The sequence below is a fragment of the Paenibacillus sp. TSA_86.1 genome, assembly GCF_052691815.1.
This window is the reverse complement of record NZ_JBQZGE010000016.1, coordinates 1-57,671: the sequence shown is the minus strand read 5'-3', so window position 1 is coordinate 57,671 and position 57,671 is coordinate 1. Positions and strand designations below refer to the sequence as shown.

46 protein-coding genes (1 of these 46 running past the window's edge) are annotated in these 57,671 nt (G+C 46.7%); 15 read left to right on the top strand and 31 right to left on the bottom strand.

All coding sequences use genetic code 11. The features are described from left to right. The 4 genes from ACUTVW_RS22915 to ACUTVW_RS22900 form a co-directional block, all read right to left on the bottom strand. Positions 1 to 90: the start of an MFS transporter gene (locus tag ACUTVW_RS22915; RefSeq protein ID WP_445647879.1), read on the bottom strand. Its footprint begins 1,134 nt before the window's first position; only the first 90 of its 1,224 coding nucleotides appear in the window; its start codon is at positions 88 to 90; its stop codon lies off the left edge, out of view. A gap of 56 nt (positions 91 to 146) precedes the next feature. Beyond that, positions 147 to 1,151 carry an ROK family protein gene (locus tag ACUTVW_RS22910; protein WP_445647878.1) on the bottom strand — a complete coding sequence of 335 codons (1,005 nt, stop codon included), beginning with the start codon at positions 1,149 to 1,151 and terminating at the stop codon, positions 147 to 149. A 78-nt stretch (positions 1,152 to 1,229) separates the two neighbouring features. Continuing rightward, positions 1,230 to 2,501, bottom strand: a complete 1,272-nt coding sequence (locus ACUTVW_RS22905; RefSeq protein ID WP_445647877.1) for an ROK family transcriptional regulator — start codon at positions 2,499 to 2,501, stop codon at positions 1,230 to 1,232. Between the two features lie 261 nt (positions 2,502 to 2,762). Beyond that, the gene (locus tag ACUTVW_RS22900) at positions 2,763 to 3,602 is read right to left on the bottom strand and encodes a YitT family protein (protein ID WP_445647876.1); all 840 of its coding nucleotides are present in this window, start codon (positions 3,600 to 3,602) and stop codon (positions 2,763 to 2,765) included. Between the two features lie 368 nt (positions 3,603 to 3,970). Between ACUTVW_RS22900 and ACUTVW_RS22895 the strand changes: the two genes are divergently transcribed. The 3 genes from ACUTVW_RS22895 (at position 3,971) to ACUTVW_RS22885 (ending at position 6,865) form a co-directional block, all read left to right on the top strand. Further along, entirely contained in the window at positions 3,971 to 5,029 is a 1,059-nt protein-coding gene (locus ACUTVW_RS22895) for a fatty acid desaturase (RefSeq protein WP_445647875.1), read from the top strand. Between the two features lie 91 nt (positions 5,030 to 5,120). Further along, positions 5,121 to 6,269: a histidine kinase gene (locus ACUTVW_RS22890; RefSeq protein WP_445647937.1), complete on the top strand. Its 1,149-nt coding sequence runs from the start codon at positions 5,121 to 5,123 to the stop codon at positions 6,267 to 6,269. After that, positions 6,266 to 6,865, top strand: coding sequence for a response regulator (locus ACUTVW_RS22885; RefSeq protein ID WP_441923746.1), 600 nt, complete (start codon positions 6,266 to 6,268; stop codon positions 6,863 to 6,865). The genes ACUTVW_RS22890 and ACUTVW_RS22885 overlap by 4 nt, the downstream gene beginning before the upstream one ends. A 164-nt stretch (positions 6,866 to 7,029) precedes the next feature. Here the strand turns inward: ACUTVW_RS22885 and ACUTVW_RS22880 are convergent, their stop codons facing one another. The 7 genes from ACUTVW_RS22880 to ACUTVW_RS22850 form a co-directional block, all read right to left on the bottom strand. Continuing rightward, the gene (locus ACUTVW_RS22880) at positions 7,030 to 7,953 is read right to left on the bottom strand and encodes a hypothetical protein (protein WP_445647874.1); all 924 of its coding nucleotides are present in this window, start codon (positions 7,951 to 7,953) and stop codon (positions 7,030 to 7,032) included. A gap of 52 nt (positions 7,954 to 8,005) precedes the next feature. Next, a complete protein-coding gene (locus ACUTVW_RS22875; RefSeq protein WP_445647873.1) occupies positions 8,006 to 8,749 on the bottom strand; it encodes a polysaccharide deacetylase family protein in 744 nt (247 codons plus the stop codon). Positions 8,750 to 9,190: 441 nt separating this feature from the next. After that, complete coding sequence (locus ACUTVW_RS22870; RefSeq protein WP_441923752.1) at positions 9,191 to 9,694, bottom strand: ferritin; 504 nt, start codon at positions 9,692 to 9,694, stop codon at positions 9,191 to 9,193. Positions 9,695 to 9,862: 168 nt separating this feature from the next. Next, positions 9,863 to 9,982, bottom strand: coding sequence for a hypothetical protein (locus ACUTVW_RS22865; RefSeq protein ID WP_017688846.1), 120 nt, complete (start codon positions 9,980 to 9,982; stop codon positions 9,863 to 9,865). A 104-nt stretch (positions 9,983 to 10,086) separates the two neighbouring features. Then, positions 10,087 to 10,344, bottom strand: a complete 258-nt coding sequence (locus tag ACUTVW_RS22860; RefSeq protein ID WP_434753006.1) for a YolD-like family protein — start codon at positions 10,342 to 10,344, stop codon at positions 10,087 to 10,089. 166 nt (positions 10,345 to 10,510) lie between these two features. Beyond that, positions 10,511 to 12,214 (bottom strand): DUF11 domain-containing protein, encoded by a 1,704-nt coding sequence (locus tag ACUTVW_RS22855; protein WP_445647872.1) that lies wholly within the window; start codon positions 12,212 to 12,214, stop codon positions 10,511 to 10,513. After that, positions 12,211 to 18,924 (bottom strand): DUF7507 domain-containing protein, encoded by a 6,714-nt coding sequence (locus ACUTVW_RS22850; RefSeq protein WP_445647871.1) that lies wholly within the window; start codon positions 18,922 to 18,924, stop codon positions 12,211 to 12,213. The genes ACUTVW_RS22855 and ACUTVW_RS22850 overlap by 4 nt, the downstream gene beginning before the upstream one ends. 230 nt (positions 18,925 to 19,154) lie before the next feature. Here ACUTVW_RS22850 and ACUTVW_RS22845 point away from each other — a divergent pair, with 230 nt between their 5' ends. Next, positions 19,155 to 20,273, top strand: a complete 1,119-nt coding sequence (locus ACUTVW_RS22845; protein ID WP_445647870.1) for a GGDEF domain-containing protein — start codon at positions 19,155 to 19,157, stop codon at positions 20,271 to 20,273. Positions 20,274 to 20,390: 117 nt separating this feature from the next. On the opposite strand, the gene ACUTVW_RS22840 is transcribed toward ACUTVW_RS22845, so the two are convergent. Next, positions 20,391 to 20,915 (bottom strand): hypothetical protein, encoded by a 525-nt coding sequence (locus tag ACUTVW_RS22840; RefSeq protein ID WP_445647869.1) that lies wholly within the window; start codon positions 20,913 to 20,915, stop codon positions 20,391 to 20,393. A gap of 86 nt (positions 20,916 to 21,001) precedes the next feature. Continuing rightward, a complete protein-coding gene (locus ACUTVW_RS22835; RefSeq protein ID WP_445647868.1) occupies positions 21,002 to 22,639 on the bottom strand; it encodes a diguanylate cyclase domain-containing protein in 1,638 nt (545 codons plus the stop codon). 311 nt (positions 22,640 to 22,950) lie between these two features. Between ACUTVW_RS22835 and ACUTVW_RS22830 the strand changes: the two genes are divergently transcribed. The 6 genes from ACUTVW_RS22830 to mnhG are packed head-to-tail and all read left to right on the top strand — an operon-like array spanning position 22,951 to position 28,859. Continuing rightward, entirely contained in the window at positions 22,951 to 25,905 is a 2,955-nt protein-coding gene (locus tag ACUTVW_RS22830) for a Na+/H+ antiporter subunit A (RefSeq protein WP_445647867.1), read from the top strand. A 1-nt stretch (position 25,906) separates the two neighbouring features. After that, positions 25,907 to 26,245 (top strand): Na(+)/H(+) antiporter subunit C, encoded by a 339-nt coding sequence (locus tag ACUTVW_RS22825; protein ID WP_342555763.1) that lies wholly within the window; start codon positions 25,907 to 25,909, stop codon positions 26,243 to 26,245. Continuing rightward, complete coding sequence (locus ACUTVW_RS22820; protein ID WP_445647866.1) at positions 26,238 to 27,716, top strand: Na+/H+ antiporter subunit D; 1,479 nt, start codon at positions 26,238 to 26,240, stop codon at positions 27,714 to 27,716. Before ACUTVW_RS22825 ends, ACUTVW_RS22820 begins: the two co-directional genes overlap by 8 nt. Positions 27,717 to 27,722: 6 nt before the next feature. Beyond that, positions 27,723 to 28,199 carry a Na+/H+ antiporter subunit E gene (locus tag ACUTVW_RS22815; protein ID WP_445647865.1) on the top strand — a complete coding sequence of 159 codons (477 nt, stop codon included), beginning with the start codon at positions 27,723 to 27,725 and terminating at the stop codon, positions 28,197 to 28,199. Continuing rightward, on the top strand, positions 28,199 to 28,483 hold the full coding sequence (locus ACUTVW_RS22810) for a Na(+)/H(+) antiporter subunit F1 (protein WP_445647864.1): 285 nt from the start codon (positions 28,199 to 28,201) through the stop codon (positions 28,481 to 28,483). The genes ACUTVW_RS22815 and ACUTVW_RS22810 overlap by 1 nt, the downstream gene beginning before the upstream one ends. Continuing rightward, entirely contained in the window at positions 28,467 to 28,859 is a 393-nt protein-coding gene (gene mnhG, locus ACUTVW_RS22805) for a monovalent cation/H(+) antiporter subunit G (protein ID WP_434751443.1), read from the top strand. The genes ACUTVW_RS22810 and mnhG overlap by 17 nt, the downstream gene beginning before the upstream one ends. Before the next feature lie 335 nt (positions 28,860 to 29,194). Here the strand turns inward: mnhG and ACUTVW_RS22800 are convergent, their stop codons facing one another. The 4 genes from ACUTVW_RS22800 to ACUTVW_RS22785 form a co-directional block, all read right to left on the bottom strand. Next, complete coding sequence (locus tag ACUTVW_RS22800; protein ID WP_445647936.1) at positions 29,195 to 30,313, bottom strand: rhamnogalacturonan acetylesterase; 1,119 nt, start codon at positions 30,311 to 30,313, stop codon at positions 29,195 to 29,197. A gap of 139 nt (positions 30,314 to 30,452) precedes the next feature. Then, positions 30,453 to 31,472 (bottom strand): dienelactone hydrolase family protein, encoded by a 1,020-nt coding sequence (locus tag ACUTVW_RS22795; RefSeq protein WP_445647863.1) that lies wholly within the window; start codon positions 31,470 to 31,472, stop codon positions 30,453 to 30,455. Between the two features lie 116 nt (positions 31,473 to 31,588). Next, the gene (locus ACUTVW_RS22790) at positions 31,589 to 33,748 is read right to left on the bottom strand and encodes an MMPL family transporter (RefSeq protein ID WP_445647862.1); all 2,160 of its coding nucleotides are present in this window, start codon (positions 33,746 to 33,748) and stop codon (positions 31,589 to 31,591) included. A 183-nt stretch (positions 33,749 to 33,931) separates the two neighbouring features. Continuing rightward, complete coding sequence (locus ACUTVW_RS22785; RefSeq protein WP_445647861.1) at positions 33,932 to 34,552, bottom strand: flavin reductase family protein; 621 nt, start codon at positions 34,550 to 34,552, stop codon at positions 33,932 to 33,934. Positions 34,553 to 34,767: 215 nt separating this feature from the next. On the opposite strand from ACUTVW_RS22785, the gene ACUTVW_RS22780 reads away from it, so the two are divergent. Next, positions 34,768 to 35,400 (top strand): hypothetical protein, encoded by a 633-nt coding sequence (locus tag ACUTVW_RS22780; RefSeq protein ID WP_445647860.1) that lies wholly within the window; start codon positions 34,768 to 34,770, stop codon positions 35,398 to 35,400. Between the two features lie 102 nt (positions 35,401 to 35,502). Here ACUTVW_RS22780 and ACUTVW_RS22775 read toward each other — a convergent pair whose 3' ends face one another. Together ACUTVW_RS22775 and ACUTVW_RS22770 are read right to left on the bottom strand one after the other, a co-directional pair. Beyond that, positions 35,503 to 36,738: a multidrug effflux MFS transporter gene (locus ACUTVW_RS22775; protein WP_445647859.1), complete on the bottom strand. Its 1,236-nt coding sequence runs from the start codon at positions 36,736 to 36,738 to the stop codon at positions 35,503 to 35,505. Between the two features lie 45 nt (positions 36,739 to 36,783). Beyond that, the gene (locus ACUTVW_RS22770) at positions 36,784 to 37,530 is read right to left on the bottom strand and encodes a GTP pyrophosphokinase (RefSeq protein WP_445647935.1); all 747 of its coding nucleotides are present in this window, start codon (positions 37,528 to 37,530) and stop codon (positions 36,784 to 36,786) included. Positions 37,531 to 37,761: 231 nt separating this feature from the next. Between ACUTVW_RS22770 and ACUTVW_RS22765 the strand changes: the two genes are divergently transcribed. After that, positions 37,762 to 38,487: a YoaK family protein gene (locus ACUTVW_RS22765; protein ID WP_445647858.1), complete on the top strand. Its 726-nt coding sequence runs from the start codon at positions 37,762 to 37,764 to the stop codon at positions 38,485 to 38,487. A gap of 35 nt (positions 38,488 to 38,522) precedes the next feature. Here ACUTVW_RS22765 and ACUTVW_RS22760 read toward each other — a convergent pair whose 3' ends face one another. Next, a complete protein-coding gene (locus tag ACUTVW_RS22760) occupies positions 38,523 to 39,443 on the bottom strand; it encodes a LysR family transcriptional regulator (RefSeq protein WP_445647857.1) in 921 nt (306 codons plus the stop codon). 174 nt (positions 39,444 to 39,617) lie between these two features. Here ACUTVW_RS22760 and ACUTVW_RS22755 point away from each other — a divergent pair, with 174 nt between their 5' ends. Then, positions 39,618 to 40,334 (top strand): O-methyltransferase, encoded by a 717-nt coding sequence (locus ACUTVW_RS22755; protein WP_445647856.1) that lies wholly within the window; start codon positions 39,618 to 39,620, stop codon positions 40,332 to 40,334. A 77-nt stretch (positions 40,335 to 40,411) separates the two neighbouring features. Then, on the top strand, positions 40,412 to 41,746 hold the full coding sequence (locus ACUTVW_RS22750) for an MFS transporter (RefSeq protein WP_445647855.1): 1,335 nt from the start codon (positions 40,412 to 40,414) through the stop codon (positions 41,744 to 41,746). An 82-nt stretch (positions 41,747 to 41,828) separates the two neighbouring features. On the opposite strand, the gene ACUTVW_RS22745 is transcribed toward ACUTVW_RS22750, so the two are convergent. The 11 genes from ACUTVW_RS22745 to ACUTVW_RS22695 form a co-directional block, all read right to left on the bottom strand. Next, on the bottom strand, positions 41,829 to 42,032 hold the full coding sequence (locus ACUTVW_RS22745; protein ID WP_445647854.1) for a hypothetical protein: 204 nt from the start codon (positions 42,030 to 42,032) through the stop codon (positions 41,829 to 41,831). A 236-nt stretch (positions 42,033 to 42,268) separates the two neighbouring features. After that, on the bottom strand, positions 42,269 to 43,123 hold the full coding sequence (locus ACUTVW_RS22740; RefSeq protein ID WP_445647853.1) for a chemotaxis protein: 855 nt from the start codon (positions 43,121 to 43,123) through the stop codon (positions 42,269 to 42,271). Between the two features lie 239 nt (positions 43,124 to 43,362). Next, positions 43,363 to 45,357: a PTS system trehalose-specific EIIBC component gene (treP, locus tag ACUTVW_RS22735; protein WP_445647852.1), complete on the bottom strand. Its 1,995-nt coding sequence runs from the start codon at positions 45,355 to 45,357 to the stop codon at positions 43,363 to 43,365. A gap of 40 nt (positions 45,358 to 45,397) precedes the next feature. Continuing rightward, entirely contained in the window at positions 45,398 to 47,113 is a 1,716-nt protein-coding gene (treC, locus tag ACUTVW_RS22730) for an alpha,alpha-phosphotrehalase (protein WP_445647851.1), read from the bottom strand. A gap of 348 nt (positions 47,114 to 47,461) precedes the next feature. After that, the gene (locus ACUTVW_RS22725) at positions 47,462 to 48,154 is read right to left on the bottom strand and encodes a metal-dependent hydrolase (protein ID WP_445647850.1); all 693 of its coding nucleotides are present in this window, start codon (positions 48,152 to 48,154) and stop codon (positions 47,462 to 47,464) included. Between the two features lie 191 nt (positions 48,155 to 48,345). Continuing rightward, the gene (locus ACUTVW_RS22720) at positions 48,346 to 50,049 is read right to left on the bottom strand and encodes a glycoside hydrolase family 13 protein (protein WP_445647849.1); all 1,704 of its coding nucleotides are present in this window, start codon (positions 50,047 to 50,049) and stop codon (positions 48,346 to 48,348) included. Positions 50,050 to 50,181: 132 nt separating this feature from the next. Then, on the bottom strand, positions 50,182 to 50,640 hold the full coding sequence (locus tag ACUTVW_RS22715; RefSeq protein ID WP_445647848.1) for a VanZ family protein: 459 nt from the start codon (positions 50,638 to 50,640) through the stop codon (positions 50,182 to 50,184). A gap of 45 nt (positions 50,641 to 50,685) precedes the next feature. Beyond that, positions 50,686 to 51,549, bottom strand: a complete 864-nt coding sequence (locus tag ACUTVW_RS22710; protein WP_445647847.1) for an AraC family transcriptional regulator — start codon at positions 51,547 to 51,549, stop codon at positions 50,686 to 50,688. Positions 51,550 to 51,824: 275 nt separating this feature from the next. Then, the gene (locus tag ACUTVW_RS22705) at positions 51,825 to 54,257 is read right to left on the bottom strand and encodes a glycogen/starch/alpha-glucan phosphorylase (RefSeq protein ID WP_445647846.1); all 2,433 of its coding nucleotides are present in this window, start codon (positions 54,255 to 54,257) and stop codon (positions 51,825 to 51,827) included. A 333-nt stretch (positions 54,258 to 54,590) separates the two neighbouring features. After that, positions 54,591 to 55,694, bottom strand: coding sequence for a glucose-1-phosphate adenylyltransferase subunit GlgD (glgD, locus tag ACUTVW_RS22700; RefSeq protein ID WP_445647845.1), 1,104 nt, complete (start codon positions 55,692 to 55,694; stop codon positions 54,591 to 54,593). A 63-nt stretch (positions 55,695 to 55,757) separates the two neighbouring features. Beyond that, on the bottom strand, positions 55,758 to 56,921 hold the full coding sequence (locus ACUTVW_RS22695; RefSeq protein ID WP_445647934.1) for a glucose-1-phosphate adenylyltransferase: 1,164 nt from the start codon (positions 56,919 to 56,921) through the stop codon (positions 55,758 to 55,760). 185 nt (positions 56,922 to 57,106) lie between these two features. On the opposite strand from ACUTVW_RS22695, the gene ACUTVW_RS22690 reads away from it, so the two are divergent. Continuing rightward, complete coding sequence (locus ACUTVW_RS22690; RefSeq protein WP_445647844.1) at positions 57,107 to 57,280, top strand: hypothetical protein; 174 nt, start codon at positions 57,107 to 57,109, stop codon at positions 57,278 to 57,280. Positions 57,281 to 57,671: the final 391 nt, after the last annotated feature.

The window sequence follows — 57,671 nt, the reverse complement described above, 5'->3', positions numbered from 1 at the left end:
TAAACCCTGCAATTTAATTAATACAGCTTTTGCTTCATTCCATTCGGCTTTTGTTTTTTTTGTATTAGCCGTCATATGTCTATCTCTCATCCGGATCTCCATCCTTTTATTTCTGTAGTCTAGGTGTATGGTCCTGTTACTGGTCGCTACTTACGAAGAAGGTAACGTCTAATGGAAGCAAGCGCTCCGATTGCCCCAGCTTTATTGCCAAGCTCTGCAATGACCACTTGGACCGGAAGTACAACATAACGTTTCAGCCGAGCCTGAACTTCATTCAGATAATACGTTGGATTGGATGCAGCGACACCTCCGCCGAGCACAATAATGGAGGGATTTAACAATGCTGTAATATTAGCGAGTCCCCTTGCCATATAACGCATAGGCAGTTCCAGAATTTCAAGTGCAGCTACATCGCCTGATTCTGCTGCCTTGAACACATGCCTTGCTTCAATCTGCTGTACCTCGCCCCCGGCCAGACTCCAGATCAGGGATAGTTCACTTCCTTGACCAGCTGTAAAATAACGCCTCGCCCGCTCCGTAATTCCTGTGCCAGACGTAACTTGTTCAAATACCCCGAATGCATCGCCATCTGCTACATATTCGGAAGTCAGTCCCTCGTCACCTGTGATAAAATGTCCAATCTCTCCAGCGGCCCCGTGCTGTCCACTGTATAACTCTCCATTCAGGACGAGGGCAGCGCCAATACCTGTGCCCACAGTTACCATTACACTATGACGATGACCTTTGGCCGCACCCTGATCCACTTCTCCCATGGCTGCCATGTTCACATCGTTATCCAAAACGATCTTTCCATTGTAAAACTTGGAGATTGTAGGCCGTATGTCCTCTTCAGGCCACTGAAACGCAGGAGCGTTACGAAGTACGCCTTCATCCTGCAAAACAACCCCCGGGAATCCCAGTCCCACACCAGCGAGCTGATCCCAAGAACAACCAACTTCCTCACAGAATGTTTTTAATTCGGCAAACAACCACTGGAAAAACAGTTCCGGTTGATCAGCCGCTTGCGTTGGCAGTCTGCGCTCGTGAACTTGCCCCCCGTCCTTCCGGGTGGATAATAACATCAGCGTTTTGGTGCCTCCAATATCAACACCGGCAACCCATGAAGCATTCTCGTCCATTCTTTCTGTCATTCCACTTCCTCCTTGGCAGATATATTCCTGATTTTTTTATTAAAAGCTTCCGAAGCATTTTTACTTCTATGGATGCTATTACACAAGTGCCTCTTGTTGGAGCTTCAACAATGTCTGTTGCAGTGCCACTTGCACAGCCCCTGTAACGACGGCTCGCTCTCCGAGATCCGAACATATCAGCTGTGGCTGCACCGGAAATTGCTCGGCGACAGCTTCCCTGAGTAAAGGCAACAATACATCACCGTTCCCACCTATGCCTCCTCCCAGTACAATCAGTTCTGGGGCCAGTAACGTACTAATCTGCCGAAGCGCCGAAGCGATCATCTGAATGTACTCTTTCATGATATCGATAGCCCAAATCTCTCCACGACGAACCGCCTCAAAGATGGCCTTAGGCGAGCGATTAGCATTATGAGAATCAAGAGTTGTAGCATGCAAGTCTGATGCTTCACCCTTCTTCTGATGATGTCTATTCGCGAGTTGCATCAACCCCTCAGCCGACAATACATCCTCCAAACGTTGGCCATTTTCCATCCGCATCTCAGCGACTTCACCGGTTAATCCACCCAGACCATGAAGCAAATGCCCATGCACCATGATGCCTGCACCCGTTCCCGCCCCAATCGAGAAAAATACGAACAAACGCGACTCCATCGCAGCCCCCCTTCTGTATTCACCGAGCGCAGCGAGATTCACATCATTATCCAGAAGGACATCACATGGAAAAGCACTGGCTAAGGCCTCACGAGAGAATTGCTGCTCCATGCCCGCAAGCGGGTCTACAATCCGGCTAATCTTTCCTGATTCGGGCAAGACAACACCGGGAATCCCAAATCCGATACAGCGAATATCGTTCCACTGAAGGCAGTTTTTCTGAAGCAACTGATCGACATAACTGTACAGCTTATGTAGTACAGGCATTTCAGACGAGTCTGATGTCACAATCCCGCTATCGGTTTCTGTATCTCCATAGGATTGCTCGGGTCCCCGCTCTGGCATTCCTTCCATGTCTCGATCCATTGGGGGATAGGTAGCATAGGCAATGATCTGCCCACTCAGATCAGATAAAGCAATCCGAATTTGTGTAGCTCCAATATCAACACCGCAGACATAATACGCCATTTCATTAAATTGGATTAATGTAGCTTTGCGCCCTTGAGCATTGTCAGCCCTGCCTGTCTCCTTCACCAGATTACGCTCGATCAGATGTTCCACCGCTGATGATACCGTTGGTTTGCTAAGTCCTGTGTGACGGCTGATATCCGCTCTGGACATGGAGCCTTGAGTAATCAAGGCATCCATAATCAGGTTTTCATTCAGGTTCCGGATATATTGCGGTGTGCCAGCCATTTTATCACCTCCAGTTTATAGTTAGTTAAGTTTCTTAACGAATTAAATTCAATATAGCATCCACTATAGAGTGGTGTACAGCATATTTTCCGCCAAAAGATGTCATCGAAATGACATTTGCACAATCCTGAATTGCAAGGTACGCAACAACCAACAATGACTTCTATGGTTTATCAGATTTTACATTACCTAATAACGGCTAAAAGGACGAAACAGAAAACTTCTCCGCTTCGTCCTTTTGAGCTTGGCTGTATCAAAATATTATGACTTCGAAAGTTCGATAAAACCTTCCCCGAATACATCACGCACATCATGAATGGTGATAAATGCAATCTCATCCTCAGCCCGTACAATTTTCTTAAGCATCGGAACCTCTTGTTTGCTGATCACAATATACAGAATCTCTTTCGGATTCTTTGTATAGTAGCCATGACCCGACAGGACGGTGACACCACGATCCATTTTTTCAATAACCTGCTTCGCAATCTCATCCTGTTTCGCAGAGATAATCATGACGGCCTTTTTCGGATTCAATCCTTCAATAATGAACTCCATCGTTTTAGTTCCAACAAACAACAGTACAATCGTACACATCAGACCCTGTGGCCCAATGATAAAGTAGGACGAGAACGCTACAATCAGATCAAAGAACAGCAAACCGTAGCTGATATTCCAATCCAAATATTTGTTAGCCAATCGCGCAAGAATAACCGTGCCTGCTGTTGTGCCACCGACTTTGACGATCAAACCAATCCCGAGGCCGGCAAACACACCTGCAAAAATGGTATTAACCCACAGCTCATCTGATGCAATGCTCCAGCTTTCTGTCAGGTGCAGGAACAGCGAGTTAAAGATAACCGCAATAATAGTATATACTGTCGTTGTTCGATCCAAGAACTTATAACCTACGAGTAGTAGAATACCGTTGAGGATCAGGTTCATCAGTCCGGGAGACCAGTGAAACAGATAATACAAAATGATCGTGATACCTGTTACGCCACCCTCTGCCAGATCGTTGGGGATGACAAACAAGTTCACCGCCAGCGCAAACAGGAAGGCACCAGCCATAATAAATAAAATATCCGTGATTCTTCTTTTCATTCAGCGCTCCATCCAATCCATCCAAAAATAATCTAAACTTATCTGATAACCTGTCAAATACACTTCAGGATAGATTTTACCACGCTCTTCAACAAATTTGTATACATAATACAAATTGTTACGCAATTTGTACAAAGGAAAAATAAATCTTCACTTTTTAGCTACTTTTTATCCCTGTCACTGAACATGACCATGACAAATGTCATGGTTCATTATTGATATTTGTCATTACAGTAGGCTGACGTTTATGACTTACGCTCATGTACGTATTCTTTTACAATGATAAAAACGCTTCCCATAAGGAAAGTCCTACCGGGAATCGTCAGGTTACAGCCGATCATAGCTGTACCGATTAAGGGGGAACATGAATGAGTAGAAGCAAAGAAATGGCGCTTAAAAAAGAAGTTACGCCTTTTGAAAAAAACGATCTCAAACTTAGCATTCGTCAATTAATCAATACATTGCTCCCGCTCTTCGTATTGTGGGCAGCCGCCTATTACAGCTTATCGATCTCCTACTGGCTCACGTTTCCTATCGCACTGGTGGCTTCGGGATTTGTTCTGCGAACGTTTATTATTTTCCATGACTGTTGCCATGGTTCATTCTTCAAAAGCAAACGGGCCAACGATATTTTGGGCACCATCACCGGTGTATTAACCCTCACACCCTACCAGCAATGGAAAGCAGAGCATTCCATTCACCACGCAACAAGCGGTAATCTCGACAAACGCGGTGTAGGTGATATTTGGGTGATGACGGTAGATGAATACAAGTCTGCCACGCCATGGATGCGTATCTTTTACCGTGTATACCGGAATCCGGTCGTCCTGTTTTGTATCGGACCCATTTATGTATTTCTGATTGCTTATCGTTTTAACCGCAAAGCGGCAAGACGCAAGGAAAGAATTAATACCCATTTAACAACGGTTTTAATCATTGCGCTGTATAGCTTTATGTGCTGGCTGATTGGATGGCAGGCTTTTGTTATGGTGCAGGCACCTGTATTTTTCTTCTCCGGTTTCTTCGGCATCTGGTTGTTCTATGTACAGCACCAGTTTGAAGAAACGTATTTCGAACACGAAGATGAATGGAGTTATGTCAAAGCAGCCGTAGAAGGAAGCTCTTATTACAAACTGCCTAAGCTACTGCAATGGATTAGCGGAAATATCGGATTCCATCATGTGCATCATCTAAGCCCACGTGTACCGAACTACTATCTGGAAGAAGCACATAATTCAACGCCGCCTTTGCAGAAGGCAACAACCATTACGCTACGTTCCAGCCTGGTTGCGCTTCGTTTCCGTCTGTGGGATGAGCAAAACAAAGAATTTATCAGTTTCAGAGAGCTGAAACAATCATCACGCAAAAATTACGTTCCGAACCCGATCCGGGTTACCAATCAAGCGGGTCTGACAGAGAAGCCTTAGGCTCTGTCGGATTCGTTTTCTTGTATTCAGACGATAGTCATGCTACAGTCAAGCTAAAGTGGAGTAACACCTTTTCAAGGAGGAGAATCTTATTCAGAAGTGGTCGCAACTTTTTTATAAAAATACAGGCTTGAATCCTTACGTATGGCTCGTCTTTTTCATTCTGCCCTTCTATTACATCTCTCAATATTCGCAATTGTGGACACTGGTAACTGGCATTATCATCATTCTGGTATTTTTTGCATGTTACCTCCTTGCCTTCATCACCAAAGGCTGGCAGATTTACATGTGGATCGGATTGCTGATTGCCATATCCATTACGATGACTATTGCGTATGATTATGCCTATTTCTCATTGTTTCTAGCTTTTTTTATTGGCAATATTAAAAATAAAGCCGGCTTTTTCACCCTCTACTCGGTGAATCTCGGTGCAAGTTTCCTGACGGTTAATTACAGTTTCATCAATCAAAACTCGATGCTGCTCAGCCAATTCCCATTTATCTTTATTAGTCTGATGGCCTCTATCCTCCTTCCGATTAGCACGTACAATAAAAACAAACGTGAACAACTGGAAGGTGAACTGGAGAATGCAAACAAACGACTGGATGACCTGGTGAAAATGGAAGAACGACAGCGGATTGCACGCGACTTGCACGATACGCTCGGTCAGAAGCTTTCTCTGATCGGACTCAAAACCGATCTGGCCAAGCGCTTGCTCCGCAAAAATCCTGATCAAGCGCTCGTTGAATTGAATGAGCTCAGGCAGACGGCAAGTACAGCCCTGAAGGAAGTTCGTGAGATGGTCACGACGATGCGTGGAACACAGCTGGTTGATGAACTATTCCGTGCGGAACAAATTTTAAAAGCCGCTTCCATTGCGTTTATTTTACAAGGAAATCCTAAGCTGCAGGATACATCTCAATTGAATGAAAATGTGCTGGGAATGTGTTTGAAAGAAGCGGTGACCAATGTGGTCAAGCACAGTCAGGCAACCACATGTACGATTAGTATTGAGGAAACCCCCTCCCACAATCTTTTAACCGTGCATGACAACGGGATAGGCATCGAGCGCACACGTAAGCAAAACCTGCGAGGAACCGGTATTCTTGGTATGAAAGAACGACTGGAATTTGTGAACGGCTACATGGACATTCGAACAGGTACGGAAATGGAAGGCACGGTGCTTGTCATCCATGTGCCCAAGCTGGTACGCAAACCTGTGAAGGAGGATGAAGAATGATTAGAATCGTCATTGCTGAAGATCAGCGGATGATGCTTGGCGCGTTATCTTCTCTGCTTAATCTGGAAGAAGATATGGAGGTGGTTGGACAAGCCAGCAATGGTCAAGAAGCCCTTGCCCTTGTGCAGCAACATGCGCCAGACATCTGCTTGATGGACATCGAAATGCCTGTGAAGAGCGGGCTCGAAGCTGCCGAGGAACTTAAAGGCATGAACTGCAAAGTCATTATCCTTACGACATTTGCAAGAACCGGATATTTCGAACGTGCACTCAAAGGCGGAGTACGCGGTTATCTTCTCAAGGACAGCCCGATTGAAGAGTTGGCCGAAGCCATTCGTCAAGTCATGAGTGGAAGACGTATATTTGCACCCGATCTGGTCGATGAGGCTTATGTGGAGGAAAACCCGTTAACTGAACGTGAACATGCTGTACTGGGCCTCATGGCTGATGGGAAAAATACCAAGGAAATTGCCGGGCATTTGTTCATCACGACGGGAACCGTTCGGAATTACATCTCTATTATTCTCAATAAATTAAATGCTAGTAACCGCATCGAGGCCATCACCCGTTCCAAAGAGAAAGGATGGTTCAAGTGAAAGAACCGTTATGGCCGCTGAGAAAAGACAGCAGACCTTGCCTTGAATACCATTCAAATAGCAAAAAGCTTGACTCAAGAATTTCTTCATGAGCCAAGCTTTTTTGCATTTCACTTATGAATTGAGCATTCCTTTACCCATGCCTATATTCCAGAAAAAAAATATTATTTTACCGATACTACCATGCCGAGAGCATCCAGCGGTACCTGCTCTGTTTTCAACTGATGGATTTGTTTGCCATCCTGCCATGAAATAGTCACATGAACCGTTTTGCCTCCACTTGCGTATTCCACGTTCACAAACCCTTTATATTTGGGAGCGGGCAGCATGTGTTTCTCCAGATATTCGACGATCTTCTTCGCAATCCCTGTATTGTTCATCTGATCCTCAGAGACGGAGCGAATCTGCATCGTCCATCGACCTTCCTTCCAGGTCAGGTACTGACTTCCGGCAGCGCCTTCCATCATACCTTGGATTCCGTGCCCCAGCTCAACCATCATATCCTTAGGAATGTTCTTCAGATCCGTATCGGGAAAAACATCGGTTTGGTTCGGATTCTTATACGTTTTTACTTCGTAGCTGGCTAGCCAAGGCATTTTACTATTCGAACTTGTTAACAGAGAGTCATTTAATGCTACTGCTTTACCCGCTGTGTAGAAGTTCACATGTAATGCATCCGACGTGTTCGTTGTGATAACTGCGCCCAAATATTGGTCTTTAGACAGTGGAAATGACGTTGGAAGCAGAGCACCTTGCATCTTCAACTCACCGCGGACCGCCTTCACAACCTCGTTTGTATCGGACAATTTCGAATGCGAACTACTTCCATTGGTGTTTGATGCGTCTGTGCCTTCTTTTCCCGCTGTACTGCTACTTGCATGGCCTGAATCTGTATTCGCTGATCCGCCTTGATTCCCGGAATTCGGTGACACAGTCGTGCCACTTTCTGACGGATTCTGTTCTCCGGCGGTTGTTGAAGATGAGCTGCCCTGCAACGCCTGATTGGAGTCTTGCCCACCGCATCCAGCCAGCGCAAGCAGAACGGCTGTCGTCACCGGAATTGTCATCCATAACGTTTGTTTTTTCATGATGTGTACCTCCTAAAGATGGAACTGACTCGTTTCCCGATACCTGCAGCAATTAACGCTTGTCATTCCAAAAATTCAACGGCTGTACGTTTTTGGTTAAAATTTCGAATTGATATCCTTCAGCCTTCAGCGTTTTTAACACTTGAGGCAGTACTTTCAAAGTGGCTTCCTGATCATGCATAAGCACAACAGGATGAGTGCCATTTTTATTCACATTATGAACCTGCTGCATAATATTATTGTACACTTTCTGATGATCTTTCTTGTATTTCCAATCCAGTGAATCGACATTCCAATCCCACAGATGAAATCCTCCTTGAGCAAGAAGCACGTTGCGGAAAGCTGGTTTCATATAAGGTTTACTACCGTACGGTGTACGAACAAGGCTCGTTTTAACACCGGCAACTTTGTTCAAACTTTCATTCGCTTGTTGCATTTCTTTTAATCCGCTATAAGCCGATTTATAAAACTTGCTCGGTACGTGGGTTACACCATGTAATCCGAGCCCGTGACCTTCTTTTACAATACGTTGCGTAGCTTTCTGATATTGTTCCATATGAGGCCCAAGCATGAAGAAAGTAGCTTTGACTTGGTATTGATCCAGAATATCGAGAAGTTTACCGGTATGCGCCGTGGGACCATCATCAAATGTCAGATATACAATTTTGCCACTGGCCTTGCTGGCTGCTTTCTCAGTAGATGACGCTGCAGCCGAAGCAGAGTGCGGTATAAATATCAGTGGTAACAGAAGGAAAATAGCAAATGTAGCGATGAATGATTTACGAATGTTCAGCATAATAAAAGTCTCCCTTATGTGTGTTTTTCCCCGGGTGTGTAAATCGTTTCTACTCGTATCCCATGGCGATTAATTTTAATAGTATCAGAGACACTACCCTCTCTTCTCGCTTCAAATGCTACGGTAGAGTTACACTTTTGTCAGATAAACTTAAAAATGAATACGATTTTGATAGATTTGGCCTGGAATAAATGCCCCTAAGGATAGATCAATGTTGACATAACCTTTATTACCCTATTTTAGTATTTTGATAGACTTCTTTTATTCCATAAATCTGGAGACAGCAAAAAAGCTTGCACGTATGCAAGCTTTCTTCCGTAAATGTTACAACTTGAGGAGGAATGGATCATTTCGTAAAATGGTCAAGCCGTCCTGCTAAGAAGCTGCAACATGGTCTACGGTATGTACTTGTTCCCTTTTTATTCAGACGTTCTACCCTGTTTACTCCGCAGGAGCCGTAAATGAACGTTTAGCGAATTCTGCATCCAGCATGTAGAAAGCATTGCTGTCATTTTCAATGCGGCGCAGCTTCTGAATGATGTTATCAAACAAAGCTTCCTCTTCAACCTGCTCATCAATGAACCACTTCAAGAAATACATTGTAGCGTGTTCACGCTCGTTCAGCGCAATATCCGCCAGAGCATAGAATTTCTTCGTATTTTGCTGCTCATGCGCATAACCATGCTCAAACACATCCAGCATAGAGCTGTATTCGTTCTTCGGCTCAGGCATTGCTGCCAGTGTAGCCCGGTGTCCACGATCATTCAAGAATTTATAAATTTTCATGCCGTGGAAACGTTCCTCTTCCGCTTGTACGATAAAGAAGTTAGCAAATCCATCCAGACTCTTGCTGGAACAATATGCGGCCATCGCCATGTATACATGAGCGGAGTAAAACTCAAAGTTCATCTGCTCGTTCAAAGACGCAGTCAGTTCTTGGCTCATTATAAGCACCTCTTTCTTTCTGTGGAATGATTATATTTTAACATAACATGAAAACGACTTACACCCGCTTATTCTACATTATTCGTCAATGGTGAATTGAGACGAGCCGGAATAAAAAGAAGCTCTGTCGTAACGACAGAGCTTCCTTTATCATTTTGAAGAAAATGATTATACCAAGAACGCTTTGGAGATGATGACCAACAGAATGAACAGAACCAGAATTGCGCCTACAGAAGTGAAACCACCATAGCCGTAACCTCTTGTTTCTCCACCTAAAACTTCGCTCATTGATTGTACCTCCTCTGCAACAGGTATGGGTTATCTTATGCAGAGAACGAAACTTTGACAGGGCGAATGCCCTATTGTTCAAATGCTGTTTTCTTATTTTTAAATCAGTAACGCGGCGACTGTATTTGCATAATATCCAAAAATGGCACTTTCGCCGTAAATTCTTCTTCCGTATGCTCAACATGAACAAGGCGCGTGCGGGAATCCATTTTCACAATAATACCTTGCACCTGGACTTCCTTACCCCAGACCGTCAATAACACTTCTGAGCGTTCATGAAAAGCCTCCACGAGTTGATTCCCCAACTCCTCCAGTTCAAACTCATCCCGTGTGGGTCTTTTTGCGACTTTTGCTTTCGCCAATGCGGCTGCCTCCTCTACTCCGACGTCCCGATTCCACGGTTGTTTGCCGAGTGCATATTCAATTAGTATACCATTCATTTACGTTTGTGTAATGTCATTACACCTTTTTTTCGGCAAAATACTCGGTGTATCTCGACATGTATTCCCCTTCTTCAACTCATCTTCACTACTCATCCCGATTCTCTACCAGAATGCTGTACTCATTCGATCTAGACTCTCCTGAACGTTTTTGTCCGTTCCACTCATATGTGTAGAGGGCCGTTAAATACCCCTGCTCTATACCCGTTTGTTCAGGCGCCAGCTGTACAAGATAGGCTAATTCTTTTTCGGAATCCGGCCCCAGCTCACCGATGTGGAGATACCTTGGGGCCGAATACTCCGGTACATTTAACTGCATCTGACCGTCCTCCTGGCCCACCCATTTGGCACCTTGAGGCAGAATATTACCTAGTTGTACACGAGCAGACAACGATCCTGTGTTCATAACTCTTACTTTAAAAGTTACTGTACCTCCTTGTTCTACAATGGCAGGGAAAGTCTCGACATGAACCTGGATCACAGGTGCCCTACGCTCGAGAACAGCTTCATTGGAAAGAAGTTTTCGCTGAACCATACGAGAATCTGGCAAACGGAATGTGTAGAGCAAAACTGCCCGATTCACAAAACTGCGCTGATCTGTAATCATGGTATCTGTTGCTCCCATAGCCCCTTCAACTAGAGCTTCAAATTGAATATGTAGCTCAGAGCGGGCAGTTAACGTACCCAGATCCACCCCTTTATTTGGGTTTGCACCCGGGCGCTTGACTCCATTCCAACTTAGACTACCTTCAACAAAGGGTAGCGCTTCTGGTAAAACATCCTGTAGTTTGGCATCCACTGCATAATTACTCTTGTTAGACACCTTGATATGATAGCGCACCCGATCTCCGGGTATTGCTGTAGCAGACGATACACTTTTAACGACGGATATCTGGGGTTCGACGATCAGGATGGTGACCACATTGGAATAAACGGTTTCTCGTCTGCCTGCGACGATGTATTTCAAAACGGCTTCACTCGATAATTGGCTCACTCCTTGGCCACCTGTTACCTGTACACGATATTGCACACGCATAACACTTCCTGGCCCAATCTCTCCAAGATCAATTCCCGTATCCGGTGTGACCTGTGGTGCGAACATATCGTTAATCGTCACACTCGCCGGGATAAAGATGACACCTGCTGGCAACGTCGCCATTAACTCCGTATTTGTCGCCACAGCAAAACCCGGGTTATTTACCAAAACGGTGTACATCAGGATATCTCCAGCAAAGGTGTGGCTTCGTTCGACTTGCAAACTCACTTCGAGCCGTGACGTTTCAATACCAATTTCAACAACGTTAGACTTCTCCGTCCCGTTAACCGTTCTTCCTTCTGTGGTAACAAACTCGTAGTTCACTTCTGCCTGATTCAGCAACTGGAGAGCCGGGGGCACTCGCACAATGACTACCTGAAAGTGATAAGTCAGCACTGCGCCCGGTACAATCTCCGCAGGAGGCAGTCCTTGCGTAAGAGAGACTCCTGGCAATGGGATGCCATCCCGCAGCACACTGTTCGGCAGAAGTGAAGTTTCAGGAGAAAGCGGGTCCACCACACGGACAATTGCCGTGCGGTTTCCCGAATTCATGATTTCAATCTGATAAGTCAGCGACTGACCCAGAACAGCTGTTGTTGTATTACAACTTTTGCTTACTTTGATTCGGGGGCCAATCCATGGCGTAACTACCGTGTTGGAATAAGCCACCTGTTCCAGTTCAGTCGTACCCGAGCTGAATCGAACCAGGGACTGATTCTTTAACCAGTGGGACAACGTACCTGGAATCTCGCTCATATCACCACAACCTCTACATTGAATGTAACTGTAGTAGAAGCTCCGGCAGCAATGGAACCCAGTGTGATACCTGTATTCGGATTACCTGTTGGTCTCGCCACACCGTTTACTACCACACTTCCCGGCACAAAGACAGTTCCGGCGGGTACAGGGTCAACCATGACAACATTGTTCACTGTTTCTATGCCGCTATTGGTAACTACCACCGTATACGTGATTACATCACCGACCACGGCATCAATAGCACTGGTGCTTTTGACAACAACGACATTAGGAGCCGATACCGGAATAATAAGTACATTAGAAGATACCGTTCCAGTTAATACACGTCCGTCTGGTGGGCTAAATGTATAGTTCGCAACGGCTTGGTTGCTCAATTGCTGATTTTGTGGCAGTGAATCGACCGTAACCCCTAGGGTGACCGTTACATTCACTGATCCGCCAGGAGGAATGCTGCCTACAACGATACCCGTTTCAGGATTGGCACCTGGCTGTGGCACACCATCGATCAGGACACTGTTCGGTAACAGCACGGCCCCGGTCGGGATATTATCGGTTAATGTAAGATTCGCAACAAGGTTTCCGCTGTTGTTAATTGTGAACGAATATACAATGTCATCGCCAATCGTAGCATTCGATGTGCTGGCTGTTTTGGATACAGTAACAATCGGCTGATAGATCGGCGTGACAATCGTATTGGAATACGCTGCTCCAGAGAACACACCCGATGTAAAACTTACAGAAGATTGACTGCTAACTTGCGGCAGTGTTGGAAGTGAGTTGACGCGAACAGCGTAAGATACCGCAATTGATTCTCCGGGAGCCAAGGTACCCAGCGCAACCCCGAGTGCAGGGTTCGCCGACGGACGAGGTGTACCGTTAACCAAGACACTTCCTGCAACAAACGTGGTCGCCGGGTCGATAGGATCCGTCAGAACGATGTTGTTAACCGGGTCAATGCCGCTGTTGGTGACAACCATCTCATACACAATCGTGTCACCTACGACGGCATCTGTTGATGTTGTTGTTTTCACGACGGTGACATTTGGTGCGGATACTTGAATAATTAGTGTGTTCGATGTAAGGCTTCCGCCAAGTGTTCTTCCATCCGGTAGCGTGTAAGTAAAGGTAGCTGACGCCTGATTCGTAATGGACTGGCTCACGGGCAGTGTTGTAATAACAATTGAAAAGGTGACGATGGTCGTGGTTGATACCACACCTAGGGAAATACCTGAGGCAGGGTCAGCACCAGGCGCGGAGGCTCCATTAATAATGACACTATTCGGTACAAACTCTGTACCGGCAGGAATGGTATCTGTCAGTGTTACCGTAGCACCATAGTTTCCCGTATTCGTGACAGCAATGCTGTAGATGACGGTGTCACCTACCGTGGCAATGGCTTGATCTCCCGTTTTAACCGCAGCCAGGATCGGCTGGTATACCGGAGTTGAGACCGTATTGGAGAACGTTGTAGCAGAAAAAGCTCCTGACGTAAAACTTACTGTTGATTGATTGTTCAAAACAGCCGTCGCCGGCAGACTTGTAACACTCACACTAAATACAACGGTTACGGTGACTCCAGGTGCAATGGAACCGAGGGTGATCCCCGTGGAGGGATTTGCATTCGGGCGTAACACGCCATCCACAAAAACACCGCTCGGCGCGAGGACTGTACTCACAGGCAAAGCATCCGTAAATATGACATTGCTGACATTGGCAATACCATTGTTGGTCACTGCAATGCTGTACGTTACGATATCGCCTACAGAAGCGGCTGTGGACGTTGTGGATTTAACAACAGCCACGTCGGGTGCAGACACCGGAATCGTCAGAACGTTAGACAGCACTCCTCGGGTAATACTTCTTCCATCTGGCAATGTGAACGACAATGCAACTGAAGCCTGATTCACGAGTTGTTGCGGACTTGGGAGCGTCTCAACCACAACGGAAAACGTAATGGTCGTGGTTGCTCCTGCAGCTACATTCCCTGCTGCAATGCCTGTCGCCGGAGTGGCGGCTGGCAGTGGCTGCCCGTTCACAATAACACTATTCGGAACGAACACGGTGCCCGCTGGCAAATTGTCTGTCAGATTAATCTGCGCTCCGTAATTCCCTTGATTATTCACACTGATGGTATAGCTGACTGTATCACCTACGGTCGCATTCTGTGTGCTGGCCGTTTTCTGTGCTGTTAATACAGGTTGAAATACGGGTGTTAACACCGTATTCGAAAACGTTGTACCTGAGAATGTGCCGGAGGTGAAGGTGATGGTTGACCGGTTACTCAGCTGATTGTTTGGAGGAATATCATTCACACGAATGCTAAACGTAACGGTTGCTGTTGCGCCCGGCGCGAGGGTACCCAGCGGTATTCCCCCTGATGGACTTGCCGCCGGTTCTGATACACCGTTTACTGTTACACTGCCCGTAACAAATGAACCTCCGGATGGAATAGGGTCTGAAAACTGCACACTGTTCACGGGTGCAATACCACTGTTCGTCACCAATACGGAATAAACCACCGTGTCACCCACAGTAGCGGCTGTAGATATTGTACTTTTAACCACACTTACATTAGGGGATGAGACAGGGAAAGTAAGTGTGTTGGACGTGGCTGTTCCTGTCAACGTTCGTCCGTCGGGTGGTGTAAAAGTAAACGTCGATGATGCAAAATTACTAAGCTGCTGCGGGGATGGCAAGGAATCCACAACAACCGCAAATGTAACAATTGCGGTTGCACCCGCCGCTACAATACCTACTGGAATGCCAGTGCCAGGCGTAACTCCCGGCTGTGGAACACCCGAGACAACCACACTGTTGGGCACAAGGGTTGTCGCTGCCGGGATAGTATCCGTGACAGTAACATTCGCCTGAAGGTTACCCGTATTACTCACCGTGATGGTATAAACAACGGTATCTCCCACGGTAGCATTTATCGTGTTTGCCGTTTTAACAAGAGCAATCTGCGGCTGTATCACAGGAGTCTGCGTTGTATTCGAAGATGATGAACCCGAAAAGGAGCCAGAAGTAAAGCTGACCGTCGACTGATTGTTAATCTGCGAAGGGATCGGCATAGTTATCCTCACCTCAAAAGTTACGGTTACTTCAGCTCCTGGAGCCAAAGTACCGATTGGAATGCCGGCGGTCGGATTGGAGAGCGGTGATGCAACGCCGTTCACCAGGACACTTCCGGGTATAAATGGGGTGTTCGAAGGCAGCGGATCGATAAACACGACATTGTTGATAGCGGTTGTTCCATTGTTTCGAATCACAGAAGTATAACGGATCACATCCCCGGACACCGCGTAATCAGCGTTGTCACTTTTAACAATGCTGACATTAGGCAAGGACACCGGGATGGTGACCGTATTGGATGAAACAAAACCTGCGATGACTCTTGCACTTGGCAGGGTGTAGCTGTATGAGGCCACAGCTTGGTTAATCAACTGTCTTGGATCAGGCAGACTTGTGACCGTTGCAAGAAAAGACAACGTTACTGATGCTCCGGCAGCTAATGTTCCCAGATTGATTCCTGTATTAGGGCTAACACCTGGGGCCGGATTCCCGTTAATCAGGACGCTATTGGTGACAAATATAGCTCCGGCAGGAACCGGATCGGTTAGTGTAACAATTGCCGGGATGTTACCAGTGTTCGTAATCTGGACATTGTAATTAAAGGTGTCTCCCACGGTCAGACTCGTTGTACTTGCCGATTTCACCACTTGAATGACCGGTTGATAGATCGGGGTGTTCACCGTTACTGATGAAGACACACCATTGAAGCTACCTGATGTAAAAGCAGCACTTGCCCTGTTGGTTACTACACCCGATGCAGGAACAGCAGTAACCCTCGTTTGATACTTCACCGTTACACTCGTGGAACTACTCAGTGTTCCGATAGCGATTCCGGCAACTGGACTTGCATTACTTTGCACCACTCCGTTGACTGTGACACTCCCTGGTATGAATTCTGAACCCGTAGACGGCGTATCCGAAAGGATCAGATTCTGTACAGCATTTGTTCCTGCATTCGTAAGGACAACTGTATAGGTTAGAGCATCCCCAACGGTAGCATCTGTCGTATTTACGGTTTTGGATATGCTAATATTGGGTGCTGAAGCAGCTATACGAACAATATTAGAAAATGAGCTGCCAGACAGATTACGCCCGCTTGGTAGCTGATACGTATAAGAAGCTGTTCCCTGGTTCTCCAAAACAGGTGGTGAAGGTAATGATACAAGTGTGGCACGAAACACCACGGTCGCAGTTCCCGAAGGCGCAAGCGTTCCTAATGTGATACCAGTCAGCGGACTTGTTCCAGGTCTGGCTATGCCGTTAACCGTTACCGAATCGGGTACAAATGTCAGCCCAGCCGGAATGGTATCTGTTACATTAACTTGTACGGCAATATTCCCGGTGTTGCTAACAACGAGTGTGTAAGCAAGCTGATCCCCCAGCGTTGCATTGGTTTGACTTGCCGATTTGACGATATTAATGACAGGTTGATACACAGGGGTTGTTATGGAATTTGAATTCGAAATACCAGTAAATGCACCTGAACTGTAAGAAACAGCAGCCCGGTTAAGCAGTGATCCGCCCGTAGGCACGGATTGCACACTCACCTGAAAAGTCACCGTTGCGGAAGTAGCCGCATTTAATGTTCCCAGAGCGATCCCACTTCCCGGATTAGCAGACGGTACACTCGTGCCCCGAACCGTGACACTTCCGGGAACAAAACTCAATCCTGATGGAAGACTATCCGTCAGGATCACATTGCTGATCGGCTGTATGCCCCCGTTCGTTGTTACCACCGAATACGTAAACGTTTCTCCTACTGCAACATCCGTGACCATTGCTGTTTTAACCACGTTAACATTCGGCAAAGTTGCCGGAATGGAGAGTGTATTGGATGCAGCCGTCCCTGTGATGGTCCGTCCGTCTGGTGAGTTAAACGAATACGTCGCCGTTGCCTGGTCAACCAGAGTAGGAGGTGTAGGCAAGTTAGTCACCAGTACTTGGAACGTAATCGTGGTCACACTTCCTGCAGCCAGTGTACCTAAATTAACGCCTGCAGCCGGATTAGCTCCTGCAACAACCGTTCCATTCACACGGAAACTGCCAGCTACATAAGTACTACCCGCTGGAATATTATCAGCAATCGTAACATTTGCTCCTACATTTCCTCCGTTGGTTACCTGTAACGTATAGGTTACTTGATCGCCCACCGTGGCATTAGTTGAATTAGCAGATTTCACGATCGACAGGTTCGGCGAATAGACAGGAAGAGTCGAATTATTAGAGGGAATGACACCACTAATGATGGGGCCGCCCGCAACGCTCTGAAAAGTAAATGCGGCATTCGCAGAATTGACGAGTTGCAAAGTGCTTGTATCGTTTGTAATCTGAGCACGGTAAGTTACGACAACACTGCTGTTGAGGGCCAAAGAGCCTAAAGGTATACCTGATGTCACATCCAGTGTTGGCCTAAACACACCACCTACCGTGATGCTACCAGGTACAAAGGTTAAACCGGCAGGCAGCGTATCCGACAGAACTACACTGGCTGCACTAGCCGAGCCGCCATTCGTAATGGTAGCTGTATACGTGACAGTATCCCCCGCTACGGCCCCCGTTGCTGTAAATGACTTCGCTACGGTAATCCGCGGTGCGTTAATATCGACTTGTATGGCATTTCCATTCACGATGTACGCATCACCAGAGGTGGTTAGTGTTAAGACGGCAGAAGACTGATTGTTAATCAGCCTTGCGGAAACATCCACATTCGTGATATCCCACCCCTGACGCCCACCGACAATATTCGTCCCTGGTGCTCCATTGATCTGATTACGGGTTCCAAAGGTTCCTGTCGTATTCAGTGCCCCTGTATCACCGTTAATCTGTGACGCAAAAAAATTGGCCGCCAGATTGTTTGGCCCAGACAATGCAACTGAAGTTGCGGAAGTCGCTCCGAATAACGCCTGATCTCCTGTCCGGTTTGCATCCCCCTCCTGCGCACTGAACAGCGCCCTACCTCCTAAGGCTCCAGAAACTGGTGTTGCAAAGCCGGTAAGAGTGGTAACAACTGGCGCTGAAGAGGCTTGAACCAGTACCCCTCCCGCACGTAGGGACATGTTTCGGAAAGGCAAATTGCCATTTTGATAGATGACGCCCAGCGTCCAACCCGCATGGTTGGCTGTAGCATCATTAGTGATCACAATCGTACCCACGACCCCGCCGGTGACATATGTACCTGCTCCCCCATTTTGCACAAGAGTAGTGACGTTAGCCGAGCGAACATACCCTGCTGCATTGTTGCCAAGGTCAAACTGATTATATGTGGCCGGGTCTGGCGTAACACTGAACGTACCTGCAGGGGTGGTAAACGAAACCGGATTATTGATTGCAGCACTCAGATTGACTGTACCATTGATATAACTTCCGCCCCAGATCAACTCCGCATAAAGAACCGTACTTCCTGCTGGCAGCACCAGAATCGCTGCTGAGCTGTTGCTCTGGTACAGGCTGGTTGTCCCAGCAGGATACGTCCCGAAAGTGGAAGCTGTGTTGATCGTTGTAAATCCTCCGATACTGTCCTGTGTTCCCGGCACCCCTACCGTTTCGGAACGGCTTAATCCCAGAGTATTGCCCGTAAACGTAATTGCCCCTGTAGCGTTGACGGTTGAACGAACGACAAGAGGAATGGATTTCACCTCCCCTTCAGCAAAATAAGAATCCTCAAATAGAGCCTGTTATCAGTCTATGATGCAGAATCAGGAAATTTGTATGTCCACTTCCGAAAGTTTGCATATCGTCTGGATTATTATGTAAGGTTTATTATCATGTTTAACATTTTATCTCTTGCGTTTTGCCAATTGTATCTTATAATCAACATATACGAGAGTAATCTGTCGTATCATTTTGATGCAGTCAGCGGTGATATATGAACAGTCCTTCAGAGCATAGCAGCCATATTCCAAGAGAGTATGAGATCAAACATTCCAAATGGTTACGTAAAATGCTTCATGCTTATTTGGTCGTTGTTATCGTACATTTCTTTGTACAAATTGCTTGTTATCTTTTTTTGAAATATGATCGTGCCCCCCTGGATTTCATCGTAAACGTTCTGTTTTGGCCCACAGCCCTAGCTGTTTTTTGCATTCTACTCACCAGCTACATGGATCGAAAATTTCCTTCCTGTTCGTTCTATACGATGTCCGTCACCAGTACAGTGATCGCCTGGACCATTATTCATGTAAACTATGACATTCGGATTATGCCAGCCATATGTCTATTGCCGATCTTTGCCTCTGTTTTGTTTTTTGACAAGAGGCGTGTTTGGTTCATTTGTTCATTGCAAATGGCAGCCTATGGTCTGCTTCTAATCGATCCGGCTTACCGTGAATATCTTAGCTCGTTCGATATGGTTTCTATTCCGGTCTTCCTGATCCTGGCCACCTTTGTGGCGCAAATCATTGTAACTAGCGGTGTCGAGGTACTGGACGATTTGCAGACAAGCATGAACGCCAAGGAAGACCTTATCGTACGGAATGCCATTATCGCTAAACAGTCCAAAACAGACGGGTTAACCAATCTTTATAATCAAAGTTCGTTTAAAGATTATTACGAGAAGGCATTTGAGTATGCTAATCTTGGGATGAGTCTGCATTTGGCGCTGATCGATATTGATGATTTTAAAGTGATCAATGATACGTATGGTCATCGTGTGGGCGATATTATTTTGGAAAAGGTATCTTTAATCATTCAGGAGAGCATTACGGCAAGTGATATTGCTGCAAGGTATGGCGGTGAGGAATTTGCTTTGTTAATGTTTGAGCAATCTTTCGAGCAGGCGTATGATCTGGTTGAACTTATCCGGCAAAAAATTTCACTGATGGGCCACCTTGAACTTGAAGGGTCATCCATTACCGTAAGCATTGGTCTTAAGGGATACAATCTGGATGTGAGCAAAGATAAATTGTTTGAAGACGTGGATGCTTGCTTATATGCTGCGAAACGTACGGGGAAAAACAAAACGGTAACGTCACTGGTTCCCGCCTGACTATTGACGAGCCAGTAATACAAAAAGTTGTGTTGTATACGCCGATAACCCGGGATACAACACAACTTTTTTTTCATACGAACCCGCCTGTTTTTCGAACTGTCATTCTTTCATTCGCTATGCTTCTGCCCATTCCCAGCGATGGCGATATTGCTCCAGTCTTGGATGCATCTCTCCGGGCTGACCGTCAATGATAAGACGCAATTCCTTGATCCAGTCTGTAAAAGAGTCAAAAGATGCCCACTGATTAGCCATCTCTGTGGTCATGTACAGAAAAAGAGGAACTGTATATTCAGCTTGAATATGTCGCAGAGCTGTGTCTATAGGGGTATACTTTTTTCGTTTCCCCTCCAGTCCCTCTACCCTTATCGGTAAAGACGAGTGATCGTGTCTCCATTCATGAAGGCGGTCGTCTCTTTTGTGATAGGGCTGAACCGCATCTCGGCTCATTCGCCTCACCGTGCTCTCATGTAATGGATAGAGCACCAGCTGTTTAAAAGCTCTGGTATTCATAATGCCCGCTGCCCGTTCCAGCTGTTCGTCCGTCACATTCTGGAACGAGTCGTAAAAGATCAATGTTCCCTTGCGGCTGGGTGCAACAGGTTCATAACCAAAGGGCACGTTCGCGTATTTTCCAGACATACTCTTCCCTCCTCTCTGTTTCTATCATCATTCATCCACACCTGAATGCTTAATAACTTCATACATCATAGATCTATTATATGCTATTACTTCTCATCCAACTCGGAATAAAATGTCACTCTGTTCTTGCCCGCACGTTTGGAACGGTACAGCGCTTCATCGGCCATTCGAATAATATCACTTGGATTGTTGCTATTCGTCGGGTACTCAGCTCCGCCAATACTACAGCCAATATGAACTCGCTCATACTCAATAATAAATGGTTTGTTCAAACTTTCAATGATCCCTTGCGCATACTGGATCGCTTCCTGCCGCGTATCATCTCCGACAGACCGCAGTACAATGAGGAATTCGTCACCGCCAAGCCGTACCGTTATACCGTCCTCATGACTTAGTGCTGTAAGACGCTGAGCAACCTTTTGCAGCAAAACGTCACCCGTTTGATGTCCCAGCGAATCGTTCACACTTTTGAACCCGTCCAGATCCAGATAGAGAAAAGTCAGCGTATGACCCTCACTTTCCATCTCCAGTGACTCCTCAAGATACTGTTCAAGCGCTGTGCGATTTTTCAATCCGGTCAGTTGGTCATATTGTGCCAAATTCTGCATAACAACCAGTTCAGAGTCTTTATTCATGATCGAAGATACCATGTTACGCAGTGAACGTGACAATGCTTCAATCTCCTTCAGTCCTTTGGTCTCAGGGATGTCAATATTCTCCCCTGCGCTGAGACGATCTGCAACACGGGTTAATCGAACCAGAGGAGCCGAGATTACTCTGGAGAGAAGCCAGCCAATCGGTGCAAACAACAGCATCACAACGATGCCAGCCCATATGTTAAACCATTTTAGATCAACAACAGATGAGTAGGCCTCCGCTTTACCCTGACGAATGATGATTGTCCAGCCTAACCCTGGATAATCTTTATATCCCTGACTATAGGCCAGCCCGGTGACATATTCCTTACCATCCGGCCACTTTTCGGTGGACCAACCACTCTTGCTGCTCCGGCGTTCTCCTATTCCCTCCAGTGTAAGTGGTTTACCTACCCACTCTTTGGGGCCAAGAAGCACGGTGTGCTCTTTTTTGCTGACGATAAAGAATTCAATATCCTTCTCCTCACGTTGTAACGGAATGAGTACAGAAGCCTCGACTTCTTTGGCCCACGCCCAACTGAGATGTGCTGCTAATACACCTCGAATCTGTCCTTGACTGTCCTTAAGCGGGAAGCTGATATCCACAAATTGCAGGGGCTCTCCCGTTGGATTCGGTAACAGTTTTGCGAGCAGCACAGCATTATGTACATCTCCAATAAATTTACCCTTCATTCCCTCCTGAAACACGGGTCTTTCCGATAAATTTTTGCCCATAAGAATTCCGTCTGTCGCAGCTAACACTTCTCCCTTTGGATCCATGAATCCAACCCAGGAAAATGAGGGAAAGCTATTTTGCAACTGATCCAGCAGCAATTGGATATCCGCGGGGTTAAATCGATCATTCATTGATGCCATGTTGCCTAAAAGATTCATTTCACCAGAACGTGAGTACATGAAACGATCCAACTTGTCCACGGTTTGTACAGCTGTCCCTTCAAGGGAATGACCAATTTCGGTTTCCACCGCATCAAATGATTTTTGGCTGAAAATATAGCCAATGGTTAAGATAACAAACAGAGATAACACAGCGAAAATGACGGTGAGCACCGTTCTAAGTTTAAATGACATAATTCCTCCTGCACATACGGTGAACCGCTCTTACAATCTCAACCATCTACAGCTCTGCGCTGCAAACATGATAAGAAATAGCTCTCACTTATTTTGAATTATATCGGTATTTTAGTTTGCATTATTAATATATGCATCCATACAAAATTCACCCAAAAACCGACCGAGTTTCTTCTATTCAAAGAATAGTCACGATTCTGTATATACAAACTTGGGTTATGTAATAGAGAGAGCAAGCAAATCCTTAGAGGATTGCGCCTGTATGTCCACATAGAGAATGACTAGAAAATAAACATTGGGGGTGTAATTATTTGAGCCTGCTTCACGTTGCTGTTATTTTGCCTTTTGCAGCTGGCATCCTTCTTGCCATGTTACACAGACTCTTTCGTAAAATTCACTTAGGATGGGCGGTACTGCTTGTACCTACATCGTTATTCGTTTATTTCGCGAGCAAGATCTCTGCGGTGTCTCAGCGTCAACCGGTATCCGGTCATATTCCCTGGATTCCGTCCCTCGATATCGGATTTAATCTATATTTGGACGGACTCAGTTTACTGTTAACACTGTTGATTAGCGGAATTGGCGTACTTGTTGTCTTCTACTCGATTTTTTATATGAGCAAGACAGAGGCGTTAAACCGCTTCTATCTCTATCTGTTAATGTTTATGGGAGCCATGCTTGGTGTCGTATTGTCAGACAACATGATCGTCCTGTATGCATTCTGGGAACTGACCAGCATCACATCATTCCTGTTGATCGCCTTTCATTACAAACGCAAAGCTTCAACATCTGGTGCACAAAAATCGTTCCTGATTACGGTTTTTGGCGGGTTCGCCATGCTTGCCGGATTCATGCTTATGTACCTGATGACAGGCACGTTCAGCATCCGTACAACCATTACCGATTGGGCTCATATTCAGGATAGTCCATTGTTTCTGCCGGCTTTGGTTCTGATCCTGATTGGCGCGTTCACAAAATCGGCACAGTTCCCGTTCCACATCTGGTTACCTGATGCTATGGAAGCACCAACACCAGTGAGTGCGTATCTGCACTCCGCCACCATGGTCAAAGCCGGATTATATGTTGTTGCCCGTTTCACACCGATTTTCGGTGGACAGGGACTCTGGTTCTGGCTTGTAACAGGTGTAGGATTACTTACTTTAGGTTACGGATCATTTCTAGCCGTTAAGAAAAATGATCTCAAGGCCATTCTCGCCTATTCGACAATCTCACAACTCGGTCTGATTATGTCCCTCTTCGGGATTGGATCTGCTGCTCTCTATTTCGGATATGGAGAATCTTCTACAATATACACCGTAGCCATTACCGCTGCGCTGCTCCATCTATTCAACCACGGTACGTTCAAAGCCGCACTCTTTATGGTAGCCGGCATTATCGATCACGAGACAGGTACACGGGATATTCGTAAGCTTGGCGGGCTGGCCGCATTCATGCCCATCACATTCAGCTTGGCGCTCATCGGTTCACTAGCCATGGCCGGTATCCCGCCGTTTAATGGATTCCTCAGTAAGGAATTATTCTTTCAAGCGATGGTACAAATTACTGAACTCCGTGTCTTTGGATTAGGCTCATGGAGTATTCTGCTACCTGTCATCGCATGGCTTGCCAGCGTTTTCACATTGATCTATGCTCTCATTTTCGTGTTCAAAACATTCCTCGGTCGTAGCCGAAGTGAGCTGCCTGCCGAGAAATTACATGAAGCGCCAGTCGGGTTGCTCATCCCGCCGCTCGTTCTGGGTGCGCTGGTCATCGGTTTTGGACTCTTTCCGGATCTACTATCCGGGTCACTAATCGAACCAGCCATGGCTGCCGTTCTCCCTTCCCTACTCCATGGGAATGAACGCTTTGATGTACATTTCTCACTATGGCATGGCTGGACTCCCGAATTGTTCATGACCATCGGTGTTGTTATTCTCGGGGTCATGCTCTACAAGTTGCTGCCACGATGGAGGAATATTTATGAGCACTACCCACAAGGGCTGACAATTAACAACATGTATCATGTGGTTCTGGACAACGTACAGCACTTTGCACGTAAATGGACAGAAGCTTATATGAATGGCTCCGTCCGTAATTACCTAGTCTATATTTTCTCATTCACCGTTGCCTTGCTGGTCTACGCTTTCTTCCGCTCTGGAGAAAATATTACGTGGAATGTGCAGGATAATGCACCCTATTCATTCTACGAGGTTGTATTGCTGGTGACTCTGATTGCAGCTGCCGTTTCCATACCTTTTGCCAAAAATCGCTTATCTGCAGTAATTATGACTGGAGCTGTCGGTTATCTGGTTACCTTGCTGTTTGTCCTGTTCCGGGCACCGGATCTGGCCCTGACTCAGATGATTGTGGAGACGGTCTCTGTTGCACTGTTCCTGCTCTGCTTCTATCATCTACCTGAGTTACAACGCGGCAAGTCAAGTCCCCGTTATCTCACGGTCAATATGATTGTCGCCATTTCGGTAGGGGTTGTCATGACATTCGTCGCTCTTGCCGCAAGCGGAACAGCATCCTTGGACAGTATCTCCACATACTTCCTTCAGGAAGCTTACAGTTCAGCGGGTGGTAAAAATGTTGTGAATGTGCTGCTGGTGGATTTCCGTGGTTATGATACTTTATTAGAAATTATGGTTCTTGGTGTGGCATCTCTGTCCATCTACTCCATGATCAATCTGAACCTCGAAGCGAAGGATCTCGGAGCCCGACTGAAATTCCGCAAAAAAGAAGAGAAACAGGACGAAGAACCCGAGCTTGATGATGAGGCGGATAACACCAAGAAATATGGCAACCGCGAGCGTAGCACCTTGTCGTGGGATACGGTTCCTTTGCAAAGTAATGATGTTTTGCTACAAACCACGACGAAAGTGGTTGTATTTATCATTCTGACCTTCTCGATGCATCTGTTCTTTGCCGGACATCATAATCCGGGCGGTGGTTTCATCGGTGGTCTCGTCACGGCAGCTGCCCTGGTGCTTATCGCTCTGGCCTTCAGCACCGATACGATACGCAAAGCACTGCCCATCGATTTCAGAAGTTTAACCGCCATCGGTTTGGGTATAGCCTTGCTCACCGGCGCAGGTTCATTTCTGTTCGGCGTACCCTTCCTCAGCCAGACGTTCGGATATTTCGAACTGCCATTGCTGGGTGAAACGGAACTGGCTACAGCCATGCTGTTTGATCTAGGCGTATACCTCGCTGTGCTCGGCGTCACCATGACTATCATTTTACAGATCGGGGAGGATCGTTGATATGGAAATATTGATGTGTGTGGCCGTAGGTATTTTGTTTGCGGTTGCCGTCTTTTTAATCTTGTCACGGAGCCTGCTCCGTATCGTACTTGGCATGTCGATTCTGACACACGGGGTGCATCTGCTATTAATTACGATGTCGCGTCTCAAAACAGGCGCACCCCCACTGCTTGGAGAAATGGCCGAGAAATACGTCGATCCTCTTCCCCAAGCCTTGATTCTAACGTCTATTGTTATCAATTTTGGACTGACCGCCTTCTTCTTTGTGCTTTCGTATCGATCTTATCTCAAGCTCAAAACGGACGATATGGAAGAAGTAAGGAGGCGTCCATATGAATAATCTGGTCGTTCTGCCGATATTGCTTCCACTGATCACAGGGGTTATCGCACTGTTGTTTTTCCGTAACATAAACTTGCAGCGCGTTGTAAGTGTTATTGGTCTTGTGGCATCAGCTACGGCCTCTACGTTCCTTATTACACATGTAGCGCAATCCGGTGTCCTAACGCTTAATATGGGTGGATGGAAAGCGCCTTACGGAATTGTGCTTGTGGCCGACATGGTTGCAGCCCTGCTCGTCGTAGCGGCTTCCATTATCGCCCTAGTCTGTCTGCTCTATGCTTTTCGCAGCATCAACAAAGAACGGGAGCAGCATCACTTTTATCCCTTCTTTCATTTTTTGATCGCAGGCGTGAACGCCTCTTTCCTGACCGGTGACTTGTTTAATCTTTTTGTCAGCTTCGAATTAATGCTGATCTCTTCATACGCGCTCATTGTACTCGGAGGCACGGAAAGACAATTGCGGGAGACAATCAAATATGTACTCATTAATATCGTGTCCTCCGCCTTATTTGTAGCTTCCATCGGTTTTCTGTATTCCATTACAGGTACGCTGAACATGGCCGATTTGTCGGTCCGTATTGCCGAGATTGGACAGAGCGGAGTTGTCACGTTGATTGCGGTTCTTTTCCTGATCGTATTCAGTATTAAGGCCGGTTTGTTCCTGTTCTTCTGGTTGTCTGGCTCTTATGCAGCACCACCTGCTATCGTTACGGCACTGTTCGCAGGTTTGCTCACTAAGGTTGGTTTGTATGCCATTGTGCGGACATTCACGTTGATCTTCTATCATGACCCGGACTTCTTCAATGCCTTAATTGGCTGGATGGCTGGTGCAACGATGATTCTGGGTGTTGTCGGTGCGATCTCGTATCGTGATGTGAACAAAATTCTGATCTATAACGTTGTAGCCGGAGTAGGCTTCGTTGCCTTCGGGATGGCGGCTGCCAGCCGTACCGCTCTGGAAGGGCTGTTATTCTATATGCTGCATGACATGTTGATCAAAACACTGCTTTTCCTGCTCGGCGGCGCTCTTATTGCCGTGGCTGGCACATCCAGGCTCGATAACATGGGCGGATTGATCCAACGTTATCCCATGCTGGGATGGATGTTCTTCATCAGTGCGCTCGCACTTGCAGGGCTGCCTCCATTCAGTGGATTTCCGGGAAAACTGATGCTCTTTGAGGGCGGCCTGGAGGCCGGATTATATGGTCTGACCGGGATCGCCGTGCTCTCTAGTCTGCTCATGCTGTATTCGGTACTCCGCATCTTCATTCAGGCGTTCTGGGGTGAGCCTCCTGCGGGGATGGCAAGGCGCCCTTACGCGGTGAACGGACTACTGATTCCTGCCGGAATTCTGTTTGCTTTCATCATCGTCATGGGTCTGGGTGCTGAAGGCATGTTCCAGCTAACTTCCCGCGCAGGCGATATTCTGCTTCACCCCCATATTTATATTGATGCCGTATTGAAGGAGTAGATGTCTATGGCCTTTCAGATTGTACTCAATCTTATCATTGCATTTGTCTGGATGTTTCTGAATAATGCCTGGAATGGTGTTGGTTTTCTCGTTGGATATATGCTCGGACTACTCTTGATCGGAGGTATGCGGCGTTTCTTCCCGCAGCGCTTCTACATCATTCGGGTCTGGGCCATCCTCAAGCTGATTGGGCTGCTGTTCAAAGAACTTGTTCGCGCGAGCATCGAGGTTATTCGTGAGATTGTTAAACCACGACTTGATATTCGTCCTGGGATTTTCACGTATCGCACACAGCTATCTTCGGATTGGGAAGTGACCCTGCTCTGTCTGATGATCTCCTTAACGCCGGGTTCACTGCCGCTCGAAATCTCGGGCAATCAGCGCAAGCTTTTTATTCATGCACTGGATATCAAGGATGAAGAAAAACTGCGAAATGATATTCAGAATACGTTTGAAAAAGCAATCATGGAGGTGACACGTTAATGTTAACCTCACTGCTATTTATTTCACTGCTCATTCTGTCCCTGGCAATTCTGGCCTGTCTGTACCGCGTTCTTCGCGGGCCTTCCATGGCTGACCGAATTACTGCACTTGATACAATCGGAATCAATGTCATCGCCATCGTAGCTGTACTCTCCATGATGCTGCAGACACAAGCTTATCTGGATATCATTTTGTTGATCGGCATCCTTGCTTTTCTGAGCACGGTGGCATTTGCACGATATATTGAACGAGGGGCGGTGTTCAAAAATGAAGGAGATCGTTAGCGGCACCGCTGAAACGGCCATTGGACTGCTCGTGCTGCTTGGTGCCCTGCTCAGTGCACTCAGTGCCTTCGGACTTCTTCGCCTGCCCGATGTATATTTAAGAGCCCATGCTGCTACCAAAAGCATGACACTTGGCGTGTTTTGTGTGCTAAGCGGCGCCTTTTTCTTCTTTTGGTATTTCGACAACTATATCAGCGCTCGGCTGTTACTGGGTATACTGTTTGTGTTCATCACCGCTCCTGTTGCGGGACATCTGAACGGCCGTGCCGCCTATCGTACCGATGTGCCTCTATGGGAGCAAAGTGTGCAGGACGAACTGGAACCGTTGCTGAAAGGCAAAAAAATGAATCACGAAGAGAAGGACATGATGGAATAGCTTATATAAATCGAATGAATCGGTTTACACTTAACACTCCGATGACAGAATAACCTTCCGATCGCTGTTATCCCCGGATTTTTCTGATTCTCTTTTCCAAAGGGGAAAATCCGGTGATAAAGGCGAGCGCGTTGCTTCTTCAGGTTTTTTCTGTCCTCTCCGTTAATGTGTAAAAAAAATAATTCAACTTATATAGTGGCGAATAATAAATAATAAAATCCCCCGGAGGATGTGTCGCTTCGTTAGCGGCTCTCCTCGGGGGATTTCTGTTATAATCTAAATATCGTTTGTATACTTTGATGCAGATAGCATTTACCCACCAAACTACTCTCTTATCAAAAACCGTTTAAGCCTTGGCGTTTCAGTTCCGCAGCTACGATACGAGCAAGCTGTGCTGCTCCCTGCCGGTTCGGATGCAGGCTATCGCCATTCATGTACAGTGCCAGTGTAGCTGCTTGCCCAATGGAAGTAAAGTACGCCGAGCTGAGCTTATTCAGATCCACGAGAGTAACTCCCTCTTCCTGAGCCAGTGCACGCGTAGACGCATTATACCAACGATTCTCTGCTTGATGCACATTCGCCGAATTAAAGTCCGTTGCCCGGCCCTGTGGTGTGGAGAGAATTACGGTCGCCCCTTTGTTTTTCGCCTGTTGCACCATATTTCGCATAATTTCTTTGAACTGTGCCTCGGTTGTATTGTTTTTGGCATTGGTATCGTTAATTCCGAGCTGTAGGATGAAATAATCACCCGGCTTAATATATTTCAGAATCGCTTCCATCTGGCCATCATCACGGAAACCCCTGGCAATCTGCCCGCTAGTAGCCATATTACGAACCTGGAAGGTAGCATTGTTCACATAGGACGGGAACAGTTGCCCCCAACCTCCCTGCACGCTGCTTCCGAGCGGGTAATAGTTACATACCGTTGAGTCTCCACCAATATAGATCGTACGATTCGTAACAGGCTGATTGGACAGTTTCCGAATTTCAAGGGCACTTAGCGTAAACGCGGTACCTGCCTTTCCTTCTGTCACCAGCAGGTTCAGCTGTCCGTCCGTCACTGGAATCTGGAATTGATCGGTGGCGCCGTTGCCCGTCATATTCATGATCTGGTATACCCCTTCTGCTGCTACACTGGCTCTGGCCGTGTTACCCAGAGTCACTTTGACCTCGTACAGACCATTCGAAAGATCAACATTGAAGGTATTATCACTTTTCGTACCGAATTTCAAAAACTGAACAGCATCACTTCGAACACCGCTGCCTGACGCGGAGACATTCTTCATATTAGCCGGTGTGTTGAATCCGTAGCCCCGTGCAGCTGTATAGGCGGTTGTGGCAGACACTCCAGTATATCCGTTCTCCACTGCCCCGGAGCCAAAATCAAATTTGTAATGATCGGATCGGGCCTCGGCAACCGCTCCTCCACTACTTCCAATCCCAACTGCAATCATACTTGTAGCAAGTACAGTGCATAACATCATCCGTATAGAAGTTGACCATTTCATCATATAATCCATGCTCCTCCCGAATTAAAATGATACCGTGTGTACCCATCCGAATGCAGATCATGATGAAATATTACAATGAAAATTACAATACCTGTTCAAGCCAATCATAGGCTTTTGCACCGCTAATCTCATGTCCGCCGTTGAAATAATCTGCATCCAGTGCTTGCTCCGCACCAGCATGCTCATAGATTATTTTCAACCGTTCGTGAGCCTCACGCGCCGAATGAAGCGGAAAAACCAGATCTTCACTTCCAATCTCCAAAAAGAGAGGGCGCGGAGCAATTAGACCGATGATATCCGGCAGCTCTGCTTCCTGCAGAATCCCCGGAATGTAGTTGTCGAGACAATGATTTCGATCCAGAATACTGCCATGAAACGTGCTTGCATAACCACTGACCACGACCGCTTTACATCGTTCGTCCAGTGCTGCCGTAAAGGCAGTAACCAGTCCCCCGCCGGAGATGCCCATGCTGCCGATCCGCTCAGAATCCACTTCTGGCCGAGTGGATACATAATCCAGTACACGTATTGTTTCATATACTCGGTGTCCCGCAAGCGTTTGGCCTACCATAAGCAAATGGGCAGCAATCTTGGTACAAGAACTTGCGCCCGGTGGTGCCTCCCGATCCTCATCCAGCCTTCTGTCCCCAAACCCCAGCAGCTCTGGAGCAGCAACAACATATCCACGCTTCACAAGAGCGACTGCAAAGTCTTTGTGTAATCCCGGCTCCCCTACCCGCGGTGAACCATCCGGTTCCATACCACAGATTTCCCGACTCCCGTACCCATGACCATGGCAGGCAACAATAGCAGGTCTTTTCGTATCGGTAGCGCTTACATGTTCAGGAATCAAAAGGTAGATGGGCATCCGTAACCCTGCATACGTTGTGATCTCAATCCGTTCCCGAATGTAACCATCACATGGAACACGTTCCAGTACGACAGGGTTCAATGCAACGGGCGCCGTTGGAAAATCCCCCAGCCGTTCCTGGACACGTGTACGCAGTTGAGTTTGCCATAACTCCAAGGGTTGATCTACATCATAAGCAGAACGGCCGCTAAGATTGGTTTGTTGCTGCAGATAAGCTTCGATTTCGGACATGATTCAGTGTACCTCCTATATGTGCTGGAATGATGCTAATGTTGAATTGAAATATTTGGTAACCCTTATCTATTATAGTACTAGAAGTAACCTAGTCGCCACCTTTAGTTTTAGAACTACATCCGGCCCGGCAGCCACCAATTCCATTTCCCCATCAGTTTCATCAAAGACGGCACAAGCACCAGGCGGATCACGGTAACATCAATCAAAACGGCGGCCGTTATCCCAATCCCAAGCTGCCTCACTCCTTCGACTTCAGCAAATGCAAAAGGCACAGTTACAGCCAGTAAGATGCCTGCGGCCGACGTAATTAAACGGCCTGTGGAAACCAGTCCTTGTTGAACCGCTTTGTCGCTGTCTCCTGTTTGTCTGTATACTTCTTGAATCCGGCTTAGCATAAAAACACCGTAATCCATTGATATACCAAATACCAACCCAGCGATGAATACAGGGATCATAATCGCGACGGCTGACGGTCCCAACCCCAGATGTCCCTCGTTAAACACCCATACCAATATACCAAAAGAAGAGGCCAGACTGAGTAAATTCATCAGAATCGCTTTTAATGGTATTAGTAGAGAACGAAATGCCATGAGCAGCACCAAATAATTGCTTACAACTACAAATACCAACACTTTGGGCAACTGCTGAACAATTTCATGCATAATCTCATCCTCATATACTGCTTCACCGCCATAACGAATCGGAATGCTTTCTGGCATGGCTGTTACATCATCAGCTCTTGTCTGCCGGAGCCATTCTTTCATCTCATCTGAACCCGCTTCCCCGTAAACACCAACTGTTAATCGGATGAAAGAATCCGACATGTCCTCTGACGAGCTGATACTCACCACGCTTGTATCCTCTTGAAACTTGGTTACTTTATCGTTAGCGACCTCCCAATGAGAGGTTGTTAACGGAGATCCCTTTTCCCCAATGATGATATCGACCACGGAAATATGTTCCTGACCAAAATTACGCTGGATTTGTTCTAACGCCTGACGGGACTCCATTCGTACAGGTAATGAAGAAGCATCGGGAACGGACAAATCCATCCGTGTAACGGGAAATACACACCATAAAAGAAGTGTTGTGCCTGCAAGCCCCATCCATACAGGACGCTTCATAACCATCGTTGACCAGCGGTGCCAGAAACTGCGTTCTCCCCTCTTATCCTTGGCTCTCTGACCTGAAATACCCGATTGGGATACCATACGGCGTGCAAATACTCGCTTTGCATTCAGTGAAAGAATAGCAGGCAGCAACGTTACGTTCAACAGAAACGACAGCATCAGAACAATGATAGCGCCTAGTGATACACTGAGAAACATAGGCAGTCTGATCCAGAGCAGACCCAGCAAACCCAAGCACACACATGCCGCCGAGAACAGAACAGCACGCCCCGCTGTGCGCAATGTCCGCTGTAGAAGATCACGTTGCACCGCACTGCCGCGTTCAAAGTCAAACTCGCCTCTACTTGCGTAAACATGTTGTAATTCTTCCCTATACCTGCTCATCATAATAAGTGCAAAATCAATGCTAAGCGCCATTCCCACCATTGGAATCACGTTGATAATAAAGTTGGACAGCTCCAGATCATGACCGAGCAGAGACGTTATTCCCATCGCTGTAATGACGGCACTGATCCCCATCATTACGGCAATACATGCTGCATATAGTCCCCGGAATGCAAAACAAAGAACGATTAGAGCAATCGGCAGGCCCACGATCTCTGCCCGTTCCAAATCCCTAAAACTCAATCGATTAACATCCTGTTGCACGACCGTCTTCCCTGTCAATTGCACCGTTCCGGGGAGACGAGTCTCTTTATTCACTTCAAGGAGCTCACGCAGATGCTCTAATGGAAGCTTCATCCGATGAGGTGCAATATCCATATGGAGCAGCGCATAAGCCTGATCTTCACGCATTATTCTACCTTGTGTGCTCGCATCCAGAGGTGAGATAACAGAGGATATGGCTGGCAAAGTTTGGACTGCTGCAAGCTGTTCTTGAATCCATTCTCTGAAGACCTTCACAGAAGTATCGGGATGTTTATTAAAAAGCAAAACCACCGGATCAGGTGGTGTACCAAACTCCTGTTCCAATATCCGTTCCACGGCTTGAGCTTGTCCCTGAACCAGCTTCAACCCGTGATCCTGAACCATGTCAGGCAGCTTCCACGCCCATACGGCTGACATCCCGATGATAAACAGCCAACAAAGTATGATAAACCGCGGATATCGGCTAATGAAGGCAGCCAGGCTCCGATATCCCATACCCAAGCTCCTCTGCTTATAAATTGAGTTTGTCAATTATGACCAATGCCATGAGACTTGCTTCGTGTAGTACAAGTCTATTCGTGACCAAACATGATTATGTTTGTAATGAAACAAAGACAAATAACCCCATGCATGTGATGCATGGGGCTGTTCGTCCTTCCGGTTTCAATTCACATCCAATTATTCGGGCCGAATGACGGTGAATCTTTCACCGAGTTTGGCATAATCATTACCTGCCAGACGACTGACCGGTTTTAACTGATCCATCAGGATATACCCTTTGTCTGCAAGATAGACCTGTTCGCTGAAGTGATAGTGCACGATACGAACCAGAAGCAAATCACTTACAGGTACGCCTTCATCATTCGAGATCGGAATATGCTGGTACAGCTTGCACTCCATCCGAATCAATGCTTCCTGAATTCCGGGTACAGCGACCACGGAACTAGGTGTCGTTGTTAGACGGGTTCGTTCCAGCTCACTTTCATGGGGTTCCAGTATAGCTGCAGTTTCATTCACGTCTTCAATAATATTCTCATCACAAATGTGTACTACCAGCTCCTTATGGGCGAGTACATTACGTGCCGTATCCTTCATGACCCCATTTTTGCGTCCCACCGCAATGGATAACAGAGGCGGATCAGAGCTCACCACATTAAAAAAGCTGAACGGTGCTGCGTTAATAATATTATCATGATCGGAGAGCGTAGTCACAAAGGCAATTGGACGTGGCACGATCGAACCACTCATCAGTTTATAGTTATCTTTAGCCGTAAGTTCTTCCGGATTTAATGAATACATATGTAAAGTCCCCTTCCTGCTTGCATGAGGCTTATCCTCATCCCCTTAACTTGCTTCATCGTTATTATATATGCATACCGTCCATAAAAACAAAAAATGATTAGGCGAACATGTCAGGCATGAATCTTGTTTACCTTTTTTCACAGAATCACACATGGGCAAATGCCGTCATATGCTGTTCTCAGAATAAGATGACAGGAAGGATGTTTCTGAACATGAATGATATTTATTCCACTTATGCAGGTTATGGAGATGGTCGTTACACAGGTTATGGAGAAGATCGATCGATTCAATTCCCTCCGTTCTTCCCGGGTGGAGGCAGTCTTCCAGGAGGGCAGACTCCACCAGGCATTCCTGGAAGCCCAGGCTCATATCCTCCATTCATTCCCGGCGGAGGAACACCTCCAGGTCCCTATTTCCCGGGCGGTATCCCTGGCCCCGGCCCGGGTTCAACTCCAGGCGTACCTGCTCAGCTAGCACAAGGGAATCTGCCTTCCTTGCTCAGTGCGTATCCTCGCCCGGTGGGTCAGCCGCCTGCCGAGATGTTATTTTTATACAATCTGATCAAAAGCAGCCCCGGCCTTCTGCCACTCTTTCTTCAGCAACAACCGCAAAGCCTGACACAAGCCGTTCAATTTGCCCAGACGGGTGCAGCCGCACCGCGTGACCAAGAGCAGCGTGTGCTTCCAAACTTCTGTTATAACCGCTGGTCCCTGGTGTTTACGTACAATGATGTTTATCTGATGTGGCCTGCCATTAACCTGTTTGGTTTTGTCGTTGGCTACTTCTATCCATTCCAGACTCCAGGCATTCTGTTGAATACCCAAATTTTATTTGCCCTTTGCTAGGTCAAATATCTCACTTCTCCAAATTTTTCTGCCCACATCAAAACTGCCCGCAGTGGAAGACTATGCTTCCATGCGGGCAGTTTTACGTTTTATGCCAAAAGTTCACGCAGATGTATATGCGTTTAACTTCGGATTTTTTTTGCCAATCATGACGAAATAAAGGATTATAGCCGCTAGATCAGCACATGCGATCACCATACCCATTGGCACAGCTGTCTCTTCTCCTCCAAGGCCAACCAGTGGAGCAACGAGCCCGCCCAATAGAAAGGTCATGACACCAATTAGTGCTGATGCACTTCCAGCGGATTTCGCCTGATCCGCCATAGCCAGTGCAAACGATGCCGTATTAATTAACCCCACACTGGACACGACCAAAAATAATGGAACTAACACGGTAATTAGTCCGCCTCCAGCCAGGATCGCAATAAGCAAGGATGTCCCTCCCACAGCTGCCGCAAGTAATCCGGCAATTAACAGCCGAGTCTCCGAGACTTTACCAGCAAGCCGGCCTGCAATCTGGCTAGCAAGAATAATGCCAAGTCCGTTAATTGCAAAACATATGCTGAACATTTGAGGAGACACTCCATATATTTTCTGAAGCACAAATGGGGATCCCGATATGTAAGCGAACATGCCTGCCATTGCGAAACCTTGGGTTAAAGCATATCCCATAAAACGGCGATTCCTCGCTGTTTTTCCAAACGTCAGCAACGTCTGCCTTAGCCCTCCGCTTGATCTTTTTTGCGCAGGAAGTGTCTCGCCCAGCCCAAAAATGACCGCCAGCAGCGCTAGTGCACCGATCAGACTGAGCAAAATGAATACGCCACGCCACGAGGTATACGTTAGTAGTTGTCCGCCTATTATCGGTGCTGCGATAGGAGCGACTCCGTTAACAAGCATCAACAGAGAGAAGAAACGGGTCAGTTCCGGACCTTCGTATACGTCCCTGACTACCGCACGCGATATGACAATGCCTGCCGCTCCAGCCATTCCCTGAATGAAGCGTAACGCAACAAAGGAGCCCATCGTTGGACTAACAAGACATAATACGGAAGCAATGGTATAGAGTACAAGTCCGACAATCAGCGGTATTCTGCGACCTCGCACGTCACTTAATGGTCCGGCAAGCAACTGTCCCAGCGCAAGCCCGACCATGCATGCCGTCAGACTAAGTTGAGCATACGACGTGGACGAACCGAATTCTTCAGCCAGCGTTGGCAGGCCTGGCAGATACATATCCAGAGACAGCGGTCCGAAGGCGGACAGCGTCCCGAGAATTAGCACCATTCTCACTCGCGGCGTAGCAGGGATGTGTAATGACGCAGGTTTACTTTTCATCCAAAACATTTCCTTTGCCTTCAGCTTGTGCTCTAGTGCCCATCCTTAGTCCTCTCCGCCTCCAAGCAATCTGAGCAAGTTGTTTGGCAAGGTAAATTGCTGATTATTAATAATAATGCGGCGTAGTTCCTCTTCATCCCGCTCATTATCGGCGTCCTTGATCTCCTGAATCTCACGGTGCAACCGTTCCATTTGTTGATCCAATGCGTTGGCCGAGTCTGCCGCATTTTTAAGTTCTCTCGTTAAATGTTCCGGAACGTCTTTGTTGTATTTATAAAAGATTTTATGCTCCAGACTAGCCCAGAAATCCATGGCAATGGTACGAATCTGAATTTCCACACAGGCGCGTTCCTCGCCGTTAGACATGTATACCGGAACTTCAACGAGCACATGTAAACTTTGATAGCCGTTTGGCTTCGGATTTTGAATGTAATCCTTCACTTCCAGCACACGCAAATCACTTTGATTACACAGCATATCTTTAATCCGGTAAATATCCGAGATGAACGAACATGTAATACGCACACCGGCAATATCTTTAATATTCTCCTTGATGCTTTCAAACGTGAGCTCATGGTTTTTACGGAACATTTTGTTCATAATGCTCTCAGGAGACTTCAATCTCGACTTGGTATGTTCAATCGGGCTGTAGTCATGAAGGGACTGAAACTCCTCCTTCAACACTTCGATTTTGGTTTCCATCTGATCCAGAGCAAATTTATAGATCATCATAAAGCGTGTAATTTCATATTTGAATTTCTTGAATTGATCTATTGGATGCGGAGCATTCATCATCAGTTTCTTCCTTTCTTATGACACCTCTTAGGTTTGTTAATTAACACATATTAATCTGGGAGGACATCGGTGTTACCCCATGTCTTCTATCCCATTATAAAACATCTGACACGAATAAACGAATTTTGGACATGTCAGCATACCTCCCTGTTTAAGATTTCATTTTGATGAGGGCAGTCAAATCGCTGTATACTGGAAGAGTTATGTTTATGGAAAGGACGAGAAAACATGAGACAGAACCATCTTCAAAAATACGCTATGCTACTGCTCTGCATGTCTGCCGGTATGGTCGATGTCATCGGATATCTAGGACTTGGGCATGTACTCACAGCCAATATGACAGGAAACATCGTGCTGCTGGGAATCGCGATTGCCCGTGCTCAGGAATTTGTCGTACTGCGAGCTTTGATAGCACTCATTGGCTTTATTGCGGGGAATGCCATAGCAGCACACATGATTGGACAGGTCAAAACCAAAAATGGCTGGTCCCCGCGGGTCACTGCCGTATTCACCGTTGAAAGCATACTACTTCTGCTATTTGCAATCCTGATGGTCAGTCCCTTTTCCGAGCAATTATCCTATCTGTTAATTGTACTGCTTGCGGTCGCCATGGGGATGCAAACAACGGCTGCCCGGAGAATTGGTATTGCGGGAATCTCTACAACGGTGCTCACCAATAATTTGGCAGCAGTCATTGAAGATGCTGTAAGCATCCTGCACCGGTTAAGACATGCAAATATCCGCTCTTTGGTCAAAGCGCTGTCCACTGACGCCTACCTGCGTGCAGGCGCAGTTGTGATCTATCTCGGCGGGGTCATCGTTGCAGCATTGCTTTTTCATCATGTGCCCCTAGTAGCGGTCTGGGTTCCTGTACTGGTCATTGCTGGCGTAACGCTCCAGGCTCGGTTTGCGTCTTGGGGCAAAGAATTAGAGTTACATCGTAATCCGGAGTGAGGAACATCTTGCGAATATGTGCTACTGAAACAATTTCACAACGCTGAATGTTTTATTGCAGAGTGCATCGCAAGGGCTTCTTGCCTGATCCATTGAACCAATTGTCTTGCTGCCGGCGTCAGCTGTTCCCCTGCCCGTGTACAGATGGCAATCGTATTCTGTAACTGTACGTTTTGCACGTATACACGGGCAAGTTTACCTTGAATAACGTCCTCTCTTACAACAAGGGATGAGATGAAATTAGCACCATATCCTGCCTTTACTGCACTAATCGTTTCGTTCAATCCGTTGAACTGAAGTGTTATTCGTGGGGAGGGCAGGTTATTGGTCGTACACAAGGCAGCCAGTCGTTCCCGTGTTGCACTGCCTTTCTCACGCATTATGAATGGCTCATCCATCATCTCGTGCAATGTAATGTTTTGACCTGCATACGGATGATCTGGATGCACCACAAACCACATTTCATCTTCGAATAACTTATCCCAATGCACACCCGGATGACTGACTCCACTTCCTCCGTATATCGCAATCTCGGCTTCATAACGAAACAACTGGTCAAAAGCCATCTGTGTATTGCTTGTGCTTACGACAAGCTCGACATCCTCATGTGTCTGCTTGAACGTGGCAATCCAACGCGGCAGTAAAAAATTGGCCGGCAAGTAAGTCGCCGTAAGACGAATCAGTCCTTTTTTCCCCTCCCTCGTGTCCTCTACAAATTGCTCCACTTCTTGTTCCAGCATGAACAAACGCTCGGCATATTCCATTAAATGTTTCCCTGCATCTGTGAGCACAAGCTTTCGTCCTTCTGAACCAAACAGCCCTATACCTAGTTCACGCTCAAACCGTTTCACCTGAGAAGATACCGCAGGCTGACTGATATTCAATTTTTCCGCAGCCCGGGTAACTCCGCCGTACCTCACAATGGCGTGAAACAATCGTAATCCATGCAAGTTCATACATTCTCACCTTTTCCTTGCTTACTGACATATTGATCCAGCACTTTAGTCACCTTATTACATAACTTAATTATATATTAATATACAAAATATATATTTTATTTATATTCCAACCACCTCTATAGTTGAAGTATAAGAAATACCAATTCAGCAACATAGAAAGGAAGATGTGTAATGAGTAAGTATGATTTGGAAAATAGCAAGGTTAACCCGCCCGCCCGTTGGAATGAGGTCGATCATTATATAAACAGCCTTCTTCTTCCAAACGACAAAGACTTGCAAGCTGCACTTGAAGCCAATGCAGAAGCAGGGCTACCGTCACATGATGTCACACCGAATCAGGGAAAGTTCCTTCAGCTATTGCTGAAAATACAGGGGGCCTCGCGCGTACTGGAGATCGGAACTCTAGGTGCTTACAGCACTATCTGGATGGCCAGAGCTCTGCCAGATCATGGACGAATCGTTTCGCTGGAGTCAGAACCTAAACATGCGGAAATTGCACAAGCCAATCTGACCCGAGCTGGACTACTGCACAAAGTAGATCTTCGAGTAGGTCCGGCACTAACCTCCCTCCCTGATATTAAGGAAGAGTACCCTGAACCGTTTGATCTGATTTTCATCGATGCTGATAAACCGAGTAATCCGGATTACCTGAGATGGGCTTTACGTCTGACACGATCAGGAAGCTTGATCATCGGAGATAATATTATAAGGGATGGGGAAGTCATTCACTCTGACAGTGAAGACCCAAGAGTTCAAGGGGTTCGAACCTTTCTCGAATGCATCGGAGATCACCCTCATCTTGAAGCCACGGCACTGCAAACCGTAGGTAGTAAAGGATACGACGGATTTGTGATTGCTCGTGTCACTGATTCCCCTGTAACAAAATAAACAGTGGTCAATTCTTCCGAAAATCTGCCTTTCCTGTTACACTGGTAGGACTGCATAGGCAGACTGGAGGGAGTCACTTGAGAGTTTTACGACAGATCCATGTTGAAATTCGCGGGTGGTCTCGCAATATTCAACTATTCTTTCTAGCAAGTCTGCTGTATCAGATCGGAAACGGGATGTTCTCGGTTCTTTACAATCTCTACATTCAAGGTCTCGGTTACAATGACACGATGAATGGGCAGATTGTCAGTATCCAATCTCTCGCTACAGCAATCATGTTCATTCCTATTGGATTCAGCGGTGACAAGTTCAGTCGCAAAAAATTGTTAATTATTGGCGCGTTATTCAGCGGGGTTTTTCTAATCGGGCGTTCCTTCGATTATGCTGCGAGCGGATTAATCTGGTTTGCTGTATTTTCCGGCCTGTTTGCCGGAATTTTCCAGGTACTCGCCATTCCTTATCTCGCGGAGAACGTCAAAAAAAGCCAGCGCCTTAAAATGTTCAGTTATTATTCGTCTATGGTACTGGCTTCACAGGTTCTAGGAAGCCTTGGCGGCGGCGTACTTGCAGATGTGCTTCATTCAGCCGGGCTTGCCAAAGTGACCGGTCTGCAAACCGTGCTTTTTATGGGCGGAGCGGCGACTCTTTCTGCATTTATCCCGTTGCTTTTTGTAACCGAGAATCAGAAGTCACGGACAGTTGTAAATACGAAACAACCTCAGCCAGGACAACAACCTGTTAAGAGAGCTGAAACAGAGCATGCTCGTGCTGCGAGTACACCATCACTCACAGATGATGACACACTTATTAAAAAAAGAGATACGAAGCTGATCGGTCAGTTTATTGTGACGCAGTTGCTCATCGGATTAGGATCGGGGCTCGTTGTGCCTTATCTGAATTTGTATTTCACGAATCGCTTCGCCGTATCTTTAAGCGGCATGAGCATCCTTATTGCACTCGGTCAGATTATGACCATTGTGTCCATGCTGATTGGCCCGACGTTAGCCGCCAAAGTTGGCAGTGTACGGGCTGTAGTTATTTTTCAGGTACTATCGTTGCCCTTCCTGTTATTCACAGGCTTTACGAATCTGCTTTTCATTGCATCCGTCAGCTTTTTGTTCAGACAAGCTCTGATGAATGCTGCTAATCCGATTCATTCCGCGATATTAGTCGATCGGATCTCGGATAAACGCCGCGGAATTGCCAACTCGATGATGCAAACCTCGTTTATGATTGGTTGGGCGACAATGGGGCCAGTACAATCTTATCTGGTCACGACATATGGAACCTATTGGGGATATGCTGTCACATTCAGCATTACAGGCAGTCTCTATGTCATTTCTTCCTTGATGTATTACTTTATGTTTAAAGAGCCTAGGCCCTCTGTTGCTGTCCTAGCAGACAGATCCTAATAATAAACAACTTAAAAAGAGTATCCTCATGCTGTAGCATTCACTGGATACTCTCTTTTTTTGATTATTTCCCCATGATTACCTACCAATATTTTGGATTATACATAAGAACGACAATACCCACTGTGACTACCGTTGCTAGAACAACAAAAGTGTAATATTTCGGCTTATGTTCTTGACTTGGAGCTTGTTCATCATAATGATCGGAGTTGCGGCGATAAGACCCCATCCACAGATCGCTCATCATATGACCAACAACCTTCACCAGACGTTTTATCCAATCCATTATTAAAGTTCCCCTCCTTTACCAACATCCTTCCATATTAAGTATAATTAACCTTCCGCAATCTAACAAGCCATCATACTTTTATCCTCGTGTGGTTTGCCGCTCCAACGGTGTCAACATATCAAACGCTTCTCGATCCGTAGAGCCGTACATTTCTTCCTCAGCCTGCAATCCACTGCCAACATACAGCACATCCAGTCCTGCATTCCATCATGTCCGCCTCTGTCTATAAATACTTACATCGAACGGTTTACCCATGTCCAGGTTCGTGCCAGTCCCTGTGCAATTCTGCGGTTCATGCTTTCACTGGTAAAGTATCCCCCGTGACTCAGTGGATTCCAGCTTGTGGCCGGACCGCCGACATGCACCTCAACATCTTCCTTCACTGCGGCCGCATAGGCTGGGTCGATAGGACGCAGCGGATAACCCAGAATATCATGGCTTTCATAAAAATTAACCCACTCCCCTTCCAGCTTCGGAAATTGATGCGCGACCTGCGGCGCAGGCACCTGAATGGGACGGCTAAAATTGTCATAACGCAAGCTCCATAGCGGAAGCGTTGTGCCAAAGGAGTAAAAATTAGTCAGCGTATCTCCACGCTCCAATGCCGAGTTCACATCCACAATGTCGGGTATACGGCTGGATGAAGGGTATTGCAAGTCATAGAAAAAGTTACTGGCAATGACCGCACCCAGACTATGAGCAACCACACAGAGCGGAGCTTCAGAACCATTACGCTTTGCGAGAGCATGCATTGCCCGGTTCAGTGTTCGATGCACGGCATCATAGTGATGTCCCTGGTTTTCCACGGGTTGATAGGCAACGGCATCGGCCAGATAGTGAATGACAAAGCGGCGTAATGCCTGGTAGTTTAATCCGGGAGTACGAACAAGCTGTTGAAACAAAATCTCTTCCCGTTCCTCAAAAACGTCGGCCCAGAAGACGGGTTCAATGTCCAGCATCTGTTTCGCGGCGCCTGGCAGCACCATAACACGATCCAATTCTTTGCTTAAGCAAGCGATCAGCTTGTCTGCGTAATCTTCCTTTTGCATACCCAGCCCATGAATGACCATCACCGCTACCCGTGTCATGGCTCTCCCCCTTATGAATTGACTAGGAACGTCCGTTTACACCCACTGCACGAACCACTTTATTTACCTAGGCAGATGATTAACCTAGTCACCAATCGTGCCAATTCAAATGATTATGAAAATTGTAATTACTTGATAACATAGCTATTTTACCATGAATCTTATGGAAAATAATACCTGTAAACATCAAAAGAAGCTGCAGGTTTCACAGCTTCTTTTGACTACAACCTGATATGAACTTATCCTTTCAGATGAATCCTCAGAACGCTATTCTGACTTGAAGCCACATCTCCCGTCACCGTCTCAATCCGTTCAACCATATCCTGACCATCCGGAATAATGACAGGGGTGATGAGCGGATAACCTGCATCCTGAATCACGTTACGGTCAAATTCAAGCAGCTTCTGTCCGGCTCTAACACGATCACCCGTCTCAACGTACATAGAGAAACCTTCACCTTTGAGCGATACTGTATTAATGCCGACATGAATCAAAACTTGAAGTCCGCTCGCATGTTCCAAAATAACCGCATGTTTACTCTTAATGACATGTGCCACCTTGGCGTCAAACGGCGCAACAACCTGATTACCCGAAGGTTCAATTGCAATGCCCTCACCCATCTGTTTCTCCGCAAACGCCGGGTCAGGTACTTGCTCCAGCGGCACCGCTTTACCCGTTAATGGTGCCATAAGTTCGAGTGGTGATGCAGATGACTTTTTGTTGGTAGAACTGCCTGTAACCATGCCCTTGGAATCAGCGTCAGTCGATGCAGCACGGTTTCCTTGTACCTCGCCAGACTCGCCAGTTGCCGCAAGCCGTTCTTCTTTTCTCAGCTTTGTCCGTCCAAAAACGACCGTCAGCAGGAATGGCACAACCAGAACAATCGCCATACCGATGAAGAAGACACCCCATTTATCCGGGAAAATGGACAGGAATCCAGGCACGCCACCTACACCGATGGACGTGGCCTGTACGTTATTCATCGTAAGCAGCACACCACCGATAGCGGAACCGATCATACCAAAGATAAACGGATATCGGTAACGGATATTCACGCCAAAGATCGCCGGTTCGGTAACGCCCAGGAAAGCGGAGACGGATGAGGTTGCCGCAAGCCCTCTCATTTTCTTCTCACGCAACACCAGCATCATCGCAAGGGCCGCCGAACCCTGCGCTATATTGGACAGTGCCAGCATCGGCCACAAGAATGTCCCCCCCTGACTACCAATCAGCTGTACGTCCACGGCAAGGAAAGTATGGTGCATGCCTGTAATAACGAGCAGTGCATACAAACCACCATAGATCAAACCACCCAGAGCAGCGTATGAATCATAGATATAGATCAGTCCAGAGGTGATGGCGTTTGCAATCGCAAACGTAACCGGTCCGATGATGGTAAATGCCAGGAACCCGGTAACCAGCAATGTCACAGGAGCTACCACCAGCAATTTGATGGAATCATGCACCCTTTTATTCAGGAAAATTTCCATCTTGGCAAGAAGATACGCCGATACCAGTACAGGCAAAACCTGACCCTGATAACCGATCTTCTCAATCTCCCAGCCAAACAGATTCCAGGTCGGAACGGTTCCTTTGTTCACCGCATCAGCGTAACCATATGCACTCAGCAGATCGGGATGTACAAGGATCAGACCCAGCACAATCCCGAGCAGCGGACTGCCGCCGAATCGTGTCACCGCTGACCAACCGATCAAGGCTGGCAGGAATGTAAACGCAGTGCTTGCTATTGTATTAATGATGGACGCCAGGTCTTTCCAAACGGGATACACATCCACCAATGATTTTCCATCAAAGAAGATACCAGGGCCTGTCAAAATATTGTTGATCCCCAGCAGCAAACCTGCGGTAATGATTGCTGGCAAAATGGGAATGAAAATATCCGAGAGTGTTTTAATCGCACGCTGCAGCGGATTCTGCTTTTTGCCCGCGACTGCCTTCACTTCATCTTTGGAAGCACGTTCGCCTCCCGTGATCTGAATCATCTCTTCATACACTTTATCGACCAGACCTGGCCCGATGACCACCTGGTATTGGCCTTGGGAAGAGAACTGTCCTTTGACCAGATCATTCTGATCGAGCAACTCTGTGTCGACTTTGTCTTCGTCATACAATGCAAACCGCAGCCTTGTTACACAATGTGTCGCCGCTTCAATATTCTCTTTGCCGCCGACGGCCCGGATGATCTCTTCAACCTGTTTTTTATCGATTGCCATAGTGTCACTTCCTATTTATAAAATGGAATTCATCTCTCTGTTATTGCTTGATCAACCACATATAAGAAGCAAACGGACTAAGCGAAATTTCCTGTTTCAGCTCAGGGGTTGCATCCGTATTGCTGATAAGCAGTTCAGGTGATTTACCTTCAAAATGTTGGTTCCAGACTGCTTCAGGCAGTTGGAATGCTGTATCCTGTTTGCGGAAGTTGGACACTACAATTAATGTCTCGTTCCCATTGGTACGTGCGTATGCAAATACTTCCGGGTGCGCATCATCCAATCGTTCGTACAATCCGTCACTCAACACATCCACCTCTTTACGCAGAGCAATCAGCTTCCGGTAATGATGATAGATGGAACCCGGATCAGCCATTTGCTCTTGCACATGAATGGACGGATATCTCTCATCCACCTTGAGCCAAGGTGTTCCGGTTGTAAATCCCGCGTTAGCCGTACCATCCCACTGCATCGGTGTCCGCGAATTATCGCGGGAACGCTCCTTCACAATCTGGAAAGCTTCCTCGCCCGTCTTGCCCCGCTCTTCCTGCAGCAAACGATACATATTGGTGGACTCGATATCGCGGAACTCGCCGATGTCCTTCCATACCGGATTAGGCATACCAATCTCTTCCCCCTGATAGACATAAGGCGTACCTTGTAATCCATGCAGGGTCGTCGCCAGCATTTTAGCGCTCTCCGCACGGTATTCTCCATCATCTGCGAAACGGGACAACGCACGTGGCTGATCATGGTTATTCAGAAACAGTGCATTCCATCCCCCGCCAGCCTGCATTCCGGTCTGCCACTCACTGAACAGCTGCTTCAATGCTTCAAAATCGTATGGCATAAGCTCCCACTTCTGTCCATTTGGATAATCCACCTTCAAGTGATGGAAGTTAAATGTCATCGAAAATTCTCTGGAATCCGGATTGGAATAACGAATACAGTGCGCAAGCGTGGTCGAGGACATCTCCCCTACCGTCACCATGTTATAGGGTCCAAAGACTTCATCATACATTTCCGTAATATACTCATGCACGCGCGGACCATCCGTGTAATACTTACGTCCGTCTCCTGGTGACACGCTGCCATCATCGTTCGGGAAACGCTGGTCTTTGGAGATAAGGTTAATAACATCCATACGGAAGCCATCCACCCCTTTTTCTGCCCAGAACTTGATCATATCGCGCACGGCTTGACGAACCTCTTCATTCTCCCAGTTCAGGTCTGCCTGTGTTTGATCAAACAACGTTAGAAAATACTGTCCCGTATGCTCATCATACTGCCAGGCTGGCCCACCGAATTTGGATTGCCAGTTGTTCGGTACACCGCCGCCTGGTGCGGGGTCTCTCCAGATGTAATAATCCCGATATGGATTATCCTTGGATGAACGAGACTGCTTGAACCATTCGTGATCAATTGAAGAATGATTCACCACGATATCAATCATCAGCTTCATATCACGTGCTTTCAATTCGGCAAGCAATTCATCGAAATCCTCCATCGTGCCATACTCCGGATTAATCCGGTAATAATCCGCTACGTCATACCCGTTATCCCGCTGCGGAGATACGTAAACCGGCTGCAACCAGACAATGTCGATCCCCAAATGCTGCAAATAATCCAGCTTCTCGGTTAAGCCACGAATGTCACCTGTGCCCGATCCTGTTGTATCGTTGAAGCTCTTTGGATACACCTGATACACCGTGGACTTTTTCCACCACGATGATGGCTCCTTGTTCTTCAAACTCATGTTAACGCCTCCAATATATTGTTATTGCCCTTACCAAACCCGCCTGTAACTTCATCATCTATATTACATAAGTAAACATGTATATACAAGTTGAAACGAATATTTTCATTTTATGTACCTCTCCTACACTTCCCCATAAACGATTGCTCTGTAACAGCTATTTTCGTATGCTCATTTCGTAAATGCCCTGATATCTGTATCAGTCTGTAAAATATCGACATACACAAAAAGACGAAACGGATTACTTCCGCTTCGCCTTTTCTCTTATTTTATAGCTGTACGTTCTATAAATTTATCTATTGTCGATGAAACAGCTCATGAACTGGCAACTCATTAGACGAACATCATTTAGAGGGAAATAGAATCGCCTGGTGCCATTACACGACCTTCTAACCCTTTGGAAGCCAGCTGCTGCACAAAGCGCTCTGCATCCTGACGAATCGCCGGGAAGGTATCATAATGCACGGGAATCGTCAGTTTGGCGTTGAACCACTCTGCTGCCTGGAGTGCATCTTCAGGCCCCATGGTATAATGTCCGCCAATCGGCAGGAAAGCAACATCGATATCATGCCGATCCCCGATCATCTTCATATCGCCGAACAGACTTGTATCTCCGGCATGCAGCACCGTTTTCCCACCTATATCAATGATGAATCCGGCAGGTAAACCTGCATACATAATCCGCTGTTCCTCTTCCAGTACGATACCGGACGTATGGAATGCCTGAATCATTTTCGCTTTGGCAAATTCAAGATCCACCGTACCGCCCATATTCATGCCAAGGGTATCAAGCCCTTTCCACGACATATATGTAGCCAATTCCACAATCGCCACCACTTTGGCATTATTGGCTTTGGCAATCGGTTCCGCATCCAGAATGTGATCCATGTGAGCATGTGTCAACAGGACAACATCCGTCTTGATGTCCTCTGGTTTGGTTACCGCTAACTCATTGCCACGCAAAAACGGATCAATCATGAGTGATTTATGTTCTGTGCCCAGTTGTACACTGGAGTGTCCGTGGTACGTAATATTCAACAATTCAGATTCCTCCTGACATTGATATAAGTTGTCCTCTCCGTGTCTGTGTGAACAAAAATTCCAACTTATAATGAGTATTTATTTTATTAATTATAATTCAGAAGGCTGCGCGAGCGCAAAACTGTCATCCTTGTTACGTTCGTCAGCTAGCTATGCATATTAATCACTTCCATACGCTGCTTGCGCATTGCTTACTCGCCGCTTGTACGCTTTTTGCAATACACCCTTGCTTCATAAGGCTGGAGCAAGATAGCTCCTTCATCGGTTGAATAACGTCTGCTCACGTTGCCAATCATTAATTTGCAGTCTTCTGCATTCCAACCTTCAGGCCATGTCATCTCTGGCTCATTCGCACTGAAATTCATTACAATTAACCACTGCTCATCATCCAGTGTACGTGTATATGCATAAATTTCCGGGTCATCTGGCAAAAGCAGTTCATATGCTCCATAAATCAACACCCGATTTTGCTTGCGCAATGTGATTAATTTACGGTAATAATGCAGAATGGAATGTGGGTCCGTCTCCGCATCCGCCACATTGATGTCCTTATAATTGCTGTTCACTTCAATCCAAGGATTACCTGCCGTAAAACCGGCATGCTCGGATTCATCCCATTGCATCGGTGTTCGTGCATTATCCCGGCTTTTTAGCCAGATGGCCTCCATCACCTCATGTTTGGATTTCCCTTGCCCGATATAATGATTGTAATAATTTTTCGTTTCAATATCCCGGTATTGCTCAATGTTGGGGAATGCCACATTGGTCATGCCAATCTCTTCCCCCTGATAAATGTACGGTGTGCCTTCCAGCGTTAACATCCATGTCGCCAGCATCTGAGCTGAACGAACGCGGTGTTTCCCATCATCTCCAAAACGCGACACCGGGCGCGGCTGATCATGATTGCCCATATAATTGGCGTTCCAGCCCCGGCCATGCAGTACCGTCTGCCATCGGCTCATAATTTCTTTTAGCTCTGTCAGCTTCCACGGTTTATAGTTCCACTTGCCTATACCGGAGGACTCGGCATCCACAAACATATGCTCAAACTGAAACACCATATTTAATTCATCCCGATCCGTACCTACATAGGCTAAAGCCTGCTCGGGACCAAGCCCCGAGGTTTCTCCGACCGTCATCGGACCGTATGGCTTCAAAATCATATGATTCAACTTCCGGAGGATGGAATGCACCTGCTCCAGATTGGAAAACAGTTCATACGCCTGCACCACAGGCAGGTTGCTCGGGTTATGAGCATTCGGCAATCCATCGGCTTTGGCAATGTGGGCTACTGCGTCAAAGCGGAAGCCATCCACTCCTTTTTCTAGCCACCAATGTACCATTTCGTACATTTCTTCAGCCATCTCCGGATTGTTCCAGTTCAGATCGGGTTGATGCTCCGAGTATAGATGCATGTAATATTCGTTCGTTTCCGGGTCATGTTTCCACACCGAACCACCAAAATAGGACTCCCAGTTGTTCGGCACCTGCCCGTTTTTACCGGAACGCCAGATGTAATAGTCACGCCTTGCATTGGTTTTGGAAGAACGGGATTCCGCAAACCAGGCATGTTCATCCGAAGTATGATTCAGCACAAGATCCATCATGACTTTAAGTCCACGCTTATGTGCTTCAGCAAGCAGCCGGTCAAAGTCCTCCATCGTGCCATATTTTCGTAAAATCGCGTAGTAATCACGAATATCATATCCGTTATCATGACCCGGTGAATCATAGATGGGACACAGCCAGATAACATCCACGCCGAGCTTTTGCAAATAATCAAGCTTTTCATAAATTCCCTGCAAATCGCCATACCCGTCTCCGTCGCTGTCCTTGAAGCTACTCGGATAAATCTGGTATACCACACTTTCCTTCCACCAAACGATAACACCCACCTCGCTTTCTTCTCTTGTGAAGCCATTCACCCGTTAATATGTTTTATCCGAAAAGAAACCCTTATAAACACCTGAGTCTTGAGTTTTATGCGAAAAGACAAAAAGACCCGAAACTTCAATCGCACTATGCGATCAGCTTCGAATCTTTCTGGTTGAATCTATAAATAATCGGAAACCGGCAAATCCTATCCAGGCACCTATTGTATTAAGAATAATATCATCTGCATCAAATGACCCTAGACGTGTAATGAGCTGAATGCTTTCCACCAGCAGAAGGATGAGCACAACAATCAAAGTCAATTTAAGCCAAGAACGATAGCGGCGAACCAGCCACGGAATCCAGATCCCCAGCGGAATAAATAAAACGATATTACCAAACAGATTTTTGACCCAGGCATCCGCCGTATAGTTTTCTCTCTCCAGAAGCAGCGGCCGAATCGTCTCCAAGGGCACAACATTATACTGATAATTCAACCCCTGTGTCCTTCCCTTGAAAAAAAGCAGACTGCACATGATCAGCGTATATATCACCGCTAGAAGTGTAATGATCGCAAGCACCCGTTTGGAGTATAGCCATTCTCTTCTGCTCAAGCCTGCTCCCCCCGACCTCATTTTCCGCCAAACGCGCGGTAAGGTCTATTTTAGCGGGATATAGATCTTCATGTCCAGCCGCTCGGGCGTTGACTTCCATACATCGGTCACTTCAAAGTCCGGTCCCTCCCGCCGTTCGTATTTGGATGCAGGCAGCCAGCTGCCGTAGAGCATTTTACGAACGTCCTGCTCGGAGCCTTCCGTTGTAAACTCCGCATACAACCCGCCAGGAATCTCTAGACAGGTATATCCGGGTTCTAAGGAATCACTGCTTCCTGAACTCTCTTCGCCAACGACAAACGAAAATGCCCCATCTTCCTGAAAATGAGCCGCAACACCATACGCCATATCGGGGCGAATTCGCTCTGGAATATTCATGAACTTCTGCTGACTTCCGAAATCATGGTAGAAACCAGGAATTTCTGCGTAATGCTGCTCATTATTCAGATTCGTCTGATATTCATATCCAATGATACGGATCGGATCTAGTGTCACCAGACGCGGCGGATTCATATGGAAATCTGTACCGAGTTTTGAACGATATTCATTAAAATCAATAGTCTGCTGCATCTGCTTCTCCGTCAAATGCTCCTGCTTGCGATACCGGGCCGGCGTAATTCCAAAGTGGGCATCGAAAGCTCGCGTAAAGGCTTCCTGTGATTGATAACCATAGCTAAGTGCTATCTCCAGTACGCCTTGAGCCGTGTTCCGCAAGGTCGCTGCCGCCTCGGTTAGTCTTCGTCTACGCACATACTCCAAAACGGTAAAACCTGTAATGGCCAGAAACAAGCGCTGAAAATGAAATGCTGAAAAACTCGCGGCGGCAGACGCCTCCCTAATGTTGAAAGGCTCCTGCAAATGCTGCTCCAGATGCTCGATGGCGAGCTGAATACGTGAGTAATGATCCATATATACGTCTCCTGTTCATATGCGTGATATGTACTCTACTTGTCTTAACTTACTGGTCTCTTTCTTCACTCAGTATGACTGAAACACTCAACCATTTTTTGATCCTAAATGCGAACTTAAATAACAAAAATCTCTTGTTCATGTCCGCAGCCCTGCAGCGAACTTCGCCACTGCCAGACGCAGACATCAAACAAGAGAGAATGGAATTCCGTTTGTAAAGCTAATTTAAAATTCTAATTTATCAGTTCTGTTTTTTCGCTCGCGCCTTCTGTAGGCTAACCATTCCAATGTCCCGATACGGGATGAATGCCCCAAATATCAGTGGCATACTCACTTATTGTACGGTCACTGGAGAAAATGCCTGAATGTGCTGTGTTCAGTACAGCCTTGCGAGTCCAGCCCGAAACATCACGATACGCTTGATCAATCGCCGTATGAGCATCCGCGTACGCTGCAAAATCACGTAATACAAAATATTCATCCCCATGCGCGAGCAACGAGTCATAAATATCCCAGAACTCTCCATCCCGATAACAGAATGCGCCCGGATGCACTAGTTGCTCTACGACTTCGCGGATCCGCTCATCCTGATCCACGATCTCGTTTGGACGGTAATTGCCATTCCGATAATATTCCAGCACTTCGTCCGCGCGAAGGCCATAGATGAACATGTTTTCTTCCCCGACCTGCTCTGCCATCTCCACGTTTGCCCCGTCCATCGTACCAATCGTCAGTGCGCCATTCATCATAAATTTCATGTTACCTGTGCCCGAAGCCTCTTTTCCCGCCGTTGAGATTTGTTCACTCACATCTGCTGCAGGGATAATTTTCTCGGCAAGCGAAACGGAGTAGTTCTCCAGGAAAAAGACCTTCAATCGGTCATTTACCGCTGTATCCCGATTCACAGTGTCTGACACCGTATTAATCAGCTTGATGATTTTCTTGGCAAAATAATAACTTGGCGCTGCCTTCGCTCCAAAAATGAATGTGCGTGGCACCATATCGAACGAAGCATCGCTTTTCAATCTATTATACAGATGCATTACATGCAGAATGTTCAGCAGCTGTCTTTTGTACCCGTGCAGTCTCTTCACCTGCACGTCAAACACGGAATCCGGATCAACCGGTGTGCCGGTATGATCCAAAATGTACGAGGCCAGACGATTTTTATTATCCCGTTTGATCGCACGGAACTGCTCCTGAAACGAAGACTGATCGGCGTAATCGGCCAGCTGCTCCAGCTTGCCCGGCTCTGTAATCCAAGCATTGCCGATCGTTTCTGTAATCAGATGCGACAGCTTCGGGTTGGCATGCATTAACCAGCGGCGGTGTGTAATGCCATTGGTTTTATTGTTAAAACGTTCTGGATACAAGGCGTAAAACGGCGCCATCTCCCGTTCTTTCAAAATCTCGGTATGCAGAGCAGCGACACCATTTACGCTGTGACTGCCTGCGATGGCAAGGTGTGCCATGCGAACCTGATCATTCGCGATAATCGCCATATGCCCGATGCGATCGTTATCACCCGGATAACGATCCAGCAGCAACCCGCAGAAGCGTTTGTTGATCTCTTCAATGATCATGTAAACACGCGGAAGCAGTTTGCTGATCATGGCCACAGGCCACTTTTCCAATGCCTCGCTCAGTGTCGTGTGATTCGTGTAAGATACGGTGCGCGTGGTAATGTCCCACGCTTCATCCCATCCATACCCCTTATCATCCATCAGTAATCGCATCAGCTCGGGAATCACCAGTGTAGGATGGGTATCGTTGATATGAAACGCCACCTTATCTGGCAAACGGTCATAAGACAATCCCAGCTTGCTGAATGTGCGCAATGCGCTCTGTACACCAGCCGAGCACATAAAGTACTGCTGTTTCAAACGTAATAACTTACCTTCATACTGGGAATCATCCGGGTAAAGAAATTCGGAGATGGATTCCACCGAACGACTGTAATCCAGGTATCCGTAATAGTTCGAAGGGGTATCCATCGATGTTTCCCGTTTGGGCTCTGCGCTCCACAACCGTAATGTGTTGACATGTGGCTGACCATAACCGATTACGGGTACGTCATACGGTATAGCCACCACCGCTTCAGCATCCTTGGTCACGAATTGGTAATGTCCATCCTTCTCATAAGCCTCAACCCGGCCCCAGAATTGAACTTCAACCTTTTTGTCAGGACGCCGCACTTCCCATTCATTGCCCTTCTCCAGCCAATTGTCAGGCAATTCGACCTGATTGCCGTTAATAATCTTTTGCTCGAACAGACCGTATTTGTAACGAATACCGCATCCATGTCCCGCATAACCGAGTGAAGCCAACGAATCCAGAAAACAGGCCGCAAGTCTTCCCAGACCTCCATTGCCCAGCCCTGCATCCGCTTCCTGTTCCTCAATACATTCCAGCGAAAAGCCAAGTTCCTCCAGACTGTCACGAACCAGTTCCAGTTCATTTACATTGAGCAGGTTATTGCCAAGCAGACGCCCAATCAGAAACTCTAGCGAGAAGTAATACACCTGTTTATCCTGACGCTGCTTGAATCCCTGATTCGAAGCTGCCCAGTCCTGACCTACATATTCCCGAATCATACTCCCCAGCACATGGTACACGTCTTCCTTCGTCGCTTCTTCAATGGGTTTGCCCAGTTTGCTGACGAGATTCCGTTGAAAGATCGATTTGAACGTTTCTTTGTTGTCAAACAAAAGTAGGTTCCTCCCGGTGAAATCCTGCGGGTTGAGGGCAGTTCGTGATTTAAAGTACTCAGGCCACTCTGCTAAGTGACCGTTTCGGTCACGAATCATTCTCTCGATCGCTGTTGTCTCTTCCATTTCCTGATCACCTTTCACAAGGTAGAAATGGAGAGACAAAGGCGAGCGCTTCGCTTCTCCAGAATTGATTTCGTGCCCTGCACTACGCTGCACGTTAGTGAGAACGCGAACCCTGAGTTACTTCTAGTGCACACGACCCTGAAAACTTACCCGCAGGATTTTATTTTTTTATATATAGTTATTGATGATATCGGACAGATCTTAGCTTTAGATAATAGTGCTTTTTGCCAAAATATACGGATTCGACGGGGCACCGATCAACGTCTGACCGCCGGTCAGCTTCACATCTTTATCCAGAATGACATTCTCCAGCACGGTGCCTTCGCCAATATAACATTTCTGCATGATGATTGAACCCTTAATCTTCGCACCCTTCGCAACATGCACACCTCGGAACAGGATGCTATCCTGCACTTCACCGCCTACGATGCAACCATTGGCTAGTAAGGAGTGTTTGACATCAGCCGATTCCAGATATTTGGCGGGTGCTTCGTATTTGATCTTGGTTTGCACGGGATCTTCTTTGAACAGTTGTTCATACTGTCCTGTGTTCAGCAGATCCATGCTGTTACGGTAATAGCTGTCTATGGAGTTAATTACGGCATGATATCCTTCATAGGCATATGCTGCAATCTTCAATCCGCTCGGATTTTTCAGGATGGCATCACGGAAGAAATGAGTCTCACCATGATCAATACAGCGCTGCACCTGTTTGAGGAACAGTTCTTTTTCCATGATAAAAATCTCCGTATATATATTCGTATGGTCAGCACATTGGTGAATGTCCACCACATTGCCATCTTCATCATGATCAACTTTCACGCAGGATTCATGCTCAGGTAACACCTGATCTACTTTTTTGCATACAAGCGTGACGTCCGCCCCTTTACGGATATGATACTGATAGACGTCCTGAAGATCGGCTTTGGTCACATGGCGGCTGCCTGCGTGCACAACGTATTGTCCGGCTCCTCTGTGGAAGAAATCCAAATTGTTGTGAAAATGCTGCAAGTCCCCCTGCGAAGTATCTGTCGGATCGTTCCAGTCTGGGGGAAGGATGAACATACCACCATGTTTGCGATCCAGATCCCACGGTTTACCATCTCCCAGATGATCCATCAGCGAACGGTATTTGCGGCGAACAAACACGCCAATGCTTTCAATGCCCGCATTCATCATGTTGGACAGTACAAAATCAATCAGACGATAACGCCCGGCATAAGGCACCGCGGCACCGCAGCGAAAATACGTCAACTCCTTCAACTCTTCAAGCTCATGATCAAGGTTAATGACTCCGATCAATGATTTCATCGCGCGCACCGTCCTTAGGTAACATATTGGTAAATCATACTGTCTCGCATCCACACACCCGAATTATTTCGTGATTCTCTGACGTAACTGCCGTTCCAGTTCCTCTTGATCCACCAGTAAAATATCACTCTCATCCCCCGGTGCAGGGGCTATCTGAGTTCCATCCGGGATCACTAAACCTTCAGAAATAATGGCCTTGTGAATGGAAACATTCCGACCAATTTTGACCCGCGGCATCACAACGGAATCCATGACTGCACTGTTCTCTCCCACCTCTGTTCCATAGAACAAGACGGAATGATTCACCTCTCCGTGCACGATACTGCCCTCACTGATGATGCAGTTACGCACCTTCGCAGCAGGCGATATATATTGAGCAGGCTGATTGGGGTTACGGGTGAAAATACGCCAGTTCGGATCGTTCAGATTAAGTGGCGTCTCTTCGTCCAGCAGATCCATATTGGATTCCCATAGACTGCGAATCGTTCCAACGTCTTTCCAGTACCCTTCAAACGGGTAAGCATATAGAGATTTTTCATTTTCAAGTAACAAAGGAATGATGTCTTTACCAAAATCGTAGGAGGTGGATGCCTGTTGTTCGTCCTGGATCAGGAAACGTTTCAGCACATCCCATTTGAAAAGATAGATGCCCATGGAAGCAAGCGTGCTTCGGGGTTTGGAAGGTTTTTCTTCGAATTCATAGATGCTGTAGTCCTCATTCGTGTTCAAAATCCCAAAACGGCTCGCCTCTTCCAGGGATACGTCAATTACGGAAATCGTGCAGTCGGCATTTTTTTCTTTGTGGTACTGCATCATCTTGTCATAGTCCATCTTATAAATATGATCACCGGATAGAATCAGCACATGTTCGGGATCGAATTGTTCAATGAAGTTCAGGTTACGGTATATCGCGTCAGCTGTCCCACGGTACCAGTTACTTCCGTCTTCACGCTCATGGGGAGGAAGCACATAGACCCCGCCATGTTTGCGATCCAGATCCCAGTCACTGCCAATACCAATGTAGGAATGCAATACAAGTGGTTCGTACTGTGTCAAAACACCAACCGTATCAATGCCCGAATTCGAGCAATTGCTCAGTGGGAAATCAATAATGCGGTAGGTTCCCCCAAAATAAACAGCAGGTTTGGCCAGTGATTTCGTCAACCCTTTTAACCGTTTGCCCTGCCCTCCCGCGAGCAGCATCGCTACAACCTCTTTTTTTGCCATCATTACAGCCTCCTCCACGTGCATTCATTCTGATTCATTTCAGAGCCCATAATCGATATTCTGTTGTGAAAACTCGGTTGTTTTGATTAAGAGCATGCTGTACAGATGTGTAAACGGAATAAGACATCGTTCATATGTAACCGGACGTCTTTCGTTTGAGATAACTGGAAATTGATTCTGATCGTGTGGTCAAACATGGTAATGATGGTATTGATGGTGTTGAAGGTTTTTCTGGTGCAGTTGATGTAGCCCGTGTCTCGCTAAACAAAAATGGTGTAGATTGGGTTGCGCGTGTTAATCATGAAGAAAATGACTTCGCTTGTGTTGAAGACGGTCAAAGAGATGGGTTGTTAAAATAAGTACCTCTTACCCATTAAACAGGAATTTGATCGGGGAATCTTGCAACAACAACGACACAAAAAAAAAATTCAAGGCATCGATGGTTTGAACCGTACATGCTCCTGCCCTGTCGCTGTTATTTTAATCTATTCGATAAACACGAATTAAAATCCTTTTGGTAATAATATGGTAAACAGCGGATAATCTGAACCTTTAATCCTATGGAACTAACAAAGAGGGTCTTATGAATCAGAAAAAGGCAATTAATTTGTAAATTTTTAGAGGAATATAATAGAATTGTGTCGAATTGATAAAGGAGTATGAAGCACGATCAATTTGCATCTAGCATTGGATTGAGAATTACATACTAATAACTATAAATTATTTGGAGGTTTTGTAGTGTTGGAAACA

Coding starts and splice junctions, on each gene's coding strand:
- ACUTVW_RS22910 (WP_445647878.1), bottom strand. CDS start 1,151: ATGACAGAAAGAATGGACGAGAATGCTTCATGGGTTGCCGGTGTTGAT.
- ACUTVW_RS22905 (WP_445647877.1), bottom strand. CDS start 2,501: ATGGCTGGCACACCGCAATATATCCGGAACCTGAATGAAAACCTGATT.
- ACUTVW_RS22900 (WP_445647876.1), bottom strand. CDS start 3,602: ATGAAAAGAAGAATCACGGATATTTTATTTATTATGGCTGGTGCCTTC.
- ACUTVW_RS22895 (WP_445647875.1), top strand. CDS start 3,971: ATGAGTAGAAGCAAAGAAATGGCGCTTAAAAAAGAAGTTACGCCTTTT.
- ACUTVW_RS22885 (WP_441923746.1), top strand. CDS start 6,266: ATGATTAGAATCGTCATTGCTGAAGATCAGCGGATGATGCTTGGCGCG.
- ACUTVW_RS22880 (WP_445647874.1), bottom strand. CDS start 7,953: ATGAAAAAACAAACGTTATGGATGACAATTCCGGTGACGACAGCCGTT.
- ACUTVW_RS22875 (WP_445647873.1), bottom strand. CDS start 8,749: ATGCTGAACATTCGTAAATCATTCATCGCTACATTTGCTATTTTCCTT.
- ACUTVW_RS22870 (WP_441923752.1), bottom strand. CDS start 9,694: ATGAGCCAAGAACTGACTGCGTCTTTGAACGAGCAGATGAACTTTGAG.
- ACUTVW_RS22865 (WP_017688846.1), bottom strand. CDS start 9,982: ATGAGCGAAGTTTTAGGTGGAGAAACAAGAGGTTACGGCTATGGTGGT.
- ACUTVW_RS22855 (WP_445647872.1), bottom strand. CDS start 12,214: ATGAGCGAGATTCCAGGTACGTTGTCCCACTGGTTAAAGAATCAGTCC.
- ACUTVW_RS22845 (WP_445647870.1), top strand. CDS start 19,155: ATGAACAGTCCTTCAGAGCATAGCAGCCATATTCCAAGAGAGTATGAG.
- ACUTVW_RS22840 (WP_445647869.1), bottom strand. CDS start 20,915: ATGTCTGGAAAATACGCGAACGTGCCCTTTGGTTATGAACCTGTTGCA.
- ACUTVW_RS22835 (WP_445647868.1), bottom strand. CDS start 22,639: ATGTCATTTAAACTTAGAACGGTGCTCACCGTCATTTTCGCTGTGTTA.
- ACUTVW_RS22825 (WP_342555763.1), top strand. CDS start 25,907: ATGGAAATATTGATGTGTGTGGCCGTAGGTATTTTGTTTGCGGTTGCC.
- ACUTVW_RS22820 (WP_445647866.1), top strand. CDS start 26,238: ATGAATAATCTGGTCGTTCTGCCGATATTGCTTCCACTGATCACAGGG.
- ACUTVW_RS22815 (WP_445647865.1), top strand. CDS start 27,723: ATGGCCTTTCAGATTGTACTCAATCTTATCATTGCATTTGTCTGGATG.
- ACUTVW_RS22810 (WP_445647864.1), top strand. CDS start 28,199: ATGTTAACCTCACTGCTATTTATTTCACTGCTCATTCTGTCCCTGGCA.
- mnhG (WP_434751443.1), top strand. CDS start 28,467: ATGAAGGAGATCGTTAGCGGCACCGCTGAAACGGCCATTGGACTGCTC.
- ACUTVW_RS22800 (WP_445647936.1), bottom strand. CDS start 30,313: ATGATTGCAGTTGGGATTGGAAGTAGTGGAGGAGCGGTTGCCGAGGCC.
- ACUTVW_RS22795 (WP_445647863.1), bottom strand. CDS start 31,472: ATGTCCGAAATCGAAGCTTATCTGCAGCAACAAACCAATCTTAGCGGC.
- ACUTVW_RS22790 (WP_445647862.1), bottom strand. CDS start 33,748: ATGGGATATCGGAGCCTGGCTGCCTTCATTAGCCGATATCCGCGGTTT.
- ACUTVW_RS22785 (WP_445647861.1), bottom strand. CDS start 34,552: ATGTATTCATTAAATCCGGAAGAACTTACGGCTAAAGATAACTATAAA.
- ACUTVW_RS22780 (WP_445647860.1), top strand. CDS start 34,768: ATGAATGATATTTATTCCACTTATGCAGGTTATGGAGATGGTCGTTAC.
- ACUTVW_RS22775 (WP_445647859.1), bottom strand. CDS start 36,738: ATGAAAAGTAAACCTGCGTCATTACACATCCCTGCTACGCCGCGAGTG.
- ACUTVW_RS22770 (WP_445647935.1), bottom strand. CDS start 37,530: ATGAATGCTCCGCATCCAATAGATCAATTCAAGAAATTCAAATATGAA.
- ACUTVW_RS22765 (WP_445647858.1), top strand. CDS start 37,762: ATGAGACAGAACCATCTTCAAAAATACGCTATGCTACTGCTCTGCATG.
- ACUTVW_RS22760 (WP_445647857.1), bottom strand. CDS start 39,443: ATGAACTTGCATGGATTACGATTGTTTCACGCCATTGTGAGGTACGGC.
- ACUTVW_RS22755 (WP_445647856.1), top strand. CDS start 39,618: ATGAGTAAGTATGATTTGGAAAATAGCAAGGTTAACCCGCCCGCCCGT.
- ACUTVW_RS22745 (WP_445647854.1), bottom strand. CDS start 42,032: ATGGATTGGATAAAACGTCTGGTGAAGGTTGTTGGTCATATGATGAGC.
- ACUTVW_RS22740 (WP_445647853.1), bottom strand. CDS start 43,123: ATGACACGGGTAGCGGTGATGGTCATTCATGGGCTGGGTATGCAAAAG.
- treP (WP_445647852.1), bottom strand. CDS start 45,357: ATGGCAATCGATAAAAAACAGGTTGAAGAGATCATCCGGGCCGTCGGC.
- treC (WP_445647851.1), bottom strand. CDS start 47,113: ATGAGTTTGAAGAACAAGGAGCCATCATCGTGGTGGAAAAAGTCCACG.
- ACUTVW_RS22710 (WP_445647847.1), bottom strand. CDS start 51,549: ATGGATCATTACTCACGTATTCAGCTCGCCATCGAGCATCTGGAGCAG.
- glgD (WP_445647845.1), bottom strand. CDS start 55,694: ATGAAATCATTGATCGGAGTCATTAACCTTGATCATGAGCTTGAAGAG.
- ACUTVW_RS22695 (WP_445647934.1), bottom strand. CDS start 56,921: ATGGCAAAAAAAGAGGTTGTAGCGATGCTGCTCGCGGGAGGGCAGGGC.